The following is a 55,129-nucleotide window of genomic DNA, read 5'->3' on the forward strand; positions in this document are numbered from 1 at the left end:
AATCCTGCGCTAAGTGCTATCTGATTAATCATCGAGCTTGCTCAATTCGATAGCAGAAGGCTGCGACCTCGCGCCACGAGAGCGCGAAGTTCCACTTCTGTGTCAATGCCTTACCAGATGTGCACGGCATGGCACACTTCTTGCGATTCTTCCGCCGCAGACCGCCGGCCGCCTTGGCTGCGAAGCACGTCTGCGTCAGGGAGATATTACCTCATGCTTACTCGACTCACTCAGGAATTAACGGCGCCGTTCAGCCGCCGTCGCTGGCTGGCTGCTGCTGCCGGCCTGGCGCTCGGCGCAGCCGGCTTTGGCCCGGCCAAGGCCGCTGACGACACCATCAAGATTGGCGTTCTGCATTCTCTGTCCGGCACCATGGCCATCAGCGAGACCACGCTGAAGGATACGATCTTGTTCCTGATCGACGAACAGAACAAGAAGGGCGGTGTGCTCGGCAAGAAGCTCGAGGCCGTCGTGGTCGACCCCGCCTCGAACTGGCCGCTGTTCGCCGAGAAGGCGCGCGAGCTGATCACCAAGGACAAGGTCGCGGTCGTGTTCGGCTGCTGGACCTCGGTGTCGCGCAAGTCGGTGCTGCCGGTGTTCAAGGAGCTCAACAGCATCCTGTTCTACCCGGTCCAGTACGAGGGCGAGGAGAGCGAGCGCAACGTGTTCTACACCGGTGCGGCGCCGAACCAGCAGGCGATCCCGGCGGTCGACTACCTGATGAAGGAAGAGAAGGTGAAGCGCTGGGTGCTGGCCGGCACCGACTACGTCTATCCGCGCACCACCAACAAGATCCTCGAAGCCTACCTGAAGTCGAAGGGCGTGGCTCAGGACGACATCATGATCAACTACACGCCGTTCGGTCACTCCGACTGGCAGACGATCGTGGCCGACATCAAGAAGTTCGGCTCGGCCGGCAAGAAGACCGCCGTGGTCTCGACCATCAACGGCGACGCCAACGTTCCGTTCTACAAGGAGCTCGGCAACCAGGGCATCAAGGCCAAGGACATCCCGGTGGTCGCGTTCTCGGTGGGTGAGGAAGAGCTCGCCGGCATCGACACCAAGCCGCTGGTCGGCCATCTCGCTGCCTGGAACTATTTCGAGTCGATCAAGACCCCGGCGAACGAGAAGTTCATCAAGGAGTGGCAGGCCTACACCAAGAATCCGAAGCGCGTGACCAACGACCCGATGGAAGCCCACTATATCGGCTTCAACATGTGGGTGAAGGCGGTCGAGAAGGCGAAGTCGACCGATCCGGACAAGGTCATCGACGCGCTCCCGGGCATCGAGGCGCCGAACCTGACCGGCGGCGTGTCGAAGATGCTGCCGAACCACCACATCACCAAGCCGGTGTTCATCGGCGAGATCAAGGGCGATGGCCAGTTCAGCGTCGTCTACAAGACCAAGGATCTCGTCCCGGGCGACGCCTGGTCGAAGGAGCTCGAGGGCTCGAAGGACCTGATCGGCGATTGGGTCGGCAAGAAGTGCGGCAACTTCAACGTCAAGACCAACAAGTGCCTGGGCTCGGGCTCCTGATCCCGACCTGACGCGACCATGACGACAGGAGAAGGCGGCGATGTTGCCGCCTTCTCTTGACCTCCTGAACTCCTGCCGGGGTTGTCCAGTGACTGCTGTTTTTCTGGCGATCATTCGCCGTCTGCTTGTTTTGCTCGCCCTGATCGCCGTTTCCGTTCCCGCCTTCGCAGCCAGTTTCGAAGAGTCGGTCGCGAAGCTCGCGAACGATGATTTCTCGGACACGGACGAGGCCGTCGGCGAGATCGCGGTGTCGGGCAACCCGCTGGCTTTTCCGATCATCAGCGCGCTCCAGGACGAGCGGCTGATGTTCGATGCCGAAACGAAGAAGGTCTATGTCAAGCAGACCGACGGCAAGATCATCGATGCCGCGACCGGCGCTGCCGTCGACAAGCTTCCGGACAATGCCGCGGCGGTCAGCCTCAACAACCGGCTCCGGCGCAGCGTGGATGCTGCGCTGGGTGGCCTGACGCTGTTGTCGCCGGATACCAACACACGCCTGACCGCCGCCAAATCGGTGTTCAAGTCGCATGAGGAGGCGACGCTGCCGACGGTGGAATCGGCGCTCGCCAAGGAAACCAATCGCGCGGTCAAGCAGGCGTTGACCGAGGCGCGGGCTGCCATCCTCCTGTTCAAGTCCGACGCGAGCGAGGTGGACAAGCTTGAAGCGGTCGCCACCATCAGGTCGCGCGGCGACCAGGAGGCGCTTGCGCTGCTGACCGAGATCAGCGGCGGCGACCAGCCGGCCACCGTCACCAAGGCTGCTGCCAGCGCGATCTCATCGATCCAGAGCTCGCTCGCAATCTGGTCCGGCGTGCAGAACGCCTGGTACGGCCTGTCGCTCGGCTCGGTGCTGCTGCTCGCCGCCATCGGCCTCGCCATCACCTTCGGGGTGATGGGCGTCATCAACATGGCCCATGGCGAGATGGTGATGCTCGGCGCCTACACCACCTTTGTCGTGCAGGAGGTCATCCGCACGCGGTACCCGGCGCTGTTCGACTATTCGCTGCTGATTGCCGTCCCGCTCGCCTTCCTGGTCGCCGGCGCGATCGGCGTGCTGATCGAGCGCACCATCATTCGCTTCCTCTACGGGCGTCCGTTGGAAACCTTGCTCGCGACTTGGGGCCTGTCGCTGATCCTGCAGCAGGCGGTGCGCACGGCGTTCGGTCCGACCAACCGCGAGGTCGGCAATCCCTCCTGGATGAGCGGTGCGTTCGAGCTCGGCCAGATCACCATCACCTACAACCGGCTCTGGATCCTCTGCTTCACGATGGCCGTGTTCGCGATCCTGCTGGCGATGCTGCGCTACACCGCGCTCGGCCTGGAGATGCGCGCGGTGACACAGAACCGGCGCATGGCGGCCTCGATGGGCATCGCGACCTCGCGCGTCGATGCGCTCACCTTCGGGCTCGGCTCCGGCATTGCCGGCATCGCCGGGGTCGCGCTGTCGCAGATCGACAATGTCAGCCCGAACCTCGGCCAGAGCTACATCATCGATTCCTTCATGGTCGTGGTGTTCGGCGGCGTCGGCAATCTCTGGGGCACGCTGGTCGGCGCCTTCACGCTGGGCATCGCCAACAAGTTCCTGGAGCCGGTCGCCGGCGCCGTGCTCGGCAAGATCGCGATCCTGGTGCTGATCATCCTGTTCATTCAGAAGCGCCCGCGCGGCTTGTTCGCGCTCAAGGGCCGGGCGGTGGAAGCATGATGCCGCACGTCCTCACCCGGTCGCTCGATCGCGCCGCAACCATCTTCGTGCTCGTGGTCGCCGCCTGCGGCGTGCTGATCCCGCTGTCCAACCTGCTGCTGCCGGCCGGCTCGGCCTTGCAGGTGCCGACCTATCTGGTCGCGCTGTGGGGCAAATATGTCTGCTACGCGATCCTGGCGCTCTCGATCGACCTGATCTGGGGCTATTGCGGCATTCTCTCGCTTGGCCATGGCGCGTTCTTCGCGCTCGGCGGCTACGCGATGGGCATGTATCTGATGCGCCAGATCGGCACCCGGGGCGTCTATGGCAACCCGATCCTGCCGGACTTCATGGTGTTCCTGAACTATTCCAAGCTGCCCTGGTACTGGCACGGCTTCGACATGTTCTGGTTTGCAGCTTTGATGGTGCTCGTGGTGCCCGGCCTGCTCGCCTTCTGCTTCGGCTGGCTCGCCTTCCGCTCGCGCGTCACCGGCGTGTATCTGTCGATCATCACCCAGGCGATGACCTACGCGCTGCTGCTCGCCTTCTTCCGCAATGATTTCGGCTTCGGCGGCAACAACGGCCTGACCGACTTCAAGGACATTCTCGGCTTCAACGTCCAGGCGGAAGGCACCCGCGCCGCGCTGTTCGCGCTGAGCTGCCTTGCGCTCATTCTGGCGTTCCTGATCTGCCGGGCGGTCGTGTCATCGAAGCTCGGCAAGGTGCTGATAGCGATCCGCGACGCCGAGTCGCGGACGCGCTTCCTCGGCTACCGCGTCGAGTCCTACAAGCTGTTCGTGTTCACGCTGTCGGCCTGCATGGCCGGCGTCGCCGGCGCGCTCTACGTCCCGCAGGTCGGCATCATCAACCCCTCCGAGTTCGCGCCCGGCAATTCGATCGAGGCCGTGATCTGGGTCGCGGTCGGCGGCCGCGGCACGCTGGTCGGGGCTGCGCTTGGCGCCGTCGTCGTGAACTACGCCAAGACCTTCTTCACTTCGGGCGTGCTGGCGCCCTACTGGCTGTTCATGCTCGGCGCATTGTTCGTGCTCGTCACTCTGCTGTTGCCCAAAGGCATTATCGGCACCTTCAATTCCTGGTGGGATCAGCTCGGCAGCAGGAGGCTGAACGCCGAGAGCGCCGCCCGCGAGGACGGCGTCACCGAACCCAAGATGGCGGAGTGAGCGCATGAACGTGATGGACACCCGCGCGACGTCGTCGCTGCTCTATCTCGACGGCGTGCACGTCTCGTTCGACGGCTTCCACGCCATCAACAATCTTTCGCTGACGCTCGAGCCCGGCGAGATGCGCGCCATCATCGGCCCGAACGGTGCCGGCAAGACCACGATGATGGACATCATCACCGGCAAGACCAAGCCCGACGAGGGCACGGTGCTGTTCGACGGCAAGACCGACCTGACCCGGCTCGACGAAACGCGGATCGCCGAGCTCGGCATCGGCCGCAAGTTCCAGAAGCCGACGGTGTTCGAGAGCCAGTCGGTGGAGGACAATTTGCTGCTTGCGCTCAATGTCGACCACAGCGTCAAGGGCACGCTGTTCTGGCGCGGCTCGAGGGGCGAGGCCGAGCAGATCGACCGGGTGCTCGAGACGGTGCGGCTCAAGGATGCCCGACGCAAGCTCGCCGGCAGCCTCTCGCACGGCCAGAAGCAGTGGCTGGAGATCGGCATGCTCCTGGCACAGGACCCGAAGCTGCTGCTGGTCGACGAGCCGGTCGCCGGCATGACCGACGTCGAGACGCATCAGACGGCTGAGCTGCTCAAAGAGATCAACAAGGATCATACCGTCATGGTCGTCGAGCATGACATGACTTTCGTTCGCGAGCTCGGCGTCAAGGTCACTTGCCTGCACGAAGGCACGGTGCTGGCCGAGGGCACCATCGATCAGGTGTCGTCGAACGATCGGGTGATCGAAGTGTATCTGGGACGCTAGGCGATGTTGGACGTCAAGGACATCAACCTCTATTACGGCGCCGCCCAGGCGCTGCGCGGCGTCTCGATCGCGGCGGAGCCGGGCAAGGTCACCTGCGTGCTCGGCCGCAACGGCGTGGGCAAGACCTCGCTGCTGAGGGCGCTGGTCGGGCAATATCCGCTGGCGTCGGGCAGCATCACCTTCGATGGCGCTGACATCACCCGCCTGAAGCCGTATGAGCGGGCGCGCAAGGGCATCGGCTTCGTGCCGCAGGGGCGCGAGATCTTCCCGCTGCTCACGGTCGAGGAGAATCTCAAGACCGGCTTCGGGCCGCTGAAGCGGGCCGATCGCAGCATCCCGGACGACGTATTCTCGCTGTTTCCGGTGCTGGAATCGATGCTCGGCCGCCGCGGCGGCGATCTTTCCGGCGGCCAGCAGCAGCAGCTTGCGATCGGCCGGGCGATGGTGATGCGGCCAAAACTCCTGCTTCTCGACGAGCCGACCGAGGGCATCCAGCCGTCGATCATCAAGGACATCGGCCGGGCGATTTCGTACCTCCGCAATCTCGGCAACATCGCCATCGTCCTGGTCGAGCAATATCTCGACTTTGCCTGCGAACTCGGCGACAACTTCGCCGTCATGGATCGCGGCGCGGTGAAGTTCACCTGCACCCGCGCCAATCTCGACCAGGCCGAGATCAGCCGCCAGATGGCGCTGTGATCATCACGTAGCTTCTCGACGCGGTCTCGCCCGCGTCTGGTCCCAGGGGAGGGGATCGATGCGGGCCGATCCCGCCAACGCCGCTGCCGACATCTTCGAGGCCAACCGCGCCCGCGGCGCGGTGCGCTTCGACGTGCGGCTGCAGGACGACGTGACGCGGCGCCATCACCTGCATGAATCCGGCTCGCTGCGCGTCCGCTTTCCCTCGCCCGAGGACGACGGTCTGTCGGCGATGTTCGTCAACACCGCAGGCGGAATCGCCGGCGGCGACCATTTCGCGATCGAGGTCGCGGCGGGCGAAGGCAGCCGCGTCACGCTGTCGAGCGCCGCGGCCGAGAAGGTCTATCGCGCGCCGGGCAAGCCAGCCGAGCTCGATATCGCGCTGACGGCTCATGCCGGCGCGCACATCTCGTGGCTGCCGCAGGAGACCATCCTGTTCGACCGCGCCCGCATTCATCGCCGCATCGACATCGACCTCGCCGACACCGCCTCGCTATTGTTGTGCGAGACCGTCGTGTTCGGCCGCACGGCCATGGGCGAGCGCATGCGCGAGGGCGAGTTCGTCGATCGCTGGCGGCTCAAGCGCGGCGGCAAGCTGGTGTTCGCCGAGACGGTCCGCCTCGACGGCGACATCGGCGACAAGCTGGCGCAGCCCGCGATCGCCAAGGGCGCCGCGGCCATCGGGACTGCGCTGATCGTGCCCGGCGACGCCGCGCTGGTGGAGCGCATCAGGGAGAGCCTGCCGGCGTTTCGGGGCGAGGCCGGACTGTCCGCCTGGAATGGATTTGCAATGGCGCGCTTCTGTGCCCAAGATGCCGCGAGCCTGCGCGCCGACATGATGGCGGTGCTCGGCTGCGCATCGGCCGGACCGCTGCCGCGGCTGTGGCTCAACTAGACGTTTACCAACTGACGATCATTAGAAGACGATCACCAGAGAGTCCGCATGAACCTGTCTCCCCGCGAAAAGGACAAGCTCCTGATCTCGATGGCCGCCATCGTGGCCCGCCGCAGGCTCGAGCGCGGCGTCAAGCTGAACCATCCCGAAGCGGTCGCGATCATCTCCGACTTCATTCTGGAAGGCGCGCGTGACGGCCGCACCGTGGCCGAGCTGATGCAGGCCGGCGCCCAGGTCCTGACCCGCGATCAGGTGATGCCGGGCATCCCCGAGATGATCCACGACATCCAGGTCGAGGCGACGTTTCCGGACGGCACCAAGCTGGTCACGGTGCACGAGCCGATCCGCTAAGTTCTTGCACGTCATTCCGGGGCAGCCCGCAGGGCTGAATCCGGAATCCAGAGATTGTCTGCAATCGATTTTGAGATTCCGGGTTCGGTCCTGCGGACCGCCCCGGAATGACGGAGAAAGACACATGATCCCCGGCGAATTTTTCATCCAGGACGGCGAGATCGAGCTCAATGCCGGCCGCAAGACCGTGACGCTGTCGGTCGCCAACACCGGCGACCGGCCGATCCAGGTCGGCTCGCATTACCATTTCTTCGAGACCAATCCGGCGCTGAAGTTCGACCGCAAGAAAGCCAGGGGCATGCGGCTGGATATCGCCGCCGGCACGGCGGTGCGCTTCGAGCCCGGCCAGACCCGCGAGGTGCAGCTGGTCGCGCTCGGCGGCAAGCGCACGGTCTACGGCTTCCGCGGCGACGTGATGGGCAAGCTGTAGACGATGCTGACCGGATTGCGCCTCGTCTCCGAAGCGGCCGAGCTGGCGGCGCGCCGTCATGCCGGCCAGCAGCGCAAGGGCCGCGACGAGGAGCCGTACATCAATCATCTCGCTGAGGTCGCCAACATCCTCGCGGTCGCCTGCAACGGCGAGGACGCCGAGCTCGTCGCGGCCGGCTGGCTCCACGACAGCATCGAGGACACCGACACCAGCCACGACGAGCTGATGCAGCGCTTCGGCTCGCGCGTCGCCGGGCTGGTCGAGGAGGTCACCGACGACATGACCCTGCCGAAGAGCGAGCGGCGCGCGGTCCAGGTCATCGCGGCTCCCGGCAAGTCTGATGGCGCCAAGCAGATCAAGATCGCCGACAAGATCAGCAACATCCGCGCCCGCATTGTGTTCGAGCCGGATCTCGAGCAGCAGCTCGAGCTGATGGAGTATCTTGGCTGGGCCGAGCAGGTCGTCGCAGGCTGCCGCGGTGTGAATGTGGCGCTGGACGCGCTGTTCGACGAGACCGTTGCGAACGCGCGGGGGACGCTGTGAGCGGACCGTCGGCGTTGCGAGAACAAGACAAGCAGAGCTAATTGGGGGCCAACGATGTCCGTCAAGATCAAGCGTTCCGTCTACGCCGACATGTTCGGTCCCACGACCGGCGACAAGGTCCGGCTCGCCGACACGGACCTGATCATCGAGGTCGAGAAGGACTTCACCGTCTATGGCGAGGAGGTGAAGTTCGGCGGCGGCAAGGTCATCCGCGACGGCATGGGCCAGTCGCAGGCGACCAACAAGCAGGGCGCCGCCGACACCGTCATCACCAATGCGCTCATCGTGGACCACTGGGGCGTCGTCAAGGCCGACGTCGCGATCAAGGACGGCATGATCTCGGCGATCGGCAAGGCCGGCAATCCCGACATCCAGCCCGGCGTGACCATCGTGATCGGCCCGGGCACCGACGTGATCGCGGGCGAGGGCAAGATCCTCACCGCCGGCGGCTTCGACAGCCACATCCACTTCATCTGCCCGCAGCAGATCGAGCATGCGCTGATGAGTGGCGTCACCTCGCTGCTCGGCGGCGGCACCGGTCCGTCGCACGGCACCTTCGCGACGACCTGCACGCCCGGCCCATGGCACATCGGGCGGATGATGCAGTCGTTCGACGCCTTTCCGGTGAACCTCGGCATTTCCGGCAAGGGCAACGCCTCGCGCCCGGCCGCGCTGGTCGAGATGATCAAGGCCGGCGCCTGCGCGCTCAAGCTGCACGAGGATTGGGGCACGACGCCGGCTGCGATCGACAACTGCTTGTCGGTTGCCGATGATTACGACGTGCAGGTGATGCTGCACTCCGACACGCTCAACGAGTCCGGCTTCGTCGAGGACACCATCAAGGCGTTCAAGGGGCGCACCATCCACGCCTTCCACACCGAAGGCGCCGGCGGTGGCCACGCGCCTGATATCATCAAGGTCGCGGGCCTGAAGAACGTGCTGCCGTCGTCGACCAATCCGACGCGGCCGTTCACGCGCAACACGATCGATGAGCATCTGGACATGCTGATGGTGTGTCACCATCTCGATCCGTCGATCGCCGAGGATCTCGCCTTTGCCGAAAGCCGCATCCGCAAGGAGACGATCGCGGCCGAGGACATCCTGCACGATCTCGGCGCGCTCTCGATGATGTCATCGGATTCGCAGGCGATGGGCCGGCTCGGCGAGGTCATCATCCGCACATGGCAGACCGCCGACAAGATGAAGAAGCAGCGCGGCGCGCTGCCGCAGGACAAGGGCCAGGACAACGACAATTTTCGCGTCAAGCGCTACATCGCCAAGTACACGATCAACCCGGCGATTGCGCATGGCGTGTCGAAGCTGATCGGCTCGGTCGAGAAGGGCAAGCTCGCCGATCTCGTGCTGTGGTCGCCCGCCTTCTTCGGCGTCAAGCCCGACTGCGTCATCAAGGGCGGCACCATCGTCGCAGCTCCGATGGGCGATCCCAACGCCTCGATCCCGACGCCGCAGCCGGTGCATTACCAGCCGATGTTCGGCGCGTTCGGCAAGTCGCTGACGGCCTCCTCGGTGATCTTCACCTCGAAGGCTGCCGTCACCGGCGGGCTCGCGCGCAAGCTCGGCCTGTCCAAGAAGCTCTACGCCGTGCAGAACACCCGCGGCAGGATCTCGAAGAAGAGCATGATCCACAACGACGCGACGCCGAACATCGAGGTCGATCCGGAGACCTATGAGGTCCGCGCCGATGGCGAGCTCCTGACCTGCGAGCCGGCCGAGGTGCTGCCCATGGCGCAGCGCTACTTCATGTTCTAAGCTCCGCCCGGTACCCAGAACCAGAAACGTACCGGGAGGACTGCTGCGTGATCTATGTCGTTGCCACCTTGACCATCAAGCCCGAAACCCGTGCGGAATTCATCGCCGCCGCGACTGCCTGCATTGCAGGGACCCGCAAAGAACCCGGCAATATCGCCTATGATTTGCATGAGAGCGTCACCGACCCGAGCAAGATGGTCTTCGTCGAGCAGTGGCAGAACGCCGAGGCCTTGGTGCCGCACCGTGCGACCGAGCACATGAAGACCTTCGGGCGCGTCGCGGTGAAATGCATGGCGGCGCCGCCGAAGATCGAGATCATTACGCCTGAGAAGGTCGATGTCCGCTGAGCGGAATAAGAGTGAGCGGAATAAGAGAATGAGAGTTTCAGCATGATCCGCGCGACACGCGTGCTCGGGCAGCATCGTTGGAAAGAGGCCGCCGCCGATTCCGTCCTGCTCGATTTCGATGACCGGCACCGGCGGCGGCTGGTGATGACCGGAACGCGTGGGCTGGAGTTTCTGTTGGACCTCGAGCACGCCACCGCCTTGCGCGGTGGCGATGCCCTGGTGCTGGAGGACGGCCGGCTGATCGAGGTCGTGGCGGCGGCCGAGCCGCTGCTCGAGATCCGGGCTTCCGATCCGCATCATCTGGTGCGGCTCGCCTGGCATCTCGGCAACCGGCACCTGCCGACGCAGCTCATGCCCAAGAGCCTGCGCATTCGCCGCGACCACGTGATCGAGGCCATGGTCAAGGGCCTCGGCGCGCGCGTCATCGAGATCGAGGCGCCGTTCGATCCGGAGGGCGGTGCTTACGCCGAGCCCAGCCATGCGCATGGCCATGATGATCATGATCACCACGGCCACGATCATCATCACGATCATGCCGGGCACGATCACGCGCATCACGACCACGGCCATGCACATGATCATCACGTGCATGACGAGCACTGCGGCCATGACCATCACGATCACGGTCATTCCCATGCTCATGAGCACAAGTGAGGAGGGGGCTCGGCCGGCTGCAATCAGCGCCGCGGATCCGGCTGCGCTGTATCGGCTGCTGACATGGCTGTCGCCGGCGTTTCCGATTGGCGGATTCTCCTATTCGAGCGGCATCGAATGGGCGGTCGAGGCGGGCGACATCGGCGATGCGGCGGCGCTGCGCGGCTGGCTCGCGACGATGCTGACCAATGGCTCCGGCTTCTGCGACGCGGCTTTCCTCGCGCACGCGTATCGCGCGGTTGAGCTCGACGATATGGCAAGCCTCCGCGAGGTGGCCGAGCTTGCCGCCGCTTTCGTACCGTCGCGCGAGCGTCAGCTCGAAACCACGGCGCAGGGCCGTGCCTTCATCGAGATCGCGCGGTCCGCCTGGAACTGCGCAGGCCTCGACGAGGCGGTGGCGCGATGTGAGAGCATCGTCTATCCGGTCGCCGTGGGGCTGGTCGGCGCGGTTCACGGCGTTCCTCTGGGACCCCTGCTGCACGGCTTCCTGCACGCCCTCACGTCGAACTGGATTTCCGCCGGCAGTCGTCTCGTACCGTTGGGGCAGACCGACAGCCAGCGCGTGCTTGCCGCGTTGGAACCTGTCGTTGCCGCGACGGCGGACCGCGCTCTGCTCGCCTCGCTCGACGACATCGGCGGCGCAACATTTCGCGCCGATCTCGCAAGCCTTCATCACGAGACGCAATATACAAGGCTGTTTCGGTCGTGATGAAGCGGGGCAAGGGCTGCTCCGATCACGGCCCCGCGCGGTCGCGCGCACGACAGAAGGGTAAATGACATGGCATCGTCTCACGGTCCGCTCCGCGTTGGCGTCGGTGGCCCGGTCGGGTCCGGCAAGACTGCGCTGATGGATCTCCTGTGCAAATCGATGCGGGAGCGCTACGACATCGCCGCGATCACCAACGACATCTACACCAAATGGGACGCGGAGTTTCTCGTTCGCTCGGGATCGCTCACCCCGGATCGTATCGCCGGCGTGGAGACCGGCGGCTGCCCGCACACTGCGATCCGCGAGGACGCTTCCATGAACCTCGCCGCAGTGGCCGACATGCGGGCCAAGTTTCCCGGACTCGACCTGGTGTTGATCGAGTCGGGCGGCGACAACCTCGCGGCAACGTTCTCGCCGGAACTCGCCGATATCACGATCTACGTCATTGACGTCGCGGCGGGCGACAAGATCCCGTCGAAGGGCGGACCGGGTATCACCCGCTCCGACCTTCTGGTGATCAACAAGATTGACTTGGCACCCCATGTGGGCGCTTCTCTGGAGAAGATGGAGACGGATGCCAAGCGCATGCGCGGCGCACGGCCCTTCGTCATGACCAATCTGAAGAAGAGCCAAGGGCTTGACCGGATTATCGGCTTCATCGAAGCCAAGGGCGGTCTGAAGCCGTCGGCCTGAGCGCCGGGACTGATCTGCGTCGCAACGTTCTTCGTTGCTCGATGCGTCTGCTGCAATGACAGACGCAAAAAAGCCTCATCCGGCCGGAACAACTTGAGCCCTCGGGTGTTTCCTCGACCCGGGGTGCGCCTTGCCCAAGGCGTCTCGGCGCCGATGCACCGGTATCCTGGGATCGCTATCCACTGATCGCTCCGATCACTTCCGATCGCCCCGAGGTGCGTCCTTGAGTTGCAGGCCCGGTTATTGGATGACTCGTCTCCTCCTTCGCCAACCCTTTACTTCAGAGTAAACGAGTGCTCCGGCTGGGTGTCATCATCGGTTTGATCGCGCTGGTCGGGACGGCGCTGTCCGGCTTGGCCGCCTATCGCGTCCACGACCAGGAGCTGGCGCTCGATCGCATTGCGCTCGCCCGTGCCATCGACGTCCATGCCAGCCTCGTCCAGGACCGGCTGACCGAACGTGAGCTGCTGGCCCGGGTGGCCTCCGGGCTGTTCCGCGCTCCCTCGGTGATCAAGGCCAATATGCTGGAGCCGCTGCGATCGTCGATCTACGCGTTCAAGACCGACTTCGTGGTGGCATCGTGGATCGCGCGGCTGCGGCCGGATGAGCTCTCCATCGCGCAAACCGAGCTGCGCCAGGCTGGCTTCCCGAATCCAACCATTCGCAATTTCGACGACACGCCGCTGGGGCCGAACGTCGATCGTCCGTTGGACGTTCTGATGGATCTCGAGCCACGCAATGCCGAGACCTCCAGGCTTCCCGGCATCGCACTCGACCGGCAGCCGATCGTCGGACCGATGCTTGCGCGCGCCATGGCCGAGGGCAAGCCGGTCGCTTCCGACCCCACCCCGCTGGTGCGGAGCGACGGTCCGATCGGGATCGTGCTGGCAGCCCCGGTCGTCCCGCAAGGTGCCACTGCGCCGGCGGGCTTCGTGACGTTTTCCTACGAGATCGGGCCGCTGCTGCTCACCAATGACGATCTGTCGTTGTTCTCGGTGGCGTTGAAGGATCCGCGCAACGCCTCGGACGAGCTGGTTGCCAATGATCAGGGCGCGGTGACGAGCCGGACCCGGGGGCCGGACGATCCTGCTCCGTCGTCGACCCGCACCGTCGCCTTCGGCAATCACGACTGGTCGCTGGTCTATTACGCCAAGAGCAATGCGGTCCGGCGTGCGCAACAGACCGCGGCGATCGTCGGCGTCATCGGGATGGCGCTGACCGGTATCATCTGCGGCCTGTTCGGCTACGTCGCCTACAATAATCTGCGCCTGAGTCGCGAAATCCAGGTGCGGATCGGCTTCGAGCGCCGACTGACGGCGGTCATCGACGAGCTGAACCACCGGGTCAAGAACATCCTGGCGGTGATCCAGTCCATCGTGACGCGCACGCTGCGTCATGGCAGCGACATCGATGTCGCGCGCGAGCTGCTGATCGGGCGGATCCATGCGATGTCGAACGTCGTCACGCTGCTCAGCGAGAGTCAATGGCAGGGCGTGCAATTGCGCGGACTGTTCGAAGCTCGCGCCATCCCGCATGCCGACAGGATTGCGGTCAACGGACCCGACATCACCGTGAGCGCGCGTGCCGCGCAGAGCCTGTCGCTGCTGTTCTTCGAACTCGCCTCGCACTCGGACGAAGGCCTCTCGCTGGTGGGAAAGCACCCGCACATCACCGCCAAATGGGAGGTGACCGGCGAGGAGCCGAATGCCGTCTTCCACTTCCGTTGGGAGGAATTGAACACCAGTGAAGCAACGCGGCGGCCGGACAGCGATTTCGGACTGATCCTGCTCGATCGCGTTGCGCCGGAGGCGCTCGGCGGCACGTCAAAGCGCTTCTTCACCGAGGCGAGCTATGTCTATGAGCTGAGCGCGCCGATGGAGACGGTCATCGACATGACCGAGCGCGATCGCACCGAGCAGTTCTCCGCACCACTGCATCCGGCGCGATAGCCGCAGCGCCGGTCGGCGAACAGAATGCCGGGGCGTCACGATCCCGGGCACAAGAGATCAACAACAAGAAGAGGCGGCTCGCTGAGGAGCCGCCTCTTTGCTGGTTCGTTTGCGACGGCTTGGCTGATCAGCCGCCGCTGCCGCCGATCACCGCCCGCACGGTCTCGTCCGGGCCGAAATCCTCGGCGCCTTCGACGTAGAGCAGCGCTGCCAGCTTCGAGCGCGCGCGGTTCACGCGGCTCTTGATGGTACCCACCGCGCAGCCGCAGATCGCTGCCGCATCCTCGTAGGAAAAGCCCGATGCACCGACCAGGATCAGTGCCTCGCGCTGGTCCTGAGGCAGCTTCTCGAGCGCCGCGCGGAACTCCTCGAACTCGAGATGCGCGCCCTGCGAGGGATGTGTCTTGAGCGTCTTGGCGTAGTTGCCTTCGGCATCTTCCACTTCGCGCCGGCGTTTGCGGTAGTCGGATCGGAACAGGTTGCGCAGGATCGTGAACAGCCAGGCAGGCAGATTCGATCCCGGTTGAAACGAGTCGATGTTGGCCAGCGCCCGGAGCAGGGTTTCCTGCACGAGGTCGTCGGCACGATCGCTGTTACCACTCAAGGAAATCGCAAATGCGCGAAGGCTGGGGACGGCCGCGAGGATATCGTCCCGCAAGGAATCAGTGAGAGGCATTCACTCCCTCCCGTCGGTTTGGTCGTTGGATCCCCCGCCGTTCTCCACGTGGGACTGTGCTGCCGGCGCATCAAGCTTCCGCACCAGATCCGCGAAGCGGTCCGGCACTCCCTGACGGACGACGTCGTCGTACATCGCGCGGAGTTGATGACCGATTCTGGATTGAATTTCCGCGTTCAGTCCGCCGGGCTTGCGCGGTGCCGCATTCTTGCTGGCTTGAGACTTTACATCTTTCATGACCTTTTCCACGTTTCCCCGAGAGTTAAGTCCCTGAAGCTTCAAGAATTATTCTCGCCACCGAGAGGGTCTGTCGGGAACTAATGCGACGGGGCGATAAAAGTTCCACGCGTTTGGGGAACTTTTCGTCGGTTCAGGCGTAATCAGCGCATTATGGAACCCGGGCGGAAGCCCAGATGACCGAATGGAGTGGGGATGAGCCGATCACAGCTTGTTGCTGAACATTTGCCGCTGTTGCGCCGGTATGCGAGGGCCCTCACCGGCAGCCAGGGTTCCGGAGACGCCTATGTCGGAGCGATGCTTGAGGCCCTGATTCAGGATCCGGCGCTGCTGGACGAGCGCTATGGACCGCGGGCGGCCCTGTTCCGCCTGTTCACGCAGATCTGGAATTCGGTAGCGCTCAACGACGACGCAGAAGTGGCGACCCTGCCGATGCCGCCGGAACGGCGGCTCTCGAATATCACCCCCTTACCACGCCAAGCCTTCCTGCTGCTCTCGCTCGAGGGTTTTCCCGAGGAGGAAGTGGCCTTCATCCTCGACATCGACGTCGCTGAAACCCGCCGGCTGGCGGATGCTGCCGGACGGGAGCTCGCCGCCGAAATCGCTACCGATGTGCTGATCATCGAGGACGAGACTTTCATCGCGATGGACCTCGAGAGCCTCGTCAAGAATCTCGGCCACAACGTCATCGGCGTGGCCCGCACTCATGCCGATGCGGTGGCTCTCGCAAAGAACAAGAAGCCCGGTCTGATCCTGGCTGATATTCAGCTCGCCGATGGTTCGTCCGGCCTGGACGCTGTCAACGAGCTTCTGCGCACCTTCGAGGTACCGGTGGTCTTCATCACCGCCTATCCGGAGCGCTTCCTCACCGGTGAGCGGCCCGAGCCGGCGTTCCTCATCTCCAAGCCGTTCCAGCCGGCCATGGTGTCGGCGGTGGCGAGTCAGGCGCTGTTCTTCCAGCGCAATTCGCGCAACCGGATGCCGAAGCCGGCAGCCTGATCAGGCCACGCGTGCACGATCCTGTTCCGGCGCGTTCCTCGTGGAGCGCGCCGGCTTCTTTTGCAGCATCGAATTGCGAGATCAGCAGCCGCGGCACACCCCGCCGAGTCGTGCCTTCAGGACCGCGTCACTCGGATCGATGTCCGTCTGCAAGATTTGCGACGTCCGCCGGGGCGCGAAAACGATCGGCACGAGAAACGTCAGATCCCCATCCGCCAGCTCCGGCGGAGGTGGGGCAAATGGCTGGGCGCGCCGGACCATGGCGAGCGCCTCCTGGTCAAGCGCGGGATCGCCGGTCGTTTCCGCCAGCACCGCCGAGATGAGATGACCCTCGCGGTCGATGTGGAACAGGACCTTGGCCGTCCCGCCCTCATCCGAAGCCCGCAGTGGATAACGGCGCTGAATCTTCAATTGTGCGACAAGATTCTTGATCCAGGTCTCCTTGGCGCTCTCAGCCGCTCCCATCGCGGGAAACAGGCACAGGAGAGCCAGCGCTAGCCCAAGCCCCTTCCGCACGCCATCCAACGAGCTCAGCATCTCCGCCCCCATGCGCGGACGATGAACGTGGCCGCGCCACTGCCACATATACCTCAGGGGAAAAGCGGATAAAGCGCCGGGAATGTCGGGCTGGGATCCGATCGAGCAGATGGATCAGAAAAGAATGCGGGGCACCGCCGGCATCACCACGGCGGTGCCCCGCGTCGCCGGTCAATGGGGCAGGGGGATAACCGGCTGCCGAGATGACGCGCGACCCGAAAAGTCGTTCCGCGTGAGATCGAATTTTTTGACGCCACGAATTTGAAGAATGTCGCCGCAGTTTACACACGGTTAAGTGATTCGCCCGACCGAGAACCCAGTTCCTGCGACTTACGTTGGTATGCCGATCGCCTTGCGGCGAGGGGAGCAGAGACATGTCGCAGACCAGGAAGGTTATCGTTTTGGGTTCGCTTGCGGCTTCCGCAATGCTCGTGGGTGCAATGCAACTGGCCTCCGGCCATGATCTTGGCGCCAACCTGCCGCTCCAGAACTCCGCCCGCGAGACGATCGTCGCGACCGCGAACGACGTGAACCGGGCCGCCAAGTCTGACCGCGCGCAACAAAGCGGTACTGTGGCGCCGTCACAAACTGTGTCGATCAAGCTGGCAGCCTTCGCGGAGACGTCCTTCCTGGTGCGGCTTCCCGTCAACCCCGCCGCTGTGAGCGCGGGCTCGTTGCCGTCGCCGCAGGGATCGCAGCTCATCACCACCGGCAACGAGCGGCAGGCCGTCAAGCATCCGGTGGCGTGCGAGCCGTCGGTGTCGGTGCTGACGGAGATCGCCAAGCGCCTGCAACCGGGACGGTGTGTGACTTAGTTGATAGCAGCTTGCACCCGATCCGCCGCCTAAGCACTCGATCAACGCCTTGGATCCTCACTCTGCGGGCGTTTGCTCCTCCGCCGCTGCGCGGCTGACCATGAATCCGAGCGCCAGACCGCCGACGGCCAGAATGGGAATCAGCCGCTTGATGCCGATCATGCGGACGATCTGCAAGCCGCTGGCCAGCAGCATCGGGTCTGCAAAAGCCGATTGGACTGCCGACCGCGCCGTTTCCGCGCTTCGCGCGGCACGGCTCTCGATTGCGCGCTTGCGCGCCATGTAGCTGATCGCCGCGATCAACGTCACCACGAAGAAGATGGCGGCACCGGTGAGGCACGCGGCCACGAGACCGTATCGATCCAGGACGGCGACGAAAGCGGCGGCGCACAGAAAGCTCGTGGTTACGAACAGTCCGACCGCTGCAGCGATTGCGAGCGACGTGAGCCTAACGGCATGCCCGGTCGATTCCTGGAAGTCCGCAATCAGGCGCTGCAGCATGTCATTCCCCTTCCGATCTCATTCATCTGCGCAACAAACTCAAATCGGCGCCGAAGACGCGGCGCCGAAACGAGACAAGCCTCTGGATTTCAGGGCCAAATCCTCAGCGTCTCCAGGCGGCGCCGATGAGAAATCCAAGTCCGAGCGCGAGACCCACGGTGGCGAGCGGACGCTGCGAGATCACGTCCTCGAGGCGCTCCTCCAGCGAGTTCGCGGCCTCCTGGGCCGCACCAAACATGGCCGTGCCGCGCTCGGACATGTCGTCGAACGTCTGGTCCGCGTTCTCGCGCGCCTGTCGATAGCCGCTGCGGGCCTGCTTGCTCGCCTGCCCGGCGAAAGCATTCAGCGCGTCGGTGATCTGTTCGGTGAGAGCTGCGATATCGTTTTTCACGGCGTGGACATCCTTCTGCAGGCGTTCGTAGTTCGCTTTGTCGACGAGATCTTTCAGGGCGGTCTCACCGTCAGTCGGTGGCATGGCAAGCTCCCGGAGCAAGGTGATTGCGTCTGCTCGACAAACGCGGGGTCTCAGCCGAAGTTCCGACGCTGGAAACCGAATTAGTCCGCCGGCAGTTGCGGCGTATCGTCCGGCAGCAGATGCTCTTTGACGATGAGGGCGACGATCAGCAGCGGCGAGGCGAGGAAGGCTCCCATCGGGCCCCACAGCCAAGTCCAGAATGCCAGCGCAATGAACACCGCGAGTGCGTTGAGCGCGAGCCGCCTGCCGATGATGGTCGGCGTGACGAAATGGCCTTCCATGAAGGTGATCACGGCGAAGATGGCGGGCGCGACCATGCCGGCGCTCAGGGTCGGGAATGCGACCGCGCCGACCAGGACGAGCACCGCAAACATTGCGATCGGGCCGATGATGGGGATGAAGTTCAGCGTCGCTGCGAGCGCGCCGAGCCCGGCGGGGTTTGGCATGCCGGCGATGGCGCAGGCGAGGCCTGCGGCGATGCCGACCCCGGTGTTGATGAGCGTGACCGTCAGCAGATAGTTGCCGAGGTGCAGTTCGAGCTCGTTCAGGATGCGCAGCGTCCGAAGCCGGGCCTCATGATCACCGAAGGTCATGATCAAGGTGCGCCGCAGGTCCCGCCAGCTCGCGATGAACAGCACCAGCGTGGCGAAGAACAGCAGGAATTCCGTGAAGGTCGGCGACAGGAATTCGATCGTCGGCTGAACCCAATCGAACTTGGGCAGCTCCAGGCTGGTCGAGGCCTGCCCGCTTCCACCGCCGATCGCCGCCTGCATTTCGTGCCACAGCGCCAGCGGCCGATCGAAGACGTGCAGCTTGGCCTTGAGCGTCGTGGCGAGCTCGGGAAGGCGATTGGTCCAGTCGAGGACCGGCGCCGAGATCAGGCCGATGATGAAGGCCAGTCCCGCGGCAACGGCGATCACGATCAGCACGGCGCCGACGCCGCGCGGCACGTGGTGGCGTTCGAGAAAGTTGGCGGCCGGCGACAGCATGGTGCCGACCACGAACGCCATCACGATCGGCAGAAAGAACCCGCGGGCGACGTAGAGAACGCCGGTGACGCAGATCGCGGTGAGAACCACGAGCGCGATGGCGACGACTTCGGCCCGCCTGATCACCGGTGGAAGCTCGTGGCGGCTTTCGTTCAGCGCCGCGCCTTCGCTCCCGCTCGCGAGCAGCCGCTCGGTGGGAAGTACACGCACCATAGGTCCCCCCGATCGGGTCGTTCGCGCACAGTTCGCGTGATGACGTTCTTCTTTCGCCTAACTGGCGAGACGGCGCCGGGTTCCGTCGCGAGAACGTGACAGCCTCTACGCTTGACTGACGCAGGGCGACCACAGCGGAGCCGGAACTGCGGCGAGCCGTTCGGCGTTTGGAAGGCAATCACGCATCGCACCGCGATGCTCGTCTGACAGGGGCACTCCATGACACAGCTCGTTTCCGGCCATCGCAACCTTTCGCGGCGGACCGCTTCGCTTATCGTCGGCGTCGCGGTTCTTCTCGTCGCGGGTCCCGCCGCGTCTCACGCGCAGAGCCTCGGCTATGCGCCGGTCGAGCAGCAGCAGGCGTTCCCGCCCGACCAGGCGACTGCACCCGCCGTGGAGCAGGACGAGGACAGCCAGCTTCCGGACCGGCTGCGTCGCACGATCGTCAATCTGGATACGCGGGAAGCGCCGGGGACGATCATCATCGATACCGCCAATACCTACCTGTACTACGTGCTCGGCGGCGGTCGCGCGCTGCGCTATGGCGTTGGCGTCGGGCGCGAGGGCTTCACCTGGTCGGGTGTGCAGACGGTGACCCGCAAGGCGGAATGGCCGGACTGGCATCCGCCGGCGCAGATGATCGCGCGCCAGCCCTATCTGCCGCGTTTCATGGCTGGCGGCCCGGGCAATCCGCTCGGCGCGCGGGCCATGTATCTCGGCTCCAGCGAGTATCGCATCCACGGCACCAACGATCCGACCACGATCGGCAAGTTCGTGTCCTCGGGCTGCATCCGCCTGACCAATGAGGACGTGAGCGACCTGTTCAGCCGCGTGCAGGTGGGGACGAAGGTCGTCGTGCTGCCGAAGGCCGCATCGCTGCAGGCGCGCGCGAATTCCGACCGGGCGCCGCGCGTGACCTCGCTGCCGTCGGGGCGTCAGGCGATGTCGCTGCCGGTCTCGGCCATCAACTGATCTGGGAGTGGGACGATGAAGGGTCGACGTGCACTCGCCGCCATCGCAGTGGCAACCATGGCAACCGCGGGTGCGTTGGCGGTGCCGACCTCGGCGGGGGCGCAGGATTTCTTCTCCGCGCTGTTCGGCGGCTTCAACGCGCCGCAGCGCCAGGCGCCCTACATCCGGATGCCGTTCGCCGACGAGGCGCCTCCGGCGCCACGGCCGGCCCCGCGCGGCGATGTCAGCTATCGCGGCGGCAGCAGCAGCGTCGCCTGGTGTGTCCGCACCTGTGATGGCCGCTACTTCCCGCTCGGCGCGACCGGCGACCAGAGCAAGGAAGCCGCCTGCAACAGCTTCTGCCCGGCGGCCAAGACCGAGATCGTCTATGGCAGCTCGATCGACGCCGCCGAGACGGATGGCGGCAAGCCATATTCGGCGCTGCCCAACGCCTTCAAGTATCGCACCGAGATCGTCGACGGCTGCACCTGCAACGGCAAGGACCAATTCGGCCTTGCCAAGGTGTCGATCGACAACGATCCGACCCTGCGCAAGGGGGACGTCGTCGCGAGCGACGACGGCCTCAAGGTCGCCAACCGGACCGGCAGCGGCAAGCGTGCCGAGCTGAACTTCTCGCCGGCGCCCGCGGCACTGCGCGCGAAGTACGAGCGCGCGCCGGTGATGGCGTCCGACTGATCCCGCGAGGCCGTCAGGCCGCGCGGATCTTGCCGAGGAAGTCCGTGACCTGATGACCGAGGTTCCTGCTCTGGCTCTCCAGCGTCTCTGAGGCATTGCGCACGTTGTCGGCGGCCGCCGCAGCCGCATCGGCGTCCGACTTCACGCCGGTGATGTTGTCGGAGACGTGCTTGGTGCCGTCGGCCGCGAACTGGGTGCTGCGCGAGATTTCCTGCGTCGCCGCCCCTTGCTCCTGCACCGCCGCGGCGATCGCGGTCGCCACCTCGTTGACCTCGCCGATGATGCCGCCGATGCGCTTGATCGCGTCGATCGCGTCATTGGCGACACGCTGGATGTCGGCGATCTGCTCGGAGATATCGTCGGTCGCCTTTGCGGTCTGGCTCGCCAGCGTCTTCACCTCGGAGGCGACGACGGCGAAACCCTTGCCGGCCTCGCCGGCGCGCGCCGCCTCGATGGTGGCGTTCAGCGCCAGCAGATTGGTCTGCGAGGCGATGCTGTTGATCAGCCCGACCACCTCGCCGATCCGGTTTGCCGACTGCGCCAGCCCCTGCACGGTGCCGTCGGTCATGCGGGCCTGCTCCACCGCGCGGCTGGCGATCCCGGCCGCATGCGACGCCTGCTTGCTGATGTCGGCGATCGAGGCGTTCAATTCCTCCGCGGCGGAGGCCACCGTCTGCACGCTCATCGAGGCATCGCTGGAGGCCTTCGAGGCCTCCTCGGCGCGGGCGTTGGTCTGCCGCGATACGTTGGTCAGGCCGGCGGACGTCGCCTGCATGTCGGTGGAGGCGCGGCCAAGCTGCTCGAGCGAATCGCGCACCAGCCCCTCGAACTCGCTCACATAGCTTTCGATCGCCCGCTGGCGCGCAACCGTCGTTTCGTTGCGTTGGCGCTCCTGGGCTTCGATCGCGAGCTTGTCCTTGGCCTGCTGCTTGAACGTCTCGAGCGCGCCCGCCAGTGCACCGATCTCGTCCTGGCGCTGCATGTAGCCCGTCTCGACGCTGAGGTCGCCGCCCGCAACCGCCAGCATGGCATCGCGCATTCTGTTGAGCGGCTGGATCACCCGGCGGCTCACCAGCATCAGCGCGGCGCCGCCGATCCCGGTCGCCGCGATGAGGAGGCAGAGTTCGATGCCGAGGGTCCGCATGGCGGCCGCATGCTGCTCCTCGATATAGGTCCTTGCGGTTTCAAGCGCGGTCTCGGCGACCGCAACCGCGGCATTGAGGCGCCCGACCGTGAACGGGCTCCATTTGTTGGCGACCATCTCCGGCGTCTCGCCGCTCGCGACCGCGTTGACGAGGCGATCCCTCAACGCGGTGTATTCCGCGTCGAAATAGGCCTTGCGCGTGGCCTCCAGCGCCGCCGTCATCGCGGTCGGCCATTTTGCGCCGGTGGTCGCCAGTTCGAGCGCCTTCCATGCGGCCTCGGCGCCGCCGACCGCCTTGGTATAGTTCAGCCGCGCCTCGGGCGTGATCTTGCCTGCGGCGAGCCCGTTCGAAACCAGGAAGGAGGCGTCGCCGGCGGTGTTGCGCAGCAGCCATGCGATCTGCTTGATCTGCAGCAGTTGATCGATGGTCGGGTCCGCGTGGTTGACCTCGGCTGCGAGAATGGCCTGGATCTTCTCCAGCGTCTCCAGCAGCCTGTCCTCGGTCTGCATGTATTCCTTGCCGAGCGCCAATCGGCGCGACGCCTTCGGCTTGGCGACCTCCAGCCAGAATTCCTTCTGCTGATCGCTCAGCGTCGCCAGCAATTGCTGGAATTGCGAGAGCAGCGCCGCCTTGTCGGCAAACGCGATGCCCGGAAGGATGCCGAGCGCCCGGCCCATGGACGGCATGGCAACGTCACGCAGGCCGCGGACGTACCGCTCGGTCTCCGGTTCGACCTTCTCGTCCACGGTCACCATGCGGTTCGAGGTGGAGCGGTCGGCCCGCAGCTTGTCCATCGCCTTGAACATGCTTTCGGAGGCATCGACGATCGAGGTGATGCGGGCGGTGAGCTTGAGCTGCTGCCACGAATAATAGGCCCGCGAGGCGAACAGGCCGACAAACAGGCATGCCGTCACCAGGATGATGGCCTTCAACGTCGTGGAAATGGTCAGTCGGTTCAGCATGTTGATCTCCGATTCACCGCATTCGACCGCAAACCGGTAAAAATCTGGATGAGGGGTGGCTCCGTGGAACTACGGAGGCGGCCCAGGGCGCCCACGGTTCCGGGTGCGGAACTACCAGCCCGCGAGCGGGTTAGCTGACCAACGCCAGCGCATCTTTCTCGCCAAGGGGCTCTTCATGCTGATCAGTGCACTCGTCACCTTTCTCGTCGTCATCCTCATTCTCTATTTGATCAACCTGCTGCCGATCGATGGCCGCGCCAAGCAGATCTGCCGCGTGATCGTCATCGTGCTCGGCGTGATCTCGCTGCTCCGCTTCATTGCGGTGATATGATCCGGCATCATGTTACCTCCGACTGATCAAAAAAAGCCCCGGCGGATGGCCGGGGCTTTTCGCATCAGGCGTTTGCCTTCGCTTCGCGGCGCCGCGCCGTGAGAATGTATTCGGTGTAGCCGTTCGGCTGGGTGCGGCCTTCGAACACGAGGTCGCAGGCCGCCTTGAACGCCACGCCGTCGAACGACGGCGCCATCGGCTGATAGAGCGCATCGCCGGCATTCTGCTTGTCGACCACGACGGCCATGCGCTTCAGCGAGTCCATCACCTGGTCCTTGCTGACCACGCCATGGTGCAGCCAGTTGGCGAGATGCTGGCTGGAGATGCGCAACGTCGCACGGTCCTCCATCAGGCCGACGTCATGGATATCCGGAACCTTGGAGCAGCCGACGCCCTGGTCGATCCAGCGCACGACGTAGCCGAGAATGCCCTGGCAGTTGTTGTCGATCTCCTGGCGGACGTCGTCCGGCGCCCAGTTCGAGTTCGACACAGGGATGGTGAGGATGTCGCCGAGCTTGGCGCGCGGGCCACCCTTGGCGAGCTCGGCCTGGCGGGCGTGCACGTTGACCTGGTGATAGTGCAGGGCGTGCAGGGTCGCCGCGGTCGGCGACGGCACCCAGGCGGTGGTGGCGCCCGCCTGCGGATGGCCGATCTTCTGCGCCAGCATGTCCGCCATCTTGTCCGGCGCGGCCCACATGCCCTTGCCGATCTGGGCGTGGCCGGGGAGACCGTCGATCAGGCCCATGTCGACGTTCCAGTCCTCATAGGCCTTGATCCAGGGCTGCGCCTTCATCTCGTTCTTGCGGATCATCGGACCCGCTTCCATCGAGGTATGGATCTCGTCGCCGGTGCGATCGAGGAAGCCGGTGTTGATGAACACGATGCGCTTCGACGCCTGCTGGATGCAGGCCTTGAGGTTGACCGTGGTCCGGCGCTCCTCGTCCATGATGCCGACCTTCATGCTGTTCTCCGGCAGGCCGAGCATTGTCTCGACGCGCGCGAACAGCTCGACCGTGAGCGCGACCTCGTCCGGGCCGTGCATCTTCGGCTTGACGATATAGATCGAGCCGGTGCGGCTGTTCTTGACCTTGGAGTTGCCCTTGAGGTCGTGGATCGCCAGCAGGCCGGTGACGGCGGCGTCGAGAATGCCCTCCGGCACCTCCTTGCCCTCGGAGTCGAGCACGGCGTCGGTGAACATGTGGTGCCCGCAATTGCGGATCAGCAGCAGGCTGCGGCCGTGCAGGGTGAGCGTGCCGCCGGCCGGCGTGGTGTAGCTGCGGTCGCTGTTCAGGGCGCGCGTCAGCGTCTTGCCACCCTTCTCGAAATCGGCCGACAGCGTGCCGTTCATCAGGCCGAGCGTGTTGCGGTAGACCAGCACCTTGTCCTCGGCGTCGACGGCGGCGACGGAATCCTCCATGTCGAGGATGGTCGAGACCGCGGCTTCCAGGATCATGTCGGAGACGCCGGCCGGATCGTCCTTGCCGATGACATGGCTGCGGTCGATCACGACCTCGACGTGCAGGCCGTTGTTGGCGAGCAGGATCACGGACGGCGTCTCCGCCGAGCCCTGATAGCCGGCGAACTGCGCGGCGTCCTTCAGCGCGGTGGCGTTGCCGCTCTTCAGCTTGGCCGAGAGCTGGCCGGCAATGACGCTGTAGGCGGTGACGTCGGTGTGGCTGCCGGTGGCGAGCGGCGCGGCCGTATCGAGGAAGGCCTTGGCCTTGGCGATCACCTTGTCGCCGCGGGCCTTGTTGTAGCCCTTGCCCGCTTCGCTCGGGTCATGCGGGATGGCGTCGGTGCCGTAGAAGGCGTCGTACAGCGAGCCCCAGCGCGCATTCGCCGCGTTCAGCGCATAGCGGGCGTTGGTGAGCGGCACCACCAGCTGCGGTCCGCAGATCTTGCCGATCTCCTCGTCGATATTGGCGGTCTCGACCTTGTGGGTCGCCGGCTCCGGCAGGAGGTAGCCGATCTCCTGCAAAAACGCCGTGTAGGCGCCGAGGTCGAAGGCCTTGCCCTTGTTGGCGAGGTGCCAGGCGTCGATCTTGTCCTGCAGGGCGTCGCGGAAGGCGAGCAGCTCGCGATTCCGGGGGCCGAGATCGCGCAGGATCGCGGCAAGGCCGGCCCAGAACGCGTCCGGATCGATCCCGGTCTTCGGCGCGGCCTCCTTGGCGATGAAGTCGAACAGAACGGGGGCGATCTTCAGTCCATGGGCGTCGATACGGGTCATGATGAGACGTTTCTCTCGAAAAAGGGCGACGTTGCGCGCGAATTGGGCATGCTGAATGGCCGCCTCGAAGGCGGCGTGTGCAGTGCATTTAGCGCCAAAGCGGAGGTCACGAAAGGGGGGAGGGGTATCGCAGTTGGTCGGGGGAGGGCGTCGGTTCCGAGATCGGGCGCGAGGGGCCGATCCTGTCGATCCGGTGTTGCGGAAGTCCGCGGCATTTGCTCCGGCCTCCGCCGTCGTTGCGAGGAGCGAAGCGACGACGCAATCCAGACTGTCGCTGCGGAGATGGTCTGGATTGCTTCGCTTCGCTCGCAACGACGCCTGAGGTTGCATCTCGCTGCTCATTTGGATCGTGCGCTTGCGAACAGTCGCCAACGTTCTCGCGGCGCCTGTTGGCGTCCGAGCTTTGCCAGTTGAACGCCTCTGCTAACGAGAGGCGCAGGGAAGGCCGGGTGCAGGCTGCACCCATGGCCCGCCTGCAGAAAAAAATGCAGGCGGCAGTCACCACAGGTACGAGCCGGACATCCGGCCTTCCCTGCGCGATGGATTTACGGTTGCTCCGTGGTCTCCCCGGTGCGCCGGGCTTTCTGGTCACCGTTGCCCGCGCAGCGCGTTGGCGCTGTCGCAGACGTGGCATCAGCGTCGGGATGCCAGGACCCCACGGCTTGGCCGTGCGCCTCGGAACTGTCCGCCAGCATGATCGCTCACGCCGCAGCCCAAGACGCCCACCGCATCCCGCACCCGACGTCCGTGACGGTCGCGAACTGTCCCTCGTGTGGGACGGGATGCGGAGATAGAAACATGATTTCGGAAAAAATGAAAGCGGAATATTTTTCTGGCGAGGACTGGACAGGCAAATCAGGTGGATCGGATTGATGAATTTTGCCTTTTGAAACGGATCAATTTTGCCGTAGGGACGATGGCAAGGGAATGGGGGCTATCGCTTCGCTGGAGTGTTCGAAGGCTTTGAAACAGGATAAATCTGCACCTCTAGTTGCTAGTTAGGCAAGTTGTGGCTATCTCTCTGTACGGTCGAGCTAGCCATCTGGTTTCTAGATTTTATTCTATAGGCAGGAGCTAGTATGGGCTTCGGCATGTGGCTCTTCAATCTGCTGGTTAACGCAGCTACCAACTACGCCACGAGCGACAATTTTTCGACCGCCGTCCTATTTGGTGCGCTCGCAGCGATCGTTTTCGTCTCCGTTTGGCTTCGTCGTCGACGCGCAGAGGGAAGGCCGGGAATGGAGTCTTGGTATTTCATATTGACTATGCTTTCGGTTGCAGTCCTTTCATTTGGCGCTGCCACGTATGGTCTGGGTTTGCGAAATGGGAATCATTCTCCCCTGATTCGCGGGGCGGATGAAAAGAGCAGTAGAGCCCCGTCGATTGTTGTTGACGAAGCGGCCGCTGATCCGAATGGTGGTGTCTATGATCCTGGGCCTGTCTTGCGAAGAAAGCTAAGTCACGTAGAACTAGATGAGCTAACCGGATTGACGAAGAGGCTGCGTGAATTTGGTGAAGCATTCTACAAAATCGAGGCTCCGCAAGCGCTGCTGCCGCCGATGCCGCCGCTGTACTTGTTTCAGCGGACATCTTGGGTTGATAAGATCAAGCGGGATGGACTCGATGCTTCCGTCTCGTCTTTAGTAGAGCTTAGAGACAGGTTTCAGGCCGCAATGAACCCGCTTGCTGACGTTATGAAGGAAGGTGAAGCCTATTCGGAGGAAATAGCCAGGATTATTGGAAAGACAGGGGTGCCTGATATAATCTCGTGTCTAAATCAGTATGTTCTAGCTCTCGGGGTGCTGCAGAAGAACAACATTGATAATCCTCAATTGATCGGGCTTGCCCTGCAAGGTTCTGCGAGGGAGTGCATCAGCGCGTTTGAGGTTCATCGCAAATGGCGAAATACCTTCGTTCCTAAGAGACTGATGGACGTGCTTAGAGAATTGAAATCCGACCAGGCGCGTCAATAGCCGATTGATGGCGGGTCAATGTCGCTCGCTGGCGGGGGAGCCCCGGCCATCACGCTGTTTAGACAAGCGGGCGCTCAACTTACTTCGACGTCTGCAGTCGCCATAGGGTTGGCCGCGTGGATTGGCCAACGCTTCTGTCGCGCGGCGTCGACCAGCGTTGTGATCGTCAGCGGCCGGCGGGGACGGCGCAAGCGAAGAATAGTCCGGACGAGCCCGATCAAGGACAGGCCTTCCGGTCCAAAATGACGGTCGAAAGCGAAGCCGGGCATGTCGATGTCGAATGCGCGATCAAACGCGCCCATGAATTCGCGCGCATCGTCGCCGTCGACGCCGAGGTCTCCGGCGATGTCGGTCTCGTCGGTGAGCCGTTTGGGCGTCATCGTCTCCTTGGCGACGAAGTCCAGCACAGCCTGATGAAGTGGATCTGTCGTGAGCGGCATCGCCGAAATATCGGTCACGTGGCACGATTGGCAAGTCTGTCGGGTGGGCAAAGACGCGCCCGCGCATCGCGCGGAAGCGGCGTGCCCACCATTTGTCTGCTCGGTGTGAGACGGTGGGCACGCGCCGCCTTTCGGCGTCGCTTTGCCCGCCCTACGGCACCTCTCTCCGCCGTCATTCCGTGGCGTGCGCAGCGCGAGCTGCGATATGCACGTGCTCATCAAATAAGTGACACGGTACCGCTTCGCCCTCACGCCCGCGACGGCGCCAGCCGGAATTCGACGACGTCTTCCGCGCCCGACAGGTCGCGCGCCATCTGCGCGGTTTCGAACCGGCCGGCGGCCTGCAGCACCAGCTCGAAATGGAATTGACGCTTCGTCTCGCTGTATTCGTAGCACCAGTCCAGCACGTCGAAGCCATAAGCCCGCATGCATTCGCGCAATTCGGCCTCGCTCGGCTGCAGGCCATGGCGATAGACGACCGACAGCGACAGCGTGGTCTGGTGCGGCAGCCATTGCTCGACCGCGCCGAGCAGGGTCATCGCGGCCAGAGACAAGGCCGTAGCGCACAGCGCGGTGCCGTAGAGGCCGATGCCGATAATGATGCCGATCGCCGACGTCATCCAGATCGAGGCGGCGGTCGACACGCCGCGGATGGTGAAGCCGTCCTTGATGATGACGCCAGCGCCGAGGAAGCCGATGCCGGTCATCAGGCCCTGGATCACGCGTGTCGGATCGGACACGGTCGGCGACACCGCGATGCCGCCATACCAGCTGCCGGGAAAACCGTTGATCGCCGTCAGCAAGGTCGATGCGACGCAGACCAGCGCATAGGTCCGCATGCCGGCCGCCCGTCCGTGATAGGTGCGCTCGTAGCCCAGCAACAGGCCGACGGCCGCAGCACCCATCAGGTGCAGCAGCAGAATTCCGTTCGTCTCCAGCTCCGCCCTCGACCAATAGGCCGCCAGATGCTCCATCATGCGCCTCGACAGCGTTGCTGCGCGTGCCGTGAACTGTGCGGATGAAGTGCTAATTTCTGCTTGCAGATCGTCCGGCGGCCCGATGGCCAGGCTGGCGTCCAAGAGCGAACCAGCGCACTCCTCCGTAGTTCTTCGGGCAGGATGTGACCACGCTTGGCTGCGGCGATCGCTGTGCGCCGATGTCGCGCGTCATGTCACGAGGCCGACTCGTGGCCGCGCTGCGGACGGCACCTCGGCGAGGCGCTCGCAGGCGGGCGCGATGTTGTCGCTCGATCCCGCCTGCGCCGATTCATTGCCCCCGCACAGTCCCACTTCGGACGTAAAGGCTATCGATAACTAATTGCATCTAGCGGGGTGTGGGGAGACGCATCATGTCGTTCACTGGGCTGCGGTCGATCGTCCTGTGCCTCGGTCTGCTCGCCGTGCCCGCCCTCGCCGCCGACATGTCGACGGCGCCATACCTTGCGGCGGCTCCGGAAAAGCCGACCTTGCTGCAAATGCTCGCGTCGGCGCTGAAGCCGAAATCCGCGCACCCGGCCGTGCCCGAGTACAGGCCGAGACTCCGCCAGGCCGCGGCGAAGAGGAGGCCGAAGGCCTCAGCACCTGTCGTGACCGAGGAGCCGGTGGCCTCGCCCACTACGGTCGGTGCGGCCGTGGCGGCACCCGCGCAGCTCTCCGAAGTGGAGCTCGCCGCCAAGGGGCTGGAGCTGTTCAACGACGCAAGCCTCTCCGGCGGCGGCAAGGCATCCTGCGCCACCTGTCACTTCTCGACCGGGCACACCAACAACAAGACCTATGTCGGCCTCGACGTGGTCGCCGACGGCGATCCCAACGGCCGCAATACGCCGACGCTGTGGGGCGTCGGCGAGCGTGCGGTGTTCGGCTGGGCCGGCCAGGCGCCGACGCTGGAGGACAGCATCCGCGGCATCATCGTCAACCGCATGAAGGGGCCGGAGCCGTCGCCGGAGACCCTGGCGGCGCTGGTCGCCTATGTGCGCACGCTGAACTATCCGGCCAACTGGCAGGTCAAGGAGGACGGCACGCCGCGGGAGGATGCCAGCGCGGCCGTCAGGCGCGGCTATGAGCTCTATATCGGCGACGGCGGCTGCGGCACCTGTCACCAGCTGCCGAGCTTCGACAAGAAGAGCAAGGACGACATCGGCACCGGCGGCAAGTTCAAGGTGGCGACCCTGCATGCGGCCGCATCGACCGCGCCGTATTTCCACGACGGCCGCACGGCTTCGCTGCGCGACGCCGTCAAGCTGATGTGGGAGTTCTATGCCAAGAAGATGGAGACACGGCTGCCGACCGAGGCCGAACTCGACGATCTCACCGCCTATGTCGGCGCGCTCTGACGCGCCGGACACAGGCGGCATGAGCTCTTAGATGTTGGCGCCGAGATCGGCGATGTCGTCGAACAGCACTCCCGTTCGCGACAGCAGCGCCTCGAGCTCGTCGGTCGCATCGGCGATCCCGCGCGTCGCGGTGTCGATGACGAGCTCCGCATCGAGCGGCGGCTCGTAGTCGGTGCCGATGCCGGTGAAGTTCTGCAAGGCGCCGGCGCGGGCCTTGGCGTAGTGGCCCTTGGGGTCGCGGCTCTCGCAGATCTCGGCGGCGGTGGCGACGTAGACCTCACGGAACAGGTCGCCGGCCACGCGGCGCGCAGCCGCGCGGTCCTCGCGCGCCGGCGACACCGCGGCGACGATCGCGATGTGGCCGTTGCGGGCGAGATGGGTCGCGACCTCGGCGAGGCGGCGGATGTTCTCGGCGCGGTCCTCCGGCGTGAAGCCGAGATCCTTGTTGAGGCCGGCGCGCACGGTGTCGCCGTCGAGCAGCACGGGCGCGCCGCCGCGGCTGAACAGCCGCCGCTCCAGCGCACGCGCCAAGGTCGACTTGCCGGCGCCGGGCAGGCCGGTCATCCAGACCACCGCGCCCTTGTGGCGATAGCGGTCGGCGCGCTCCTGCGGCTGCAGGGCCGATTCTACCGGCATGATGTCGACCGGCGCGGCGCGCTTGCCGGCTGCGATCGACAGCACCAGTCCGCCGCCGGCGATGCGGCCCTGCACCTCGATGACGAGGCGGCCGGTGCGCGCATTCTCGGTGTAGGGATCGACGGCGACCGGCTGGGTCAGCGCGATCTCGATCTCGCCGACATGGTTGCGCGCGATCGACGCGTTCTGCTCGTTGGACAGCGAGCCCGGATCGACGGCTTTCTCGATCGCGACCACGCTGCCGCGCGCCTCGCGGGTGCCGAGCCGGACCAGGATGTTGTCGCCCTTGGCGAGCGGCTGGTCGTGCAGCCAGAAGATGCGGGCGTGCAGCCGGCGCGCCGCCTGCGGCTCGCGGCCGACATGGGCGATGACGTCGCCGCGCTCGATGAACAGCTCGCGGTCGAGGGTGATGCCGACCGAGCGGCCTGCGCCTTGCGGCGTGGTCACGGGGGTCTGCGGCCAGCCCTCGACGGTCTTGATCTTGGCGATCTTGCCGGCCGGCATGATCACGATCTCGTCGCCGGCGCGCAATTCCCCGGCCTCGACGCGGCCGGCGACGATGCGGCGATCGTCGAACTTGTAGATCGCCTGCACCGGCAGGCGCAGCGGCAGGCTCGACAGCGGCTTGGCCGGCTCCAGCCCATCGAGCGCCTCGACCACGGTCGGGCCGTCGTACCAGCCGATCCGCGACGTTAGCGCGGCGACGCCATCACCGTCGCGCGCGGAAATCGGGATCACGGCGACCGGCTTGACGCCGAGGCCTTCGAGATGCGCCGAGATCTCGGCTTTGATCGCATCGAAGCGGTCCTCGCCGAAATCGACGCGGTCCATCTTGTTGACGACGACCGCCACCTGCTTCACGCCGAGCAGATGCAGGAGATAGCCGTGGCGGCGGGTCTGGTCGCGCACGCCCTCGAGCGCGTCGATGATCAGGACCGCGCCGTCGGCCTGCGAGGCGCCGGTGATCATGTTGCGCAGGAATTCGGCGTGGCCGGGCGCGTCGATCAGCACGACCTCGCGCGCATTGGTGCGGAAGCGGATCTGCGTGGTGTCGATGGTGATGCCCTGGTCGCGCTCGGTCTGCAGCGCGTCGAGCAGGAACGACCATTCGAACGGCATGCCGCGGCGGGCCGAGACGGCCTGCAGCATTTCGAGCTTGCCCTCGGGCAGGCTGCCGGTCTCGTGCAGCAGGCGTCCGACCAGGGTCGACTTGCCGTGATCGACATGGCCGACGATCACGATGCGGACCTGGGGACGGGTGGTGCCGTTCGGCGTGGCGGGAGCGGCGGCCGGGACTCTCATGTTCATTGCCTCAGGCTCCGCTCACAGATAGCCGGCGACGCGCAGCCGCTCGAAGGCGTCCTCGGTCTCGTGGTCGAGCGCGCGTCCGGCACGCTCGGGCACCTTGGTGCTTTCGAGCTCGGCGAGAATCTCGGGGATGTTCGAGGCGGTGGACGCGACGGGGAAGGTGATGTCCTGGTCGCCGAGCGAGCGATAGCGCTTGCCGTTCTTCGAGAGGTACAGCGGGATGATCGGGATGTTCTCCCGCGCCGTGTAGGCCCAGATGTCGGCCTCGGTCCAATGCAGGATCGGATGGATGCGCAAGTGAGCGCCCTGCGGCGGCGAGGCGTTGAAATGATCCCAGAATTCCGGCGGCTGGTCGCGCACGTCCCAATGGCCCTCGGCGCCGCGCGGCGAGAACACGCGCTCCTTGGCGCGCGTCGCCTCTTCGTCACGGCGGATGCCGGCGATCAGGCCATCGAAGCCGTGCTTGGCGAGCGCCATCTTCAGGCCTTCGGTCTTGCGCGCAGCCGAGCGCGCCGCGGGCGGCAAGGTCGGATCGACGGCATCGATCGGCGGGCACGGCTCGATCTTCAGGTCCAGGCCCCATTCCTTCGCGTAGGTGTCGCGGAAGGCGTACATCTCCGGAAACTTCTTGGCCGTATCGACATGCATGGCCGGAAACGGCACGCGGCCGAAGAACGCCTTGCGGGCCAGCCAGATCATCACGTTGGAATCTTTTCCCAGCGACCACAGCAGCGCCAGCTTCTTCAGCCGTGCAAAGGCCTCGCGAAGGATGTAGATGCTCTGCGCCTCCAGCTCATCGAGATGGTCCATCGTCGGCGCGGCGTTGAGGACGCGCGGCATGGAAGATGCTTGCTCGATCTCGGAGGAGGGCAACCGATCTCTGGAAACGTCGTTGGTGAGAATGTGCATGCTATCAGCCATCGCCTGCCTGGGAGAAAATTCTATGGCGAAGCCAAGGAATAATTTTCTCTTTACGTCGTAGGCGAGACACTTATATAGAAAATAATTCCAGTCAACCCCGAAGTGCCGAAGCTGAAGAACGCAATGCAATATCTGCCGGTGTTTCTCGACCTGAAGACCGGCCCCGTGCTGCTGATCGGCGCGGGCGAGCTCGTGCGCGCCAAGCTTCGCGTGTTGCTGTCCGCGGGCGCGCGGATTCGTTGGTTCGCCACCGACGGCGACTTCGATCTCGCGGGTCTCCGCGATGAGCACGGCCAGATCGAGCGCGCCGAAGGCGACCCGCTGAGCGCCGATCTCACTGGCGTCATCGCCGTGCTGTGCGCAGGCGCCGGCGACATCGGCGTGGCGATGTCGGCGCGGGCACGCAGCGTCGGTCTGCCCGTCAACGTGATGGACGACCTCGCGCATTCCAGCTTCATCTTTCCGGCGATCGTCGATCGCGGCGATGTCGTCGTGGCGATCGGCACCGGCGGCTCGTCGCCCGTCGTGGCACGCCGCGTGCGCGAGCGCATCGAGGCGCTGCTGCCGGCGCGGATCGGCGAGCTCGCGGGCTTCATCGGCGACTTCCGCAAGACCATCAATCCGCTGATTGCGGAGATGCCGCTGCGCCGCCGCTTCTGGGAGCGCATCGTCGACGGCCCGATCGGCGCGCTGGTGCTGGCGGGGCGCAAGCAGGAGGCCGAGGCGGCGCTGCACGGCATTGCCGATCCCAGTGCTTTTGCGGGCGCCGATCATGCCGGCCGCAGCAACGGGCATGTGACCCTGGTCGGCGCCGGTCCGGGCGATCCCGATCTTCTGACCATCAAGGCGCTGCGGGCGCTGCAGGACGCCGACGTCGTGTACTACGACGAGCTCGTCACACCCGAGATTCTCGACCGCATTCGCCGCGATGCTTCGCGCGTGCCGGTCGGCCGCAGGGTCGGCAAGCCCGGCATCGGCCAGGATGCCGTCAACAAGCTCTTGATCGAGGCGGCGCGCGAGGGCAAGCGCGCGGTCCGGCTGAAGGGCGGCGATTGCTTCGTGTTCGGCCGTGGCGGCGAGGAGGTCGACGCGCTGCGCAAGGCGGGCGTGTCCTACACCATCGTGCCCGGCATCACCGCCGGCCTCGGCGCCGCCGCGCAGTTCGAGGTGCCCTTGACCTTCCGCAGCAAAGCGCTGCGCATCACCTTCCTCACCGCGCACAAGGAGCGCGATGCCGAGGCGGTCGACTGGTCGGCGCTGACCGACACCAAGATGACCGTCGTCGTCTACATGGGCATGACCGCGGCGCCGGCGGTGCGGGCAGGGCTCCTCGCCGCCGGCCGCTCGCCGCAGACGCCGGTCGGCGTGTTCGCCAAGGTGACACGGCCGGATGCGCAGGCCGCGGTCGGCACGCTCGATCAGTTGCCGGATCTCGTCGGCCAAATCGATGGCGGCCCGGCCATCCTCATCATCGGCGACGTCGTGGCGCACTCCGCGCCGTGGCGTCAGCAGACTCTCAGTGGCGTGATCGCACAACTCCTGGAACCCGTCTGAATGACCTCCCCGCTGCAACAGAAGATCAAGATCGCCGGTCCCTCGATCATCACCGCGAACCGGACCTGGGACGGCGCGGTGATCTACCGCACCGGCGCCAAGAGCTGGTCGGATGAGCTCTCCGATGCGGCCATCGTGCGCACCGCCGACGAGGCGCGCGCCCTGCTGACCGAGGCGGTGGCCGACGATCTCGGTGCGATCGGTCCCTACATCGCCCCGGTCGAGGTGAGCGCCGACGGTTCGGTCAAGCCCGGCAACATGCGCGAACACATCCGGCTGACGGGCGCCTCCATCGCGCTCCCGGCTCAAGCCTGAAGGCCCTGTCATGTATGCTTATGACGAAATCGACCGCACTTTGGTCAACGAGCGCGTCGCCGAATTCCGCGACCAGGTGAAGCGGCGCCTCTCGGGCGAATTGTCCGAGGACGAGTTCAAGATGCTGCGGCTGCAGAACGGCGTCTATCTGCAGCTGCACGCCTACATGTACCGTGTCGCCATCCCCTATGGCACGCTGGCGTCGAACCAGCTGCGCAGGCTGGCGCATGTCGCGCGGCGCTACGATCGCGGCTATGGCCACTTCACGACGCGGCAGAACATCCAGTTCAACTGGATCAAGCTCGCCGAGCTGCCGGATGCGATGGCCGATCTGGCGGAAGTGGGCATCCAGTCGATGCAGACCTCCGGCAACAACATGCGCAACGTGACCTCCGACCAATGGGCCGGCGTCGCGCCGGGCGAGATCGAGGATCCCAGGATCTGGGCCGAGCTGCTGCGCCAGTTCACGACGCTTCATCCGGAATTCTCATTCCTGCCGCGCAAGTTCAAGATCGCGATCACGGCGTCCGAGCACGACCGCGCCGCGATCAAGATCCACGACATCGGTCTTCGTCTCAAGAAGAACGAGCAGGGCGAGACCGGCTTCGAGGTGCTGGTCGGCGGCGGCCTGGGACGCTCGCCCTTCATCGCCAAGACGGTCAAGCCGTTCGTGCACGGCCATGACATCCTGAGCTATGTCGAGGCGATCCTGCGCGTCTACAACCAGTACGGCCGCCGCGACAACATCTACAAGGCGCGCATCAAGATCCTGGTCCATGAGCTCGGCATCGAGAAGTTCGCGGCCGAGGTCGAGGAGGAGTGGCAGCAGATCCGTGACGGCGTGCTCAAGCTGGACGACGGCATCGTCGAGGACATCCGCTCGCGCTTCTTCTATCCGACCTATGAGACGCAGCCAGCAATGCCGGACGAGCTCAAGCAGGCCGCGCATGATCAGAAGTTCGAGGCCTGGCGCAAGAACTCGGTGGCCCCGCACAAGGTGCAGGGTTATGCGATCGTCACCGTGTCGCTGAAGCCGATCGGCAAGCCGCCGGGCGATGCGACCGCCGACCAGATGGATGCGCTGGCCGACATCGCCGACAAATACTCGTTCGGCGAGATCCGCGTCGGGCATGAGCAGAACCTGGCGCTGCCGCATGTCCGCAAGCGTGATCTGCCGGCGGTGTGGAAGGCGCTCGAGGCGATCGGGCTCGCCATCCCCAACGTCAATCTCGTCTCCGACATCATCGCTTGCCCTGGGCTCGACTACTGCTCGCTGGCGAACGCCCGCTCGATTCCGATCGCGCAGGAGATCACGCGGCGCTTCGCCAACCACGACACGGCGAACCTGATCGGCCGGCTGCACATCAACATCTCCGGCTGCATCAATGCCTGCGGCCACCACCATGTCGGCCATATCGGCATCCTCGGCGTCGAGAAGAACAACGAGGAATTCTATCAGATCACGATCGGCGGCCGTGCCGACGAGGGCGCCGCGCTCGGCACCCTGATCGGACCCGCGGTGCCCTATGCCGAAGTGGCCGATGTCGTCGAGGACATCGTCGAAGCCTATCTTGCGCTGCGCGCGCACCCTGAGGAGCTGTTCGTCGACACGGTGAAGCGGCTCGGGGTCGAACCATTCAGGGAGCGGGTTTATGCCACTCGTTAAGGGCGGACACATCATCGCGGACGCGTTCGTCCGCATCACCGACGATGCCGAGCTGCCGGCAGAGGGTGCGATCCTCGTCCCGGAGACGCGCTTCCTCGCCGGCCCCGACGCGCTGGTCAGCCGCGCCCCCGGCAAGCTCGGCGTGATCTGGCCGAACAATCGCGATGTCGACGATCTCGTGCCATACCTCGATCGCCTTGCGCTGGTCGCGCTGGTGTTTCCGAGCTTCCGCGACGGCCGCGCCTATACCCAGGCGCGCCTGCTGCGCGAGCGCTATGGCTATCGCGGCGAGCTGCGCGCGACGGGCCAGGTGCTGCGCGACCAGTTCGTGTTCATGCTGCGCGCCGGCTTCGACGCCTTCGAGGTCAAGAAGCAGGCCGACGCCGAGGCCTTCACCGAGACCGTGAAGCGCTATTCGGTGTTCTACCAGCCGGCCGGCGACGGCCGGATCTCCGCGCTGCATCAGCGCCTGCAACTGCGCCATTCGGAGAGTGCCGGGCTGTGAGCACGCTGGCTGCATCGCCTTCCGTTGCGGAGATCCCAGTCGCGGCGCTCGACGCCGCGTTGCGCACCGCTGCGCCGCAGGAGATCATTGCTGCCGCTCTCGGGGCGATCGGGCGCGAGCGGCTCGCCGTGGTGTCGTCGTTCGGCACGGAGTCGGCGGCGCTGCTGAAGGTCACGGCCGATGTCGATCCGGCGATTCCGGTGATCTTCCTCGACACCGGGCACATGTTCGCAGAGACGCTCGCCTATCGCGACCAGCTGATCGAGCTCCTCGGCCTGCGCGACGTGCGCTCGATCAAGCCGGATGCCGCAGCACTGAAGCGCGAGGACGCCGACAACGAGCTGTGGTTCTCCGACCCCGACGCCTGCTGCCGGATCCGCAAAGTCGAGCCGCTGGCGCGCGCGCTGGCGCCGTTCACCGGCTGGATCAATGGCCGCAAGCGTTTCCAGGGCGGCCTGCGTGCCGCGATTCAAGTCGTCGAGCAGGACGGCGCCCGGGCGAAGTTCAACCCGTTCGCCAATGTCACCCGCGAAGACATCGCGGACATCTATCGCTCCGCGAACCTGCCGCAGCATCCGCTCATGGCCGCCGGCTTCCGTTCGATCGGCTGCATGCCCTGCACCAGCCGCTCCGACACCGGCGAGGACGACCGCGCCGGACGCTGGCGGGGCCGCGGCAAGACGGAATGCGGCATCCACACGGTGGTGACGTCGTCGAGCTAAGAGACACCACAGGATTTCAGGACCGTCGGTAACACTTGTTCGCCGTTGTCGGCCCGGATCACAAAGGTGAAGTTGGTCACAGTGTCCGCCCATATGATCTTGTCGGCGGTCGCGCTGAGATCTGCAGAGTCAGGCGGCGCGAGATCCCAGAGCATCAATCCGGTGCCTGCGAAAGACGAGGCCTTAAGCCCCTCAACCTTGAACAGCATGACGCCGTCCTTCTCCGTCTTGCCGGGCAGATAGGTCGCAGACGCTTTCAGCGTGCGCTGCTTGGCATCCTGCAATTCCGCGGGCCTGTCCTTGAGATTGCGGAGAGGCGGAGGGACAGCACCATCGCGGTCGACGATATAGAGCGCTATGGATTGATCGAGGCAGCGCAGCATTCCCGGATATTTCTTCGTCTTTAGCCGAACGTCGATCCGGGCAACCGGGCCGCCGTCGATCTCGCCGACCCGGAAGCCGGTCCGATCGTCGGCCCGGGCGACCGTGGACATCACCAGCAGAGCGGGGAAAGCGGGCAACACGATTGTCATGATGGCCAGCTTCAGCCAGCGTGCGAGTGCGCTCCCGTCGATCACGTCCCTCGTTGCCACCGCTCTGTTCTCCTGCTGAGGTTGCCGGCTATTTTGCGAACATAAAGTGAACAATGTCAAGCCTCGCCCTGTTGCAATCTTTTCGAGATCGCGCCCTATCGTGGTCACCAGCGCGCCGATGACGGCAATGTGTCGCGGCAAAGAATGCCAATCCCGTTGCGCGGCGCTTCATAGCAAAATGCCCATGTCCTGCCGGAAACAAGAAAATCCGCTTTCGTTGACTCTGACGTGCACATCCGGCGATCTGGCGTGCGCGCCTGCAACATCGCGGGGCCTGGAAATGGAGTGCTCGAATGATGCGGCGTGTTCTGGCTGTGGTCGCGGGACTGGCATGGGCAGGCTCGGCCTATGCGGCCGACATCACCCTGCTCAACGTCTCCTACGACCCGACCCGTGAGCTCTATGTCGAGTTCAACAAGGCATTTTCGGCCGCCTACCAGAAGGAGACCGGCAAGAGCGTCGAGGTCAAGCAGTCGCATGGCGGCTCCGGCGCGCAGGCCCGCAGCGTCATCGACGGGCTGCAGGCCGATGTCGTGACTCTGGCGCTTGCCTATGACATCGACGCGATCGCCGGCAGGGGGCTGCTCGACAAGGAGTGGCAGAAGCGGCTGCCGCAGAATGCATCGCCCTACACCTCGACCATCGTTTTCCTGGTGCGCAAAGGCAATCCCAAGGGCATCAAGGACTGGGACGATCTGCTCAAGAAGGGCGTCGACGTCATCACGCCCAATCCGAAGACGTCCGGCGGCGCGCGCTGGAACTACCTGGCCGCCTGGGGCTATGCGCTGAAGAAGTTCGGCTCGGCCGACAAGGCCAAGCAGTTCGTCGGCGACCTCTATCAGCACGTCCCTGTGCTCGATACCGGCGCCCGCGGCGCCACCGTGACCTTCGTGGAGCGCGGGGTCGGCGACGTTCTGCTCGCCTGGGAGAACGAGGCGCATCTGGCCCTGCGTGAGTTCGGCAAGGACAAGTTCGAGATCGTCGCGCCGCAGCTCTCCATCCTGGCCGAACCGCCAGTTGCGGTGGTCGACTCGGTGGCCGACAAGAAGGGCACGCGAAGTGTGGCTGAATCCTACCTGAAATACTGGTATACAAAGGAAGGTCAGGAAATTGCCGCACGCAACTCCTACCGTCCGCGCGATCCTGAGGTCGCGAAGAAGCATGAGGCTGACTTTGCCAAGGTCGAGCTGTTCACCATCGACGAGGTGTTCGGCGGCTGGACCAAGGCTCAGAAGGAACACTTTGCGGAAGGCGGGATCTTCGATCAAATCTACAAGAATTGATCGAATCATAAGGAACGAGTTGGTGACCGCCGGTCTGCTACGGCCTCGACGGCAAGGCAGAAAAAACGAAGGCAGTAAGCTGGTGTTGCGGCAATCTGCGACATTGCGCGTGAGACGCTGTCCCCGGTCTCGATCGACAAGACGAGACGGGGGGCCGCGGGCGGACACCACCATCGACTCGAGCCATCGACACTGATCATCAACGGACCAGGCCTTTTTTTGAACGTACTTGCACCACGCCGCAGCACCTTGCCGGGCTTTGGTCTCACCATGGGACTGACGCTGACCTGGCTGTCGCTGATCGTTCTGATTCCTCTGGCGGGACTGTTCGTCCGCTCGACTGATCTCAGCCTCGACCAGTTCTGGGGCATCGTCACCAGCCGGCGCACCTTGAGCGCGCTCAAGATCTCGTTCGGACTCGCCTTCGCCGCGGCCTGCGTGAACCTGGTGATGGGCACCATCGTCGTGTGGGCGCTGGTGCGCTACCGCTTTCCGGGGCGCCGCCTGTTCGACGCGATCGTCGACGTTCCCTTTGCGCTGCCGACCGCTGTGGCGGGCGTGGCGCTGACGGCGCTGTTCACCCAGAAGGGCTGGCTCGGCGCGCCGCTCGCCGCAATGGGCATCAAGGTGGCGTTCACGCCGCTCGGCATCTTCGTTGCGATGATCTTCATCGGCATCCCCTTTGTCGTCCGCACCGTGCAGCCGGTGCTGATCGATCTTGATCCGGAGATCGAGGAGGCGGCGGCGAGCCTCGGCGCCGGGCGCTGGCAGATCGTGGCCCGCGTGATCCTGCCGAGCTTGACGCCGGCGCTGCTCACTGGCTTCGCACTCGCCTTTGCGCGCGCGGTCGGCGAGTACGGATCGGTGATCTTCATCGCCGGCAATCTGCCGAACGTCTCCGAGATCGCGCCGCTGCTGATCGTGATCCGGCTGTCCGAATTCCGCTACGCCGATGCCACCGCGATCGCGGTGGTGATGCTCGTCGTGGCGTTCCTGATCATCTTTGCCGTGAACCGGTTGCAGCGCTGGGCGCAGAGCCGGGCGCCCTTGAACTAGGACCCGACATGAGCGTGGAGATGACCCTGCAGGCGCCGTCCGTGGCATCGTCCGCGACCAGCCGGCGCGTCGCGCAGGCCGGCCGACCCGATCCGCGTACCGAGCCGCGCCTGGTCCGCATCGTCATCACGACGCTGGCATTGGCGTTCCTGTCGGTGTTCGTGGTGCTGCCGCTGATCGTCGTGTTCGTGGAAGCGTTCGGCAAGGGCATCGCGGCCTATTTCAGCGCGCTCGCCGATGCCGAGGCGTGGGACGCGATCCGCCTCACCCTGCTGGTGGCGCTGGTCTCGGTCGGGACCAATCTCGTGTTCGGCCTGTGCGCCGCCTGGGCGATCGCCAAGTTCGACTTCCCGGGCAAGACGTTCCTGATCACCCTGATCGATCTGCCGTTCTCGGTGAGCCCGGTGATCTCGGGCCTCGTGTTCGTGCTGTTGTTCGGCGCGCAGGGTTTCTTCGGTCCATGGATGCAGCGCCATGGCCTGCAGATCCTGTTCGCCTTTCCCGGCATCGCGCTCGCGACCGTGTTCGTGACGTTCCCGTTCGTCGCTCGCGCGCTGATTCCGCTGATGCAGGAGCAGGGCACGCAGGAAGAGGAGGCGGCGGTCTCGCTCGGCGCGTCCGGCCTGCAGACCTTCTTCCGCGTCACCTTACCGAACATCAAATGGGGCGTGCTGTACGGCGTGCTTCTCTGCAACGCACGTGCGATGGGCGAGTTCGGCGCCGTCTCGGTCGTGTCCGGCCACATCCGCGGCGAGACCAACACGATGCCGCTGCTGGTCGAGATCCTCTACAACGAATACCAGATGGTCGCCTCGTTCGCGATCGCCTCGCTGCTGGCGATGCTCGCGCTGATCACGCTGGTCGTCAAAACCGTCCTCGAACGGCAACTCGATGAGGGAGGTCCGCGTGACCATTGAAGTCAGGGGTGTCGTCAAGACGTTCGGCACCTTCAAGGCGCTCGACGGCGTCGATCTCAAGGTCGCTGACGGCGAATTGCTGGCGCTGCTCGGACCGTCCGGATCGGGCAAGACGACCCTGCTGCGCATCATCGCGGGGCTGGAATGGCCCGACTCCGGCGAGATCCTGTTCGACGGAGAGAGCGCGCTCGATCGCGGCGCGCGCGAGCGCCACGTCGGCTTCGTGTTTCAGCACTACGCGCTGTTCCGGCACATGAACGTGTTCGAGAACGTCGCCTTCGGCCTGCGCGTGCAGCCGCGCCGCATCCGCAAGAGCGAGGCCGAGATCCGCGCGCGCGTGAAGGAGCTGCTCGATCTCGTCCAGCTCGACTGGCTCGCCGACCGCTATCCGAGCCAGCTCTCCGGCGGCCAGCGCCAGCGCATCGCATTGGCGCGCGCGCTCGCGATCGAGCCGCGCATCCTCCTGCTCGACGAGCCGTTCGGCGCGCTCGATGCCAAGGTACGCAAGGAGCTGCGGCAATGGCTGCGCACCCTGCATCACTCCATCAACGTCACCTCGATCTTCGTCACCCACGACCAGGAGGAGGCGCTCGAGGTCGCGCACCGCGTGGTGGTGATGGACAAGGGCCGCATCGAGCAGGTCGGCTCGCCGAGCGACGTCTATGACGCGCCGGCGACCGCCTTCGTCCACGGCTTCATCGGCGAGTCGATCATGCTGCCGGTGGAGATCACCGGCGGCGCCGTGCATCTGAACGGACGGCCGCTGGACATTGCTGCGCCTGGCGATGCCGCGGGCGCGTCCACTCTGTTCGTGCGTCGTCACGACATGCTGATCGGTCCGGCTGACAGCGGCACGCTGCATGGTGCCGTGACCCACGTCCGCAGCTTCGGCCCGGTGCAGCGCGCCGAGATCGCGCTGACGGAGGGATCCACCATCGAGATCGACGCGCCACGCGACCGCGACCTCCGCATCGGCGAACGGGTCGGATTGAAGCCACGGCACTATCGGATTTTTGCGGGCGGGTGACGACACGCTGAGCTCAGCCCCCGACTATAGGTAGTTGGTCCAAGACAGTCGGCCAAACAGGAAGCCCGGCAACGTCCTAATTGGCGCAGCTGCGCGCCGTAGCCTCCGCTGTCGTCCCGGCGAACGCCGGGACCCATACCGGGTGATGTCGCGGCTAGAAACGGCTGGTCGTCCCGCCTGCCTCGAACCACTCCCTGGGGTTATGGGTCCCGGCGCGGAGGTCGGGACGACACCGGCTTTGGGGCGCCTTGCTCGTCACACGATTGGCAGGGCTAAACCCGGCAGGCTTGACCGCGCCGCTCTTATGGTCAACGAACCGTAACCGGCCGGAATGGCCGCAATTGTACCGACGGAACTTACCGCCGATTCACCTTTCAGCCACGGTTGATGTGCAACAACCCGCCTCTCGTATCGGCATAGGGACTGGTTCATTGAAGCATCGGGCACTCGCTTTCTCCTTGGCATTCCTGCTCGCCGGCTGCGCGGCCGAGACGCCGGTCGTGCAGGCGCCGACGATGTATGCCGACATGGCGGTCGCAGGCGCCAAGCTCGATGCTGTCGCTGCCGCGACGATGATCTCGCAATACCGCCAGAACAACGGGCTCGGCACGGTCGAGGTCGATCCCGAGCTGATGCGGCTGGCGGAGTCGCAGTCGCAGGCGATGGCCGACAAGAACAAGCTCGATCATGACGTGCGCGCCCCGCTGGCCAAGCGGCTGAACGGCGCGGGCTACGACGCCACCGTCGCGGTCGAGAACGTGTCGGCCGGCTATCACACGCTGGCGGAAGCGTTTTCCGGCTGGCGCGACTCGCCGCCCCACCGCGCCAACATGCTCAAGAGCGGTGTCACAAAAATAGGCATCGCCGCGAGCTATGCTCCGAACACCAAGTACAAGGTGTTCTGGACCATGATCCTCGCCGCGCCGGACGGCAAGAAGCCGTCATAACGGGCAGGCCCGCTCCGGGCCTGTGCAGCGGAGGCGCGCTCGACGCCGACACGCGTCCCGGTGCAGGGTGCTATCCCTGGGGATGGATTGACGTCACCGCGAAGTGACGCCACGGTGGCGCCTTGCTTTGCTAATGACCGCAGTGATGACGCAACATCCATTTCCCCCGCTGCCTGCAACTCCAGCCGAATCGCAACGCGTGCTCGTCCTGCAGGGCGGTGGCGCGCTCGGCTCCTATCAGGCCGGCGCCTATCAGGCGCTGTGCCATTTTGATTTCGAACCGGAATGGGTTGCCGGTATCTCGATCGGCGCCATCAATGCCGCGATCATCGCCGGCAACGACCGCGAGAAACGCATCGGCCGTCTCAAGGAATTCTGGGAGATGGTGTCGTCGCCGGTGCCGTGGAAGCCGCTGCTCAATGGTGATCATCACCGCTCGGCTTTCAACGAAGTCAGCGCCGGGCTGATCGCAGCGTTCGGCGTGCCCGGCTTCTTCACGCCGCGCTTTCCGCCGGCGCCGCTGTGGCCGTCCGGAACGCCGCAATCGGTCAGCTATTACGACACCTCGCCGCTGAAGCGGACCCTGGAGCGGCTGGTGGATTTCGACCGCATCAACGATCTGAAGACGCGGCTCTCCGTCGGCGCCGTCGGCGTCACCACCGGCAATTTCACCTATTTCGACAATGTCGAATTCAGCAAGCGGGGCAAGCGGATCGGGCCCGAGCACATCATGGCGTCGGGCGCGCTGCCGCCCGGCTTCCCGCCGGTCGAGATCGATGGCGAGCACTATTGGGATGGCGGCATCGCCTCCAACACGCCGCTCGACTACGTGCTCGACATGGAAACCGATCGCGATCTCCTTATATTCCAGGTCGATCTGTTCTCCGCGCGCGGCGATCTGCCGCGAACGCTGCTGGAGGCCGCGGAGCGCGAGAAGGACATTCGCTATTCCAGCCGGACGCGGATGAACACCGACAAGAACCGCATGATCCACAACACGCGCAAGGCGCTGCGCGAGCTCTACGCCCGGCTGCCGGACGAGCTGCGCAACGATCCGTCGCTCGAGATACTGTGCAAGGCGGCGCAGGAGAACACGGTGACGGTGGTGCACCTGATCTATCGCAGCAAGAGCTACGAGAGCTCATCGAAGGACTACGACTTCTCCCATGTCGCGATGGTCGAGCATTGGGAGGCGGGCGTGCGCGACGTCCACCAGTCGATGCGCCACAAGGACTGGCTGCAGCGGCCGCAGTCCGGCGAGACCATGGTCACCTACGATCTCACGCAGGACGGCAGTCCCGCTGCCGCCAAGAAGGAGTGAAGCAATGACGACGAATCTGAAGGGCAAGACCGCGGTCGTGACCGGCTCGACCAGCGGCATCGGGCTGGCCTATGCACGCGCCTTCGCCTCCGCCGGCGCCAACATCGTGCTCAACGGCTTCGGCGCGCCTGCCGATATCGAGAAGGAGCGGACGGCGATCGAGAGCGACTACAAGGTCAAGGCCGTGCACTCGCCGGCGGACATGAGCAAGCCGGCCGAGATCGCCGGCATGATCGCGCTCGGCGAGACCACGTTCGGCGCGGTTGACATCCTCGTCAACAATGCCGGCATCCAGTTCGTCTCGCCGGTCGAGGACTTCCCGCCGGAGAAGTGGGAGCAGATCATCGCGATCAACCTCTCCTCGGCGTTCTACGGCATCCGCGCCGCGGTGCCCGGCATGAAGAAGCGCGGCTGGGGCCGCATCATCAACACGGCGTCCGCGCACTCGCTGGTCGCCTCGCCGTTCAAGTCGGCCTATGTCTCGGCCAAGCACGGCATTGCCGGCCTGACCAAGACCGTGGCGCTCGAGCTCGCGACCTTCAAGATCACCTGCAACTGCATCTCGCCGGGCTATGTGTGGACGCCGCTGGTCGAGAAGCAGATTCCGGACACGATGAAAGCGCGCAACCTCACCAAGGAGCAGGTCATCAACGACGTGCTGCTGGCGGCGCAGCCGACCAAGGAGTTCGTGACATCCGAGCAGGTCGCGGCGCTGGCGCTGTTCCTGTGCGGTGACGATGCGGCTCAGATCACCGGCACCAATCTGTCGATCGACGGCGGCTGGACCGCGGCTTGATCGCCGCGCAAGCGCCGGACAAAGCGCCAGTTTCGCGCCGAGGCGGGTTTCGCTTCGGCGCGGTCCGTTCTACAAGCGTGCTTCTCTTGGACGCACGCCCACGGACCTCACCTTGCTGACCACCATCATCGGCCTCGGCGCCGCCACCTGCACCACATGCTCGTTCCTGCCGCAGGTCATCAAGGCCTGGCGCTCGCGCTCGACCCATGACATCTCGATGGGCATGTTCGTGCTGCAGACCACCGGCAACTCGATGTGGCTGCTGTACGGCGCGCTGATCAGCGATCTGCCGCTGGTCGTCGCCAACGCCATCACGCTCGGCCTGGTGGCGGCGATCCTCGGCTTGAAGCTGCGCTACGGCTAGCGGGACGCCAGCCGATCAGCTACGGCGCGCGAAGACGTTCGGGGTGGTGGAGGCGACGCTCTGGCCCGGAGGCAGCACGACCACGGTCGAGCCGAGCTGGACGTGGGTGTAGAGGTCGGCGACGTCGGTGTTGGTCATGCGGATGCAGCCCGACGAGATCGCCTGGCCGATATATTCGGGCTGGTTGGTGCCGTGGATGCGGTACAGGGTGTCCTTGTTGCCCTCGTACAGATAGATCGCGCGGGCGCCGAGCGGATTCGCCGGGCCGCCGGCGACGCGCTTGGGATACGGCCCGAGGCGCGCCTGGATGTCGGCGGTCGGAACCCAGTCCGGCCATTCGGCGAGCTTGCCGACCGTGGCGACGCCGGAGAACGCCATCGCCTCCTCGCCGACGGCGACGCCGTAGCGGATCGCCTTGCGGTCCGGCAGAACGTAGTACAGGAAGCGCGCATCGGTATCGACGACGATCGTGCCCGGCTGCTCCTGCCTTGTGTAGTCGACGATGTGCCGCTGGAACTGTTGCGGGATCTGCGCCTCGGCATAAGGCGCGCGCGACAGCAACTGGCGGTCGCGCGGCGTCAACGCCGCGTCCGACGTCGGCGACAGCGTCGCTTCCATGCAGCCGGCCAGCATCACGGTTCCGGCCAGCGAGAGTGCGACCCCCAGTCTCGACATCTCATTCTCCCCCAGCGCGCGATCAAATCATGTGCCTGGAGGATCGCGCCAATATCAAGGCGTTGCACCCAACACTTGCGTGATCGTCGCGCGCGGCGCGCTGCGCTCGCAGTTCCGACAAGACGAGGACAAGATGACGCAACAGATGCGTCAACATGGTTTTCTCAAGATGCCTTGCCGAAGGCGAGGACATGCAGCCCCAACCGCTGCTTGACGATCCGGAACAGCAGCACGGTCTCGAAGGCCAGCGACAGCGAGGTCGCCGCCGCGGCGCCGTGGCCGCCGAACTGCGGCACCAGCAGGATGCAGAGCACGAGGTTCATGACGAAGGCCGCCGCATAGGCCATGGCGCAGGCGCGCTGCTGGCCCAGCATGTTCAAGAGCCGCTCGACCGGCCCGATCGCGGCGCGCACGACGAGGCCGATCGCGGCGATGAACATGATGTCGTAGCCGGCGGTGAACTGCGCGCCGAACAGAAACAGCAGCGGCTTGCCGAGCGCGAGCAGCACCAGCGTCGCCGCGAGCGACGGCCAGAACGTCCACTTGATCGCATGCGCGACATAGGCCGACAACCGCGCCTTGTCGCCGAGCGCGTGATATTCGGCGAAGCGATGCGCCGTCGTCGCCGACATCGCGTAGTGGATGAACGATACCAGCGCGAGCGTCTTCACCACCGCGAAATAGATGCCGACCTCCTCGGAAGAGCGGAACTGCTGCAGCACCAGCACGTCGGTGTAGGACAGCAGCAGATAGAAGCTCTCGACCAGGAGGATCGGCAGCGAGATCGCGAGCCAGCCGCGCAGATCATATTGCTTCGGTCCCGGTTCGATGTGGAGGCGGAGCCTGTCGTTCAGCACCAGCATCTGACCGAGCATCGCGAGCCACACCGCGGCCGCGCTCGCGGCCATCGCCGCGGTGGCGCCGAGATCGAGACCGAGCACGACGGCGCCGGCGGTGAAGCCGATGATCAGCGTCTGGCGGATGATGAATTGCGGCATCAGCCCGAGCGTCATCCAGTCGTGCGAGCGGGCGATGCCGTCCTGGGTGTTGGCGACGACGAAGGCGGGCAGGGTGAGACAGCCGATATAGAGCGGCATGCGCTCGCCGGCGTCGATCCAGGGCGACAGCAGCGCGACCAGGCCGGCCAGCAGCAGCGCGGCAGCCGTGGAGGTCGCCAAGGTCAGCCAGCGTCCGCCGGAGAGGAAGCCGCGCAGCAGCGCCTGCTGGCCCGAGGTGCGGTAGTCCGGAATGATCTTCTGCGCCGAGGAGGCGATGCCGACATCGAGCATGCTGCCGAGCAGCAGCACCCAGGTCCAGACATAGACGTAGGTGCCGTAGTCCGAGCCGCCCATCCAGCGCGCGAGCAGGATCTGGCTGAGATAGGCCAGGCCGGCGCTGAGCACGCGGATCAGGAAGATGGTGCCGGCGAGGCGGCGCGTCAGCGAAGCCTCGCCGCTGCCGCCGAGCGCGGCCAAGCGCGCCTTCAGGCGGGCCGCGAGGCCGGTCGGTGCGGGGTCATTGCGGGCATCCATCACGGCCACGGCGGGGGTCCGGCTCCACGGCCGCGCGGATGGCGGCGATGGTCCTCCCTATCAACGCAACGTTAAGATTGAGTTGGACCGGCGCCGCGTCGGTCGCGCGGCGCACCAGCCGTCACGGCAGAGTGAAATTGAACTCGTAAGACTTGTCGGGGCCGACCAGCGTGAATTTCAGCGCCGCGCCGTCCGGCTTCACGCCCGGCGGAACGCCGTCGAGCTCGAAGGCGAAGCGCTTGATGCCCGGCATGCCGCTGTCGCGCACGGTCGGGATCGGCAGCGCCCAGTCGGGCGTCGGACCCTCGACATAGAGCTGGACGCTGCGCGGATCGGCGACGGCGACGTCGACGACGACGTCCTTCTGGCCGTCGCGCTTGACGTCGCGGATCGTCAAGGGATTGGCATCGCCGACAGTGGCCGGCTTCGGCACCGTGTCGAGGGCCGCCGAGAGCGTCGTATCTTCGGTGCTGGCGACGCTGGTGAAGGCGAGCTCGGCCTTTGCCTCGACGGGAATGCAGATCTTCTCGCAGACCGCGTAGCTGATGTCGGCGCGCAGGGTCATCGGCTTGTCGGGGTTCTTGGCGACGATGCGCAGTGGCAGCACGACCTGATCATGATAGCCGAGCGAGTGTCCACCGGCGCCGTCATCGAACTTTGTCGGCGCGGGCCACAGAACCGTCACCGCTTCGACGTTCTCCGACTTGGAAAAGTCGAACCGTGGCGGCACGCCGGAATCGCCGGGCGTCCGCCAATAGGTCTTCCATCCCGGCTGCAGCGCAAGGGCGATGCCGCCCAGCATGACCGGACCGCTGCGCGAGCCCGCGAGCAGGCGCACCGCGGAGTGGCTGTCGCGCTGCCAGGGCGAGGAATCCTGCGCCTGCGCGCCGAACGCAAGGCAGGATGATACGACGGTCGCGACCAGCAGTGTGGCAGAGTGGTGAGGAACCAAGGCGGACATGAGACGTCTTTAGAGTGCGGTTCGGGCGCAAACCATTGAAATGCTTGTGAGCAGATTTCCTCGCGAGGACCTGAACCTTGATTGACAGATGCGCATCCCAATATCAGGATATCGATGATCATGAGAGTCCTTGCGGATGAATCCTGAGGCAAAAAGGCTGGGCGACATTCGCCGCAAAGTGACGGGGATCGGGGATCACACCTCTCACGGTGGTTACCTCGACGGCCAGCTGCTGGTTGCAATGCCCGTGATGGGCGATTCCCGGTTCGAGCGCTCGGTGATCTATCTCTGCGCGCACTCGGCCGAGGGCGCCATGGGTATCATGGTGAACCGGCCGGCGGGCAGCATCGACTTCCCTCAGCTCCTGATGCAACTGAATATCATCGAGAAGAGCGATCAGATCAGCCTGCCCGACAGCGCCGAGACGATGAAGGTGCTGAGCGGCGGCCCTGTCGATACCGGCCGCGGCTTCGTGCTGCATTCGAGCGACTACTTCATCGCCAACGCGACCTTGAAGATCAACGACGGCGTCTGCCTGACGACGACCATCGACATCCTCAAGGCGATCGCCAAGGGCGACGGTCCAAAGCACGCGATCCTCGCGCTCGGCTATGCCGGCTGGCGCGCCGGCCAGTTGGAGGAAGAGATCCAGGACAATGGCTGGCTGCATTGCGATGCCGATCCGGAGCTGATCTTCGGCGACAATGTCGACGCCAAATACGATCTCGCGCTGCGCAAGATCGGCATCGATCCCGGCATGCTCTCCAACGCCGCGGGGCACGCGTAGAGGCGATCATCCTGCTGATGGTCCGGCGCGCGCCGGGATCGAAGAAGCGCGTTATCGAGGTATCGCCTGTTTCTCCAACCGTCATTGCGAGCGAAGCGAAGCAATCCAGAGTCCCGCCCGCGACTCTGGATTGCTTCGTCGCTTCGCTCCTCGCAATGACGGCATCTCTCACGACAGTGTGTGAAAGGGCGCTACTCCGCCGCCTGCTGCGCCACCGTCGGTTCGGTGCCGGCGACCGTGGCGCGGCGCATGTCGCGCGGCTGCGACTGGTCATAGCGGCGCACGCGGTGCATGGTCTGCCTGTTGTCCCACATGATCAGGTCGTGCAGCCGCCATTTGTGGACGTAGACGAACTCGGGCTGTGTCGCATGCTCGGTGAGGTCGCGCAGCAGCAGCCGGCCCTCCGGCATGCTCATGCCGATGATGGCGCCGGCATGCGATGACAGATAGAGCGACTTGCGGCCGTGCGCGGGATGCGTTCGCACCAGTCGCTGCCTGACCGGCTTGAACATCTCCTTCTCCTCGTCGGTGTAGTCGAGGAAGCCGAGCGCGCCGCGCGAATACATCAGCGAATGTTCGCAGACGAGATCCTCGATCTCGTCCCTGGTCTCCTGGTCGAGCGCGTCATAGGCGGCGCGCATGTCGGCGAATTCGGTGTTGCCGCCCTTCGGGTTCACGATGCGCGCGGAGAGAATCGAGTATTTCGCCGGGATCGGCCGGAACGAGCTGTCGGAGTGCCACAGGCAGTTGCCGAGATTGAACAGATGCGTGCGATGGTCCGGTGGCAGCGGCTTGCCATCCTTGCCGAGATTGGAGACGTCGTTGAGGCCAGTGGTTAGGCGGTAGTCTTCCTTCTTGGTGACGGTGCCGCCGCGCGCCTGCTCGCGCTCGCCGAAGCTGAGCGCAAAGCCGAGCTGCTGCGCGTCGGTGACGTCCTGATCGTGAAATACCAGAACGGCGTAGTGATCGATCGCGGCCTGCAGCTGCGCGACGTCGTCCCCGGCGAGAGGCTTGCGCAGATCGATACCGGACACTTCGCCGACGAAATGCGGGTGCAGCTGTCGGATGGCGATCGCCATGGTGTCCTCCTCGCGTCCTCATGAGGGCGGACTCCTGTCCGCTTCTTCTGATGGAGGCTACGCCGGCGATGTGCGAAGTCAACGCAAGGCGCGGAGCGCCGTGTGCACGGCTGTCATGCCGGGGCGGCAGACATCACGCATTGCGGGCCATCAGCCCGCCATCCACCGGGATCACCGCTCCGGTGAGGAACGAGGCGGCCGGCAGGCTCAGGCTCAAGGTCATGTGCGCCACTTCTTCGGGGTCACCATAGCGGCCAAGCGCGGTGCGGCGCCGCGCATAGACCGCCTTCTGCTCGTCCGGAATGCGCGCGGTCATGGCGGTCGTGATCGGTCCCGGACAGATGCAGTTGACGGTGATGCCATCGCGGCCGAGCTCGACCGCGAGCGAGCGCGTCAATCCGGTCACCCCGGCCTTCGCAGCCGAGTAGGCGCTGTGCAGCGCGGTTGCACCGAGCGCCTCGGTGGAGGCGATGTTGACGATGCGCGGGCTGCTCGAGCGGCGCAGATGCGGCAGCGCGGCACGGATGACGCGCTGCTGTGCCGTCAGCATGATCGCAAGCCCTCTTGTCCAGGCCTCGTCGTAGGCCGCGTCGTCGATCGCGACGCGCACCGAGATGCCGGCATTGTTGACGACGATGTCGAGCCCACCGAAATGCGCCGCGGCCTCGCCAACGACGGCGCTGATGGCGTCGCGGTCGGCGAGGTCGAGCCGCCAGGCACGTGATGTTCCGCCGCAGGCCAGGATATCCGCCGCCACCGCGCGGGCTCCGTCCTCATCGATATCGGTGACTGCGACCCTGGCGCCTTCATCTGCGAACACGTGCGCGGTCGCGCGCCCCATCCCCGACGCCGCGCCGGTGATCAGGACGGTCAATCCCTCGACCGAGCGGCTGAGTTGCCTGTGCTGGTGCATATTTGCGGCTCACGGAAAAATGCGCATCGCATGCTCGCCGTCGGGATTATCACTGATCGGACGCATTCGATAGGCACCGATCCAGCATGGCCGAATTCTCGTTGCTAGCGACGCGAAACAACAAACCGGAGTGATCATGGTGCTCTCCACGACCTTCATGCGCTTGGCATTGGTGATGGGACTCGTTGCGACCGCGGCTGCGCGAGCCGAGAGCATCAATGCGGGCGATCGCAAGGCAAGCGGGGCGCGGCCGTTCGAGGCGCGCGCCGTCGCCGAGTTCGATACGCCCTGGGCCATCGCCTTCCTGCCCGACGGGCGGATGCTGATCACGGAGAAGCCCGGCCGGATCTTTCTCGTCACGCAGGATGGGAAGAAGATCCAGATCGGCAACGTGCCTGCGGTCGCGGCGCGCGGACAGAACGGTCTCCTGGACATTGCGGTGTCGCCGAGCTTCGCGACGACGTCGCAGATCTATCTCACCTACACCGAGCCGAGCAGCGAGGGCAGCCGGCTCGTGCTGACCCGCGCCGTGCTGTCGCTCGCAAACGACAGCGCCGCGCTGACCGACCCCGTCGTCATCTGGCGCCAGACGCCGGCCGGCGGCGGCGGCCAGCCCGGCGGCATCATCGCGTTCGATCCGTCGGGAACGCATCTGTTCCTGACCGTCGGCGACCGTATGCAGCCGAACAGCGCCCAGGATCCACGGCAGGCCCGCGGCAAGGTGCTCAGGCTCAATCTCGACGGCGCGACTCCGTCGGACAATCCCAGGGCCGAGGACAAGGGCGTGCCGGCCCAGACGTGGACCAGCGGCCACCGCAATCCGTACGGGCTCGCCTTCGCATCAGATGGCAAGCTCTGGCTTCACGAGATGGGACCGCGCGGCGGCGACGAGCTGAACCTGATCGAGCCGGGCAAGAACTACGGCTGGCCGCTGGTGTCCAACGGCGACAACTACGACGGCACGCCGATCCCGCGGCATGCGACGCGGCCCGACCTCGCGCCGCCGGCGCTGTATTGGGATCCCGTGATCGCGCCGGCCGGCCTCGTCTTCTATGATGGTCCGATGTTTCCGCAATGGAAGGGATCGGCATTGATTGGAGGCTTGCGGGCGCAGGCGCTGGTCCGCGTTGCCTTCCGGCCCGATGGTCAGCCTGACGAGGCCGAGCGCTGGGACATGGGCGAGCGTATCCGAGATGTCGCCGTTGCGCCGGATGGCGCTGTCTGGGTGATCGAGGACGATTCGCCCGGCCGCCTGCTGCGGCTGACGCCGATGAATTAGCTGCGCAGCAGCATTGATGCGAAAGGTGCCGATGCCGGTATCGCCACAGCCGCGATGCCGTTGACAGGGCCTGCGCCGATCCCCACACCATCCGACAAACAACAATGGAAGGAGTGGGGAGATGAACGCACTCGATTTCACGGGACGTTCGGTGCTGGTGATCGGCGGATCGAGCGGCATCGGCAACGGCATCGCGCAGGCGTTTCGCGCGCAGGGCGCGCGCGTCGACATCAGCGGCACGCGGGCGAGCGCTGCCGATTATGCCGAAGGAGAGGGCTCCGATCTCGCAGGGGTGAACTACCATCAGCTCGATGTGAGCGATCCCGGCGCGATCGAAAGCTTCGCGCCGCGGCTCGATCGGCTCGATGTGCTGGTGCTGGCGCAGGGCGCGGTGTTGTACCGCCGCGGCGAATTCGCCATGGAGGGCTTCCGCAAAGTGGTCGAGGTCAACCTCATCAGCCTGATGGCCTGTGCGACGAAATTTCACGGCCTGCTGCGCGATGCCAGGGGCGCGCTCATCATCGTCTCGTCGACTGCGGCCTATCATTCGACCATGGGCAATCCGGCCTACAACGCCTCGAAGACCGGCGCGATGGGATTGACGCGAACCCTGGCTGAGGCGTGGGCGGAAGACGGCATCCGCGTCAACGGGATCGCGCCCGGGCTCGTCGACACCAAGATGACCAAAGTGACGACCGCCAATCCGAAGCGCCTCGAGGGCGCGCTGCAGCGCATCCCGCTGCGGCGGCTGGGGACGCCGCAGGACATGGCCGGTGCGGCGCTGTTCCTGGCCTCGCCACTGTCGTCCTACATCATCGGCCAGACCCTCGTCGTCGACGGCGGCCTGATTTTGTAGTCGTTCGGAACCTGCGCCGCGCTGGCCGGTTAGCAGGCCAGCAATCCCGCACAGTGCAGAGAAGGAGAGCGGCAATGGATCAGGATCGGCTGACCGGTACGGCCAAGGATGTCGCAGGCAAGATCGAGGGCGGCGTCGGCGAGATGTTGGGCGACAAGAGCACGCAGGCCTCGGGCCGTGCACGCGAGGCCGCGGGCGTCGTGCAGAACATGTATGGCCAAGCCAAGGACGCGGCGCGCGAGGCCGGCGATGCGGCGATGGATTTCGCCAAGGATAAATTCGGTAACGGCTCCGAGACGCTGCGTGACGGCACGCAGGCCCTGACCAAGCGGGTTCAGGACAATCCGATGGGCGCGCTCCTGGTCGCCGGCGGCATCGGCTTCCTGCTGGCGATGCTGATGCGCTCGCCGAGT

57 protein-coding genes (1 of these 57 only partly in view) are annotated in these 55,129 nt (G+C 65.2%); 39 read left to right on the plus strand and 18 right to left on the minus strand.

Annotation, left to right across the window (positions count from 1 at the left end):
• Positions 1–213: 213 nt before the first annotated feature.
• The 15 genes from urtA (at position 214) to ACQR1F_RS16720 (ending at position 14,204) form a co-directional block, all read left to right on the plus strand.
• Positions 214–1,536 (plus strand): urea ABC transporter substrate-binding protein, encoded by a 1,323-nt coding sequence (gene urtA, locus ACQR1F_RS16650; RefSeq protein WP_315804702.1) that lies wholly within the window; start codon positions 214–216, stop codon positions 1,534–1,536.
• Between the two features lie 88 nt (positions 1,537–1,624).
• The gene (gene urtB, locus ACQR1F_RS16655; RefSeq protein ID WP_434913480.1) at positions 1,625–3,238 is read left to right on the plus strand and encodes an urea ABC transporter permease subunit UrtB; all 1,614 of its coding nucleotides are present in this window, start codon (positions 1,625–1,627) and stop codon (positions 3,236–3,238) included.
• Positions 3,235–4,398, plus strand: a complete 1,164-nt coding sequence (gene urtC / locus ACQR1F_RS16660; RefSeq protein ID WP_315804703.1) for an urea ABC transporter permease subunit UrtC — start codon at positions 3,235–3,237, stop codon at positions 4,396–4,398. Before urtB ends, urtC begins: the two co-directional genes overlap by 4 nt.
• Before the next feature lie 4 nt (positions 4,399–4,402).
• Entirely contained in the window at positions 4,403–5,164 is a 762-nt protein-coding gene (gene urtD, locus ACQR1F_RS16665) for an urea ABC transporter ATP-binding protein UrtD (RefSeq protein ID WP_315804704.1), read from the plus strand.
• Between the two features lie 3 nt (positions 5,165–5,167).
• On the plus strand, positions 5,168–5,863 hold the full coding sequence (urtE, locus tag ACQR1F_RS16670) for an urea ABC transporter ATP-binding subunit UrtE (RefSeq protein WP_315804705.1): 696 nt from the start codon (positions 5,168–5,170) through the stop codon (positions 5,861–5,863).
• 58 nt (positions 5,864–5,921) lie between these two features.
• A complete protein-coding gene (locus ACQR1F_RS16675; RefSeq protein ID WP_434913481.1) occupies positions 5,922–6,758 on the plus strand; it encodes an urease accessory protein UreD in 837 nt (278 codons plus the stop codon).
• A 48-nt stretch (positions 6,759–6,806) separates the two neighbouring features.
• Positions 6,807–7,109, plus strand: coding sequence for an urease subunit gamma (locus tag ACQR1F_RS16680; RefSeq protein ID WP_015669637.1), 303 nt, complete (start codon positions 6,807–6,809; stop codon positions 7,107–7,109).
• A 124-nt stretch (positions 7,110–7,233) separates the two neighbouring features.
• On the plus strand, positions 7,234–7,539 hold the full coding sequence (locus ACQR1F_RS16685; protein ID WP_315804707.1) for an urease subunit beta: 306 nt from the start codon (positions 7,234–7,236) through the stop codon (positions 7,537–7,539).
• Positions 7,540–7,542: 3 nt separating this feature from the next.
• A complete protein-coding gene (locus ACQR1F_RS16690; RefSeq protein WP_315804708.1) occupies positions 7,543–8,082 on the plus strand; it encodes an HD domain-containing protein in 540 nt (179 codons plus the stop codon).
• Between the two features lie 54 nt (positions 8,083–8,136).
• Positions 8,137–9,852, plus strand: coding sequence for an urease subunit alpha (ureC, locus tag ACQR1F_RS16695; protein WP_316216463.1), 1,716 nt, complete (start codon positions 8,137–8,139; stop codon positions 9,850–9,852).
• A 47-nt stretch (positions 9,853–9,899) separates the two neighbouring features.
• Positions 9,900–10,199: a putative quinol monooxygenase gene (locus ACQR1F_RS16700; protein ID WP_316177246.1), complete on the plus strand. Its 300-nt coding sequence runs from the start codon at positions 9,900–9,902 to the stop codon at positions 10,197–10,199.
• A gap of 42 nt (positions 10,200–10,241) precedes the next feature.
• Positions 10,242–10,853, plus strand: a complete 612-nt coding sequence (locus tag ACQR1F_RS16705) for an urease accessory protein UreE (protein WP_315804710.1) — start codon at positions 10,242–10,244, stop codon at positions 10,851–10,853.
• On the plus strand, positions 10,840–11,562 hold the full coding sequence (locus ACQR1F_RS16710) for an urease accessory protein UreF (protein WP_316177657.1): 723 nt from the start codon (positions 10,840–10,842) through the stop codon (positions 11,560–11,562). The genes ACQR1F_RS16705 and ACQR1F_RS16710 overlap by 14 nt, the downstream gene beginning before the upstream one ends.
• 69 nt (positions 11,563–11,631) lie before the next feature.
• Positions 11,632–12,255, plus strand: a complete 624-nt coding sequence (gene ureG, locus ACQR1F_RS16715) for an urease accessory protein UreG (RefSeq protein WP_315804711.1) — start codon at positions 11,632–11,634, stop codon at positions 12,253–12,255.
• Between the two features lie 293 nt (positions 12,256–12,548).
• Positions 12,549–14,204 (plus strand): CHASE domain-containing protein, encoded by a 1,656-nt coding sequence (locus tag ACQR1F_RS16720; RefSeq protein WP_315804712.1) that lies wholly within the window; start codon positions 12,549–12,551, stop codon positions 14,202–14,204.
• A gap of 127 nt (positions 14,205–14,331) precedes the next feature.
• Here the strand turns inward: ACQR1F_RS16720 and ACQR1F_RS16725 are convergent, their stop codons facing one another.
• Positions 14,332–14,880: a sigma-70 family RNA polymerase sigma factor gene (locus tag ACQR1F_RS16725; protein WP_006612137.1), complete on the minus strand. Its 549-nt coding sequence runs from the start codon at positions 14,878–14,880 to the stop codon at positions 14,332–14,334.
• Positions 14,881–15,117: a NepR family anti-sigma factor gene (locus ACQR1F_RS16730; RefSeq protein ID WP_315713837.1), complete on the minus strand. Its 237-nt coding sequence runs from the start codon at positions 15,115–15,117 to the stop codon at positions 14,881–14,883.
• A 195-nt stretch (positions 15,118–15,312) separates the two neighbouring features.
• On the opposite strand from ACQR1F_RS16730, the gene ACQR1F_RS16735 reads away from it, so the two are divergent.
• Positions 15,313–16,116, plus strand: a complete 804-nt coding sequence (locus ACQR1F_RS16735; RefSeq protein ID WP_315713838.1) for a response regulator — start codon at positions 15,313–15,315, stop codon at positions 16,114–16,116.
• 81 nt (positions 16,117–16,197) lie between these two features.
• Here ACQR1F_RS16735 and ACQR1F_RS16740 read toward each other — a convergent pair whose 3' ends face one another.
• On the minus strand, positions 16,198–16,701 hold the full coding sequence (locus ACQR1F_RS16740; RefSeq protein ID WP_434913482.1) for an energy transducer TonB family protein: 504 nt from the start codon (positions 16,699–16,701) through the stop codon (positions 16,198–16,200).
• A gap of 326 nt (positions 16,702–17,027) precedes the next feature.
• Here ACQR1F_RS16740 and ACQR1F_RS16745 point away from each other — a divergent pair, with 326 nt between their 5' ends.
• Entirely contained in the window at positions 17,028–17,468 is a 441-nt protein-coding gene (locus tag ACQR1F_RS16745; RefSeq protein ID WP_316216467.1) for a hypothetical protein, read from the plus strand.
• 57 nt (positions 17,469–17,525) lie between these two features.
• Here ACQR1F_RS16745 and ACQR1F_RS16750 read toward each other — a convergent pair whose 3' ends face one another.
• From ACQR1F_RS16750 to ACQR1F_RS16760, 3 genes are all read right to left on the minus strand, one after another.
• Entirely contained in the window at positions 17,526–17,969 is a 444-nt protein-coding gene (locus ACQR1F_RS16750; protein ID WP_434838573.1) for a hypothetical protein, read from the minus strand.
• Between the two features lie 103 nt (positions 17,970–18,072).
• On the minus strand, positions 18,073–18,444 hold the full coding sequence (locus ACQR1F_RS16755; protein WP_316177254.1) for a DUF883 family protein: 372 nt from the start codon (positions 18,442–18,444) through the stop codon (positions 18,073–18,075).
• An 80-nt stretch (positions 18,445–18,524) separates the two neighbouring features.
• Positions 18,525–19,643, minus strand: a complete 1,119-nt coding sequence (locus ACQR1F_RS16760) for an AI-2E family transporter (protein ID WP_434838574.1) — start codon at positions 19,641–19,643, stop codon at positions 18,525–18,527.
• A gap of 222 nt (positions 19,644–19,865) precedes the next feature.
• On the opposite strand from ACQR1F_RS16760, the gene ACQR1F_RS16765 reads away from it, so the two are divergent.
• Together ACQR1F_RS16765 and ACQR1F_RS16770 are read left to right on the plus strand one after the other, a co-directional pair.
• Entirely contained in the window at positions 19,866–20,618 is a 753-nt protein-coding gene (locus tag ACQR1F_RS16765) for a L,D-transpeptidase (RefSeq protein ID WP_315804718.1), read from the plus strand.
• Between the two features lie 15 nt (positions 20,619–20,633).
• The gene (locus ACQR1F_RS16770; protein ID WP_434913483.1) at positions 20,634–21,293 is read left to right on the plus strand and encodes a DUF2865 domain-containing protein; all 660 of its coding nucleotides are present in this window, start codon (positions 20,634–20,636) and stop codon (positions 21,291–21,293) included.
• A 13-nt stretch (positions 21,294–21,306) separates the two neighbouring features.
• Here the strand turns inward: ACQR1F_RS16770 and ACQR1F_RS16775 are convergent, their stop codons facing one another.
• Positions 21,307–23,400: a methyl-accepting chemotaxis protein gene (locus tag ACQR1F_RS16775; RefSeq protein WP_316177261.1), complete on the minus strand. Its 2,094-nt coding sequence runs from the start codon at positions 23,398–23,400 to the stop codon at positions 21,307–21,309.
• A gap of 175 nt (positions 23,401–23,575) precedes the next feature.
• On the opposite strand from ACQR1F_RS16775, the gene ACQR1F_RS16780 reads away from it, so the two are divergent.
• On the plus strand, positions 23,576–23,731 hold the full coding sequence (locus ACQR1F_RS16780) for a Thivi_2564 family membrane protein (RefSeq protein ID WP_315804721.1): 156 nt from the start codon (positions 23,576–23,578) through the stop codon (positions 23,729–23,731).
• 64 nt (positions 23,732–23,795) lie between these two features.
• Here ACQR1F_RS16780 and ACQR1F_RS16785 read toward each other — a convergent pair whose 3' ends face one another.
• Positions 23,796–25,958, minus strand: coding sequence for a malate synthase G (locus ACQR1F_RS16785; protein ID WP_316177263.1), 2,163 nt, complete (start codon positions 25,956–25,958; stop codon positions 23,796–23,798).
• Positions 25,959–27,049: 1,091 nt separating this feature from the next.
• Between ACQR1F_RS16785 and ACQR1F_RS16790 the strand changes: the two genes are divergently transcribed.
• Positions 27,050–27,931, plus strand: coding sequence for a hypothetical protein (locus tag ACQR1F_RS16790; protein ID WP_316177265.1), 882 nt, complete (start codon positions 27,050–27,052; stop codon positions 27,929–27,931).
• 74 nt (positions 27,932–28,005) lie between these two features.
• On the opposite strand, the gene ACQR1F_RS16795 is transcribed toward ACQR1F_RS16790, so the two are convergent.
• Positions 28,006–28,389: a DUF1493 family protein gene (locus ACQR1F_RS16795; RefSeq protein WP_316177267.1), complete on the minus strand. Its 384-nt coding sequence runs from the start codon at positions 28,387–28,389 to the stop codon at positions 28,006–28,008.
• Positions 28,390–28,619: 230 nt separating this feature from the next.
• Complete coding sequence (locus ACQR1F_RS16800) at positions 28,620–29,348, minus strand: MgtC/SapB family protein (protein WP_315804727.1); 729 nt, start codon at positions 29,346–29,348, stop codon at positions 28,620–28,622.
• Positions 29,349–29,719: 371 nt separating this feature from the next.
• On the opposite strand from ACQR1F_RS16800, the gene ACQR1F_RS16805 reads away from it, so the two are divergent.
• Positions 29,720–30,703 (plus strand): cytochrome c peroxidase, encoded by a 984-nt coding sequence (locus ACQR1F_RS16805; protein WP_434913484.1) that lies wholly within the window; start codon positions 29,720–29,722, stop codon positions 30,701–30,703.
• A 27-nt stretch (positions 30,704–30,730) separates the two neighbouring features.
• Here the strand turns inward: ACQR1F_RS16805 and cysC are convergent, their stop codons facing one another.
• Both cysC and cysD read right to left on the minus strand, forming a co-directional pair.
• On the minus strand, positions 30,731–32,647 hold the full coding sequence (gene cysC / locus ACQR1F_RS16810; RefSeq protein ID WP_434913485.1) for an adenylyl-sulfate kinase: 1,917 nt from the start codon (positions 32,645–32,647) through the stop codon (positions 30,731–30,733).
• Positions 32,648–32,662: 15 nt separating this feature from the next.
• On the minus strand, positions 32,663–33,457 hold the full coding sequence (gene cysD / locus ACQR1F_RS16815; RefSeq protein ID WP_315804843.1) for a sulfate adenylyltransferase subunit CysD: 795 nt from the start codon (positions 33,455–33,457) through the stop codon (positions 32,663–32,665).
• Between the two features lie 234 nt (positions 33,458–33,691).
• Here cysD and cysG point away from each other — a divergent pair, with 234 nt between their 5' ends.
• The 5 genes from cysG to ACQR1F_RS16840 are packed head-to-tail and all read left to right on the plus strand — an operon-like array spanning position 33,692 to position 38,330.
• Positions 33,692–35,122 carry a siroheme synthase CysG gene (gene cysG / locus ACQR1F_RS16820; RefSeq protein WP_316216481.1) on the plus strand — a complete coding sequence of 477 codons (1,431 nt, stop codon included), beginning with the start codon at positions 33,692–33,694 and terminating at the stop codon, positions 35,120–35,122.
• Positions 35,123–35,437: a DUF2849 domain-containing protein gene (locus ACQR1F_RS16825; protein WP_434886766.1), complete on the plus strand. Its 315-nt coding sequence runs from the start codon at positions 35,123–35,125 to the stop codon at positions 35,435–35,437.
• Between the two features lie 10 nt (positions 35,438–35,447).
• A complete protein-coding gene (locus ACQR1F_RS16830; RefSeq protein WP_434913486.1) occupies positions 35,448–37,103 on the plus strand; it encodes a nitrite/sulfite reductase in 1,656 nt (551 codons plus the stop codon).
• On the plus strand, positions 37,090–37,608 hold the full coding sequence (locus tag ACQR1F_RS16835; RefSeq protein WP_316177277.1) for a DUF934 domain-containing protein: 519 nt from the start codon (positions 37,090–37,092) through the stop codon (positions 37,606–37,608). Before ACQR1F_RS16830 ends, ACQR1F_RS16835 begins: the two co-directional genes overlap by 14 nt.
• A complete protein-coding gene (locus tag ACQR1F_RS16840; RefSeq protein WP_316238161.1) occupies positions 37,605–38,330 on the plus strand; it encodes a phosphoadenylyl-sulfate reductase in 726 nt (241 codons plus the stop codon). Before ACQR1F_RS16835 ends, ACQR1F_RS16840 begins: the two co-directional genes overlap by 4 nt.
• On the opposite strand, the gene ACQR1F_RS16845 is transcribed toward ACQR1F_RS16840, so the two are convergent.
• Positions 38,327–39,064 carry a hypothetical protein gene (locus ACQR1F_RS16845; RefSeq protein ID WP_434838583.1) on the minus strand — a complete coding sequence of 246 codons (738 nt, stop codon included), beginning with the start codon at positions 39,062–39,064 and terminating at the stop codon, positions 38,327–38,329. The genes ACQR1F_RS16840 and ACQR1F_RS16845 overlap by 4 nt on opposite strands.
• A 152-nt stretch (positions 39,065–39,216) precedes the next feature.
• Here ACQR1F_RS16845 and ACQR1F_RS16850 point away from each other — a divergent pair, with 152 nt between their 5' ends.
• From ACQR1F_RS16850 to ACQR1F_RS16885, 8 genes are all read left to right on the plus strand, one after another.
• On the plus strand, positions 39,217–40,206 hold the full coding sequence (locus ACQR1F_RS16850) for a sulfate ABC transporter substrate-binding protein (RefSeq protein WP_434838584.1): 990 nt from the start codon (positions 39,217–39,219) through the stop codon (positions 40,204–40,206).
• A 219-nt stretch (positions 40,207–40,425) separates the two neighbouring features.
• On the plus strand, positions 40,426–41,262 hold the full coding sequence (gene cysT, locus ACQR1F_RS16855; RefSeq protein ID WP_315804737.1) for a sulfate ABC transporter permease subunit CysT: 837 nt from the start codon (positions 40,426–40,428) through the stop codon (positions 41,260–41,262).
• Between the two features lie 8 nt (positions 41,263–41,270).
• On the plus strand, positions 41,271–42,179 hold the full coding sequence (cysW, locus tag ACQR1F_RS16860; protein ID WP_315804738.1) for a sulfate ABC transporter permease subunit CysW: 909 nt from the start codon (positions 41,271–41,273) through the stop codon (positions 42,177–42,179).
• Positions 42,169–43,206 (plus strand): sulfate/molybdate ABC transporter ATP-binding protein, encoded by a 1,038-nt coding sequence (locus ACQR1F_RS16865; RefSeq protein ID WP_315804739.1) that lies wholly within the window; start codon positions 42,169–42,171, stop codon positions 43,204–43,206. Before cysW ends, ACQR1F_RS16865 begins: the two co-directional genes overlap by 11 nt.
• Before the next feature lie 431 nt (positions 43,207–43,637).
• Complete coding sequence (locus ACQR1F_RS16870) at positions 43,638–44,153, plus strand: CAP domain-containing protein (protein WP_315804740.1); 516 nt, start codon at positions 43,638–43,640, stop codon at positions 44,151–44,153.
• A gap of 145 nt (positions 44,154–44,298) precedes the next feature.
• Complete coding sequence (locus ACQR1F_RS16875) at positions 44,299–45,474, plus strand: patatin-like phospholipase family protein (RefSeq protein WP_316177286.1); 1,176 nt, start codon at positions 44,299–44,301, stop codon at positions 45,472–45,474.
• Between the two features lie 4 nt (positions 45,475–45,478).
• A complete protein-coding gene (locus ACQR1F_RS16880) occupies positions 45,479–46,270 on the plus strand; it encodes a 3-hydroxybutyrate dehydrogenase (RefSeq protein ID WP_316177288.1) in 792 nt (263 codons plus the stop codon).
• Between the two features lie 112 nt (positions 46,271–46,382).
• Positions 46,383–46,634, plus strand: coding sequence for a SemiSWEET transporter (locus ACQR1F_RS16885; RefSeq protein WP_006614646.1), 252 nt, complete (start codon positions 46,383–46,385; stop codon positions 46,632–46,634).
• Between the two features lie 15 nt (positions 46,635–46,649).
• Here ACQR1F_RS16885 and ACQR1F_RS16890 read toward each other — a convergent pair whose 3' ends face one another.
• From ACQR1F_RS16890 to ACQR1F_RS16900, 3 genes are all read right to left on the minus strand, one after another.
• Complete coding sequence (locus tag ACQR1F_RS16890) at positions 46,650–47,309, minus strand: L,D-transpeptidase (protein WP_315804743.1); 660 nt, start codon at positions 47,307–47,309, stop codon at positions 46,650–46,652.
• Between the two features lie 164 nt (positions 47,310–47,473).
• Complete coding sequence (locus ACQR1F_RS16895; protein WP_434873360.1) at positions 47,474–48,850, minus strand: lipopolysaccharide biosynthesis protein; 1,377 nt, start codon at positions 48,848–48,850, stop codon at positions 47,474–47,476.
• Positions 48,851–48,962: 112 nt separating this feature from the next.
• On the minus strand, positions 48,963–49,802 hold the full coding sequence (locus ACQR1F_RS16900) for a protein-disulfide reductase DsbD domain-containing protein (protein WP_434838588.1): 840 nt from the start codon (positions 49,800–49,802) through the stop codon (positions 48,963–48,965).
• Positions 49,803–49,938: 136 nt separating this feature from the next.
• On the opposite strand from ACQR1F_RS16900, the gene ACQR1F_RS16905 reads away from it, so the two are divergent.
• Entirely contained in the window at positions 49,939–50,589 is a 651-nt protein-coding gene (locus ACQR1F_RS16905; RefSeq protein ID WP_315713870.1) for a YqgE/AlgH family protein, read from the plus strand.
• A 191-nt stretch (positions 50,590–50,780) separates the two neighbouring features.
• Here ACQR1F_RS16905 and ACQR1F_RS16910 read toward each other — a convergent pair whose 3' ends face one another.
• Positions 50,781–51,668, minus strand: a complete 888-nt coding sequence (locus ACQR1F_RS16910) for a TauD/TfdA dioxygenase family protein (RefSeq protein ID WP_316177294.1) — start codon at positions 51,666–51,668, stop codon at positions 50,781–50,783.
• 133 nt (positions 51,669–51,801) lie between these two features.
• Positions 51,802–52,581 (minus strand): SDR family NAD(P)-dependent oxidoreductase, encoded by a 780-nt coding sequence (locus tag ACQR1F_RS16915; protein ID WP_434913487.1) that lies wholly within the window; start codon positions 52,579–52,581, stop codon positions 51,802–51,804.
• Positions 52,582–52,717: 136 nt separating this feature from the next.
• Here ACQR1F_RS16915 and ACQR1F_RS16920 point away from each other — a divergent pair, with 136 nt between their 5' ends.
• The 3 genes from ACQR1F_RS16920 to ACQR1F_RS16930 form a co-directional block, all read left to right on the plus strand.
• Positions 52,718–53,860 carry a PQQ-dependent sugar dehydrogenase gene (locus ACQR1F_RS16920; RefSeq protein ID WP_434913488.1) on the plus strand — a complete coding sequence of 381 codons (1,143 nt, stop codon included), beginning with the start codon at positions 52,718–52,720 and terminating at the stop codon, positions 53,858–53,860.
• A 121-nt stretch (positions 53,861–53,981) separates the two neighbouring features.
• Positions 53,982–54,716 carry an SDR family NAD(P)-dependent oxidoreductase gene (locus ACQR1F_RS16925; protein ID WP_315804749.1) on the plus strand — a complete coding sequence of 245 codons (735 nt, stop codon included), beginning with the start codon at positions 53,982–53,984 and terminating at the stop codon, positions 54,714–54,716.
• Positions 54,717–54,790: 74 nt separating this feature from the next.
• Positions 54,791–55,129, plus strand: partial view of a CsbD family protein gene (locus tag ACQR1F_RS16930; RefSeq protein ID WP_315804750.1) — the 5' portion only. It continues 33 nt past the right edge of the window; the window shows 339 of its 372 coding nt (coding positions 1–339); it begins with the start codon at positions 54,791–54,793; its stop codon lies beyond the right edge, outside the window.

The sequence above is a fragment of the Bradyrhizobium sp. HKCCYLS3013 genome, from assembly GCF_051167615.1.
GTDB lineage: Bacteria > Pseudomonadota > Alphaproteobacteria > Rhizobiales > Xanthobacteraceae > Bradyrhizobium.

Excerpts from the sequence above, each read along its gene's own strand:
- urtA (WP_315804702.1), top strand. The coding sequence starts at position 214 with ATGCTTACTCGACTCACTCAGGAATTAACGGCGCCGTTCAGCCGCCGT.
- urtC (WP_315804703.1), top strand. The coding sequence starts at position 3,235 with ATGATGCCGCACGTCCTCACCCGGTCGCTCGATCGCGCCGCAACCATC.
- urtD (WP_315804704.1), top strand. The coding sequence starts at position 4,403 with ATGAACGTGATGGACACCCGCGCGACGTCGTCGCTGCTCTATCTCGAC.
- urtE (WP_315804705.1), top strand. The coding sequence starts at position 5,168 with ATGTTGGACGTCAAGGACATCAACCTCTATTACGGCGCCGCCCAGGCG.
- ACQR1F_RS16675 (WP_434913481.1), top strand. The coding sequence starts at position 5,922 with ATGCGGGCCGATCCCGCCAACGCCGCTGCCGACATCTTCGAGGCCAAC.
- ACQR1F_RS16680 (WP_015669637.1), top strand. The coding sequence starts at position 6,807 with ATGAACCTGTCTCCCCGCGAAAAGGACAAGCTCCTGATCTCGATGGCC.
- ACQR1F_RS16685 (WP_315804707.1), top strand. The coding sequence starts at position 7,234 with ATGATCCCCGGCGAATTTTTCATCCAGGACGGCGAGATCGAGCTCAAT.
- ACQR1F_RS16690 (WP_315804708.1), top strand. The coding sequence starts at position 7,543 with ATGCTGACCGGATTGCGCCTCGTCTCCGAAGCGGCCGAGCTGGCGGCG.
- ureC (WP_316216463.1), top strand. The coding sequence starts at position 8,137 with ATGTCCGTCAAGATCAAGCGTTCCGTCTACGCCGACATGTTCGGTCCC.
- ACQR1F_RS16705 (WP_315804710.1), top strand. The coding sequence starts at position 10,242 with ATGATCCGCGCGACACGCGTGCTCGGGCAGCATCGTTGGAAAGAGGCC.
- ACQR1F_RS16710 (WP_316177657.1), top strand. The coding sequence starts at position 10,840 with ATGAGCACAAGTGAGGAGGGGGCTCGGCCGGCTGCAATCAGCGCCGCG.
- ureG (WP_315804711.1), top strand. The coding sequence starts at position 11,632 with ATGGCATCGTCTCACGGTCCGCTCCGCGTTGGCGTCGGTGGCCCGGTC.
- ACQR1F_RS16725 (WP_006612137.1), bottom strand. The coding sequence starts at position 14,880 with ATGCCTCTCACTGATTCCTTGCGGGACGATATCCTCGCGGCCGTCCCC.
- ACQR1F_RS16730 (WP_315713837.1), bottom strand. The coding sequence starts at position 15,117 with ATGAAAGATGTAAAGTCTCAAGCCAGCAAGAATGCGGCACCGCGCAAG.
- ACQR1F_RS16735 (WP_315713838.1), top strand. The coding sequence starts at position 15,313 with ATGAGCCGATCACAGCTTGTTGCTGAACATTTGCCGCTGTTGCGCCGG.
- ACQR1F_RS16740 (WP_434913482.1), bottom strand. The coding sequence starts at position 16,701 with ATGTGGCAGTGGCGCGGCCACGTTCATCGTCCGCGCATGGGGGCGGAG.
- ACQR1F_RS16745 (WP_316216467.1), top strand. The coding sequence starts at position 17,028 with ATGTCGCAGACCAGGAAGGTTATCGTTTTGGGTTCGCTTGCGGCTTCC.
- ACQR1F_RS16750 (WP_434838573.1), bottom strand. The coding sequence starts at position 17,969 with ATGCTGCAGCGCCTGATTGCGGACTTCCAGGAATCGACCGGGCATGCC.
- ACQR1F_RS16755 (WP_316177254.1), bottom strand. The coding sequence starts at position 18,444 with ATGCCACCGACTGACGGTGAGACCGCCCTGAAAGATCTCGTCGACAAA.
- ACQR1F_RS16765 (WP_315804718.1), top strand. The coding sequence starts at position 19,866 with ATGACACAGCTCGTTTCCGGCCATCGCAACCTTTCGCGGCGGACCGCT.
- ACQR1F_RS16770 (WP_434913483.1), top strand. The coding sequence starts at position 20,634 with ATGAAGGGTCGACGTGCACTCGCCGCCATCGCAGTGGCAACCATGGCA.
- ACQR1F_RS16775 (WP_316177261.1), bottom strand. The coding sequence starts at position 23,400 with ATGCTGAACCGACTGACCATTTCCACGACGTTGAAGGCCATCATCCTG.
- ACQR1F_RS16780 (WP_315804721.1), top strand. The coding sequence starts at position 23,576 with ATGCTGATCAGTGCACTCGTCACCTTTCTCGTCGTCATCCTCATTCTC.
- ACQR1F_RS16785 (WP_316177263.1), bottom strand. The coding sequence starts at position 25,958 with ATGACCCGTATCGACGCCCATGGACTGAAGATCGCCCCCGTTCTGTTC.
- ACQR1F_RS16790 (WP_316177265.1), top strand. The coding sequence starts at position 27,050 with ATGTGGCTCTTCAATCTGCTGGTTAACGCAGCTACCAACTACGCCACG.
- ACQR1F_RS16800 (WP_315804727.1), bottom strand. The coding sequence starts at position 29,348 with ATGATGGAGCATCTGGCGGCCTATTGGTCGAGGGCGGAGCTGGAGACG.
- ACQR1F_RS16805 (WP_434913484.1), top strand. The coding sequence starts at position 29,720 with ATGTCGTTCACTGGGCTGCGGTCGATCGTCCTGTGCCTCGGTCTGCTC.
- cysC (WP_434913485.1), bottom strand. The coding sequence starts at position 32,647 with ATGAACATGAGAGTCCCGGCCGCCGCTCCCGCCACGCCGAACGGCACC.
- cysD (WP_315804843.1), bottom strand. The coding sequence starts at position 33,457 with ATGGACCATCTCGATGAGCTGGAGGCGCAGAGCATCTACATCCTTCGC.
- cysG (WP_316216481.1), top strand. The coding sequence starts at position 33,692 with ATGCAATATCTGCCGGTGTTTCTCGACCTGAAGACCGGCCCCGTGCTG.
- ACQR1F_RS16825 (WP_434886766.1), top strand. The coding sequence starts at position 35,123 with ATGACCTCCCCGCTGCAACAGAAGATCAAGATCGCCGGTCCCTCGATC.
- ACQR1F_RS16830 (WP_434913486.1), top strand. The coding sequence starts at position 35,448 with ATGTATGCTTATGACGAAATCGACCGCACTTTGGTCAACGAGCGCGTC.
- ACQR1F_RS16835 (WP_316177277.1), top strand. The coding sequence starts at position 37,090 with ATGCCACTCGTTAAGGGCGGACACATCATCGCGGACGCGTTCGTCCGC.
- ACQR1F_RS16850 (WP_434838584.1), top strand. The coding sequence starts at position 39,217 with ATGATGCGGCGTGTTCTGGCTGTGGTCGCGGGACTGGCATGGGCAGGC.
- cysW (WP_315804738.1), top strand. The coding sequence starts at position 41,271 with ATGAGCGTGGAGATGACCCTGCAGGCGCCGTCCGTGGCATCGTCCGCG.
- ACQR1F_RS16875 (WP_316177286.1), top strand. The coding sequence starts at position 44,299 with ATGACGCAACATCCATTTCCCCCGCTGCCTGCAACTCCAGCCGAATCG.
- ACQR1F_RS16880 (WP_316177288.1), top strand. The coding sequence starts at position 45,479 with ATGACGACGAATCTGAAGGGCAAGACCGCGGTCGTGACCGGCTCGACC.
- ACQR1F_RS16890 (WP_315804743.1), bottom strand. The coding sequence starts at position 47,309 with ATGTCGAGACTGGGGGTCGCACTCTCGCTGGCCGGAACCGTGATGCTG.
- ACQR1F_RS16900 (WP_434838588.1), bottom strand. The coding sequence starts at position 49,802 with ATGTCCGCCTTGGTTCCTCACCACTCTGCCACACTGCTGGTCGCGACC.
- ACQR1F_RS16905 (WP_315713870.1), top strand. The coding sequence starts at position 49,939 with ATGAATCCTGAGGCAAAAAGGCTGGGCGACATTCGCCGCAAAGTGACG.
- ACQR1F_RS16910 (WP_316177294.1), bottom strand. The coding sequence starts at position 51,668 with ATGGCGATCGCCATCCGACAGCTGCACCCGCATTTCGTCGGCGAAGTG.
- ACQR1F_RS16915 (WP_434913487.1), bottom strand. The coding sequence starts at position 52,581 with ATGCACCAGCACAGGCAACTCAGCCGCTCGGTCGAGGGATTGACCGTC.
- ACQR1F_RS16920 (WP_434913488.1), top strand. The coding sequence starts at position 52,718 with ATGGTGCTCTCCACGACCTTCATGCGCTTGGCATTGGTGATGGGACTC.
- ACQR1F_RS16925 (WP_315804749.1), top strand. The coding sequence starts at position 53,982 with ATGAACGCACTCGATTTCACGGGACGTTCGGTGCTGGTGATCGGCGGA.